Raw genomic sequence first — 57,671 nt, forward strand, 5'->3', positions numbered from 1 at the left:
TTCGATGATCAGCCCGGCCATTGCGAGAAAGCCCGCGAGGTGGTGGCCACTGGGCACGTGCCCCATGGCATCAGTAATGAGCTAAAACCGTGAACCTTTAGACCTCAACGCTGTATCGGCCCGGCCAATTCGCTCGCGCGCTGCTACGCTCAGTAGTGTCTGCGCCTGTCATGCTCGCTGGGAGGTCACATGATTCGCTCGATGCTGTATGCCTCCGACCTCGGTCTGCAGGCGCCCTATGTCCTGCAGCATGCGTTGGCGCTGGCCCGTACGTTCAAGGCCGAGCTGCATGTGATTCATGTTGTCCAACCGATGGGGCTGTTCGCCGAAACGGTCCTGCAAAGCTATCTTGCCGAGGATGTGCTCAGAGAGTTGCACAGCGATGGCATCAACACGGTCATCGAAGGCATCGAGTTTCGGGTACTGGCCGGTTTTCGCGACGAATTGGGGGAAGATAATCAAGACTTGCAGTTGATCCGCAGTGTGCGCGTAGTGCAGGGCGATCCTTCCCGCGTGATTCTTGAGCAGGCGCAGCGTCTCGGAGTCGATTTGCTGGTGGTGGGCAGTCACAGTCACGCGGCGCAGGGAAACACACCGATCGGTCGCACGGCGGCGCGTGTTCTGCAGCTTTCCGAGGTGCCGGTGTACATGGTGCCGATGCTGCAAAGCCATTCCCAGGCTTAAGCGGGAAGATGAAATCTACGCGGGGGTGAAAAAGCAGCGTGCCATTCGCCGATAAAAGTGATAAAAAGTTCTAGCTTTGCCTTCCAGACCATTAATCCAGTTATATACCGATGCTGATGCCCGTGGCGTCTACCGGCTTTGAGGGATATCTATGAAGCTTCAACAACTGCGCTACATCTGGGAAGTGGCGCACCACGACCTCAACGTCTCGGCGACGGCGCAGAGCCTTTACACCTCGCAGCCGGGTATCAGCAAACAGATCCGACTGCTTGAAGACGAGCTGGGGGTCGAGGTCTTCGCCCGCAGCGGCAAGCACCTGACCCGTGTCACGCCGGCCGGTGAGCGAATCATCACTACGGCGGGCGAGATCCTGCGCAAGGTCGAAAGCATCAAGCAGATCGCTCAGGAGTTCTCCAACGAGAAGAAAGGCACCCTGTCGATTGCTACCACCCACACCCAGGCTCGTTATGCGCTGCCGCCGGTGATCAGCAATTTCATCAAGCAATACCCCGACGTAGCACTGCACATGCACCAGGGCTCGCCGATGCAGATCGCTGAAATGGCCGCTGACGGTACCGTCGATTTTGCCATCGCCACCGAAGCGCTGGAGCTGTTCGGTGATCTTGTGATGATGCCGTGCTACACCTGGAACCGTTGTGTGGTCGTACCCCAGGGACACCCGCTGACCAAGGTTCCGAAACTGACCCTGGAAGTCCTCGCTGAATACCCCATCGTCACCTATGTGTTCGGTTTCACCGGTCGGTCCAAGCTCGACGAAGCCTTTAGTCATCGTGGCCTGACGCCCAAAGTTGTGTTCACCGCGGCCGATGCCGACGTGATCAAGACCTATGTGCGCCTGGGCCTGGGTGTCGGTATCGTCGCCAAAATGGCTGTAGACCCTAAACTCGACAGTGATCTGGTGGTGCTCGATGCCAGCGAACTGTTCGAAGCCAGCATTACCAAGATCGGCTTCCGCCGCGGGACCTTCCTGCGTGGCTTCATGTGCGACTTCATCGAGAAGTTCGCCCCGCACCTGACCCGCGACGTCATGGCCAAAGCCATCCAGTGTCACAACAAGCAGGAACTGGAAGAGCTGTTCGAAGGCGTTGTGCTGCCCGAGCATTAACAGCCGCCCCGAGCTGCAAGCGACGAGCAGCAAGAAAAAGCAGCCTGCGCATTGACTGCCGTTTCTCGTAGCTTAAGGCTTGCAGCTTGACGCTGGTCTCAAGCTTTGCTGATCAAATTCCCCGCATGCAGCCCGCATTCCTTCTGCGTGGCTTCTTCCCACCACCAACGACCCTCACGTTCATGCTGGTTGGGCAGCACCGGGCGGGTGCATGGCTCGCAGCCGATGCTGATGAAGCCGCGCTCGTGCAGGGGGTTGTAGGGCAGCTCCAGCATGCGAATGTAGTTCCACACGTCGGCGCTGCTCATCTGCGCCAATGGGTTGAACTTGTACAGGGTGCGCTCCGGCGTGGAGAAGGCGCTGTCAATCTCGACGACCGCCACGTTATTACGCGTGCTCGGGCTCTGGTCCCGGCGTTGGCCTGTCGCCCAGGCCCTCACATCGCTGAGCCTGCGCCGCAGCGGCTCGATCTTGCGCACCCCGCAGCATTCGCCGTGACCGTCCCTGTAGAAACTGAACAAGCCTTTTTCCTTGACCATAGGCTCCAGTTTTTCCCGGTCGGGGGAGACGACATCAATGCCAATGTTGTACTGCTCGCGGACCTGATCGATGAACCGGTAGGTTTCCGGATGCAGGCGCCCGGTATCCAGACTGAACACCTTGACGCCCTTGTTGATCTTCCATGCCATGTCCACCAACACGATGTCCTCAGCGCCACTGAAGGAAAGCCATAGCTCGTCGCCGAAATGCTGAAAGGCGAATTTGAGGATGTCCTGGGCGGACTTGTTGGCGAAGGTCGCGGCAATCTCGGCGACGTCGAAGGGATGGCTCATCAGGCGGCTTCCTAATCTATGTGGCGCTGGGCGCTCGTAATGGCGCAGATGGTATCAAAAACCTTCGTCGATTTGCCTGAATCCTGAGTTTGCACGGCCGGGGGCCGATCGTTAGAGTGTTGCTTCTTTAACATCGGTTGCGCATTACACAAGGAGTGAACTGTGGAAATTGCCTGTCTTGACCTGGAAGGTGTGTTGGTCCCGGAAATCTGGATCGCGTTCGCCGAGAAAACCGGTATTGAATCCCTGCGCGCAACGACGCGCGATATTGCTGACTACGATGTACTGATGAAGCAGCGCTTGCGCATTCTCGATGATCATGGGCTGAAGCTGTCGGATATTCAGGAGGTGATTGGCGCGCTCACGCCATTGGAAGGTGCTGTGGAATTCGTCGACTGGCTGCGCGAACGGTTTCAAGTGGTCATTCTCTCTGACACCTTCTACGAGTTCTCTCAGCCGCTGATGCGCCAGCTGGGGTTTCCGACGTTGCTTTGCCATCGTCTCATCACGGATGAAAGTGGGCGGGTGCGGGATTATCAGCTGCGTCAGAAAGATCCGAAGCGCCAATCAGTGCTGGCTTTCAAGAGTCTTTACTACCGGGTTATTGCCGCGGGCGACTCGTATAACGACACCAGCATGCTCGGCGAGGCGGACGCAGGGATTCTGTTCCATGCACCGGATAACGTCATCCGTGAGTTCCCGCAGTTTCCGGCAGTGCAGACCTTTGCAGACCTGAAGCTGGCGTTCATCAAGGCGTCGAACCGGGTATTGAGGTTATGAATGCCGCAGGTCTGCAGGGTGGCGCTGTGTCAGCTTAGCCGTGTGCCAGAGGGCAAGGATCACAAGCCCTCCAGCGTTTGCAGCAGCACCTGCACCTTGGTGATGGATTCCTGATACTCCGCCTGCCAATCTGAATCGGCGACGATACCGCCGCCGCCCCAGCAAGCGATCTGGCCGTTCTGCGCCAGCAGACTGCGGATGGCGATTGAGCTGTCCATTTCGCCGCGCACATCCAGATACAGCAATGACCCGCAATACAGCGCACGGCGGGTAGGCTCCAGTTCGTCGATGATCTGCATTGAGCGGATTTTCGGCGCGCCGGTAATCGAACCGCCGGGGAAACTGCCGCCGATAAGGTCCAGCGCATCCTTGTCGGCTGCGAGTTCACCGGTGATTGCGCTGACCAGATGATGAACGTTCGGATAGCTTTCGAGGTTGAACAGCTCCGGGACCTTCACTGAGCCGGTGCGACAGGTGCGGCCCAGGTCGTTGCGCAACAGATCGACGATCATCAGGTTTTCTGCACGATCTTTCGAGCTCGCCAACAGCTCTCTGGCGAGTGCCGCATCTTCGGCCTCATCGTTGCTGCGTGGCCGAGTGCCCTTGATCGGGCGGGTTTCGACCTGCCTCTGGCTGACTTTGATGAAGCGTTCGGGTGACAGGCTCAAGACCGCATCGTCATGCGCAAGGCTCAGGTAGCCAGCGAATGGGGTGGGGCACATCAGGCGCAATGCTTGATAGGCCGTCCATGGGTCGCCGCGATAACTGGCCCGAAAGCGTTGGGCGAAGTTCACCTGATAGCAATCGCCTGCCTGAATGTAGGCGTGGATCTGTTCGATAGCACGCCGGTATTGCTCGGCGCTTGTGTCAGACGCAAAGGGGGCGGTGAGCTTGAAAGTTGCTTGTGTTGAAGGCTGCGGTCGCTCGAACAGGCTGATCAACCGATCGCGCTCGTGATGGACAAGCTCGGGATGGAACACCAGTTCAGTGGTGCGCCGCTGGTGATCGCTGATCAGCGCCCAGGCATACAGCCCCAATTGCGCCAAGGGCAAGTGCAGGTCGTCGACGGCCAGGGTCGGCAGAGGTTCAAGCAGGCGGCCGAAGTCGTACGCCAGATAACCCAGTATTCCACCGGCGAAAGGCAGCGGGCTGCTCTCAGGCAGATCCGCATGGCCCAGAACCGCCAATCTTTCGCGCAGATGCTGCAGGAACATTGCGCCGGTTTGCTGCGTGCCGGGGATGAAGGTTTCAAGTGGCCAGGCGCTAAGAATGTCGAAACGCCCACGGTCTGCCTGAGGGCGACCGCTGTCGAGTAGAACGGCGCCCGGCGCGTGACGAACACGAGCAAAGTACCCGGTCGGGTCAGCGTGATAGGCGAGCGAGTGTACGGAACAGATTGGCATGCGATGGAAATCGGTCAGGGTGCGCGGAGGGCGATTGTAGTCTTCCGGAGATGCTGCTCCTAGGGGCAGTGTAGGAAATGGACGCTGTATGCCGTTATCCTGCCTTCTCTGCTGCAGGAATGCGCGGAGCTAAAGATAGCGCTTGATCAAACGTGTCCGAACAGGCTTTGAGCGAACCTGACTCGTTCCTCCGGGCTGTCGTGGCGGCCTTCGGCAACCAGTTGGTCCAGCCGTTTTTCGACAGCGAGCGTACGGTGCGTCAGCCCGCAGTCATTAGCGATCTGGATGTTCAGACCGGGACGGGCATTGAGTTCCAAAATAAGCGGCCCTCGGTCCCGATCCAGCACCATGTCTACGCCGATATAACCGAGGCCGCACAGTTCATAGCACTCGGCCGCCAGGCGCATGAAGCCGTCCCAGTTGGGCAGTTGCACGCCATCCACTGCGTTGGTGGTATCGGGATGTTTGCTGATGATGTTGTTCAGCCAAGTGCCCCGCAGTGTCAACCCGGTGGCGAGATCAACCCCGACCCCGATGGCGCCCTGGTGCAGATTTGCCTTGCCGCCCGACTGGCGAGTGGGCAGGCGCAGCATCGCCATCACCGGATAGCCCATGAGCACGATCACCCGAATGTCTGGCACACCTTCGTAGCTGATGCTGCTGAAGATCGGGTCGGGCGTGACGCGGTATTCGACGAGCGCGCGGTCACGATGGCCGCCCAGGGAGTACAAGCCAGTCAGGATGCTGGAAATCTGATGCTCGATTTCCTCATGGCTGATGATACGTCCGGAAATGGTACGAAAACGCTCTTCAAAACGATCGGCGATCACCAGAATGCCGTCGCCACCGGCGCCCTGGGCCGGTTTGATGACGAAGTCGCTGCGATTGCCAATGATCGCGTCGAGCTTTTCGATTTCTTTCTCGGTGGAAATGATGCCGTACATGGGCGGCACATGAATGCCGGCAGCAATGGCGCGCTCCTTGGTGATGATCTTGTCGTCGACGATGGGGTACAGGCTGCGCTTGTTGTACTTGAGCACGTAATCGGCATTGCGCCGGTTGATCCCCATGATCCCTTTGGCCTCGAGGGCCTTCCAGGTTTTCCACCAGCCGATCATTTGGCGTTTTCCCGTTGGGCATCTTCCTTGAGGAAGGCCTTGAAACGGATCAGCTCGGTCAGGCGATAGCCGCGATAGCGGCCCATCGCCAGCATGAAGCCCACCAGAATCAGCAGAATTGCCGGGAAGGTGAAGACGAAGTAGATCAATTCCGGCACGCTCATGATGATGTGTGCCAGGGATGCCGCGAACAGCGTGCCGATGGCCACTTTCATCGCATGGCCGCCGCCACGTTCTTCCCAGGTGATCGACAGCCGTTCGATGGTCATGGTCAGGATCACCATTGGGAACAGCGCCACTGACAGCCCCCGCTCCAGCCCCAGTTTGTGGCTGAACAGACTGATGGCGGCAATCAGCACCACCACGAACGTCAACACCACCGACAGTCTGGGCAGCATCTGCAGCTTCAGGTGCTCCAGGTAGGAACGCAGCGAAAGGCCCAGTGCCGTGATGATCGTGAACAATACGATGCCGAATCCCAGTTGGGTCTCGCGGAAGGCCAGGGCGATCAGCACCGGGGTGAAGGTCCCCAGGGTCTGCAGGCCAATCAGGTTGCGCAGGATCAGAATCACCAGCACCCCGATCGGGATCATCACCATGATCATGAACGTCTGCTGCGTTTGCAGGGGCAGGCCGTACAGCGAGTATTCGAGGAAGTCGGCGTCAGTGCTTTCATCGGTCAGCTTGGCGAGGCGGATGGCGTTCATCTCACTGTTGTTCAGACTGAAATTGACCGTTGCCTTCTTGCCTCCTTCGACGGTGATGAGGTTATCGTCGCCCACCCACCACAGCAGACGATCTTCTGGCAGGCCGGCCTCGCCGGTTTCCGGGTTGAAGTAGAGCCAGTTTTTGCCATTGAAGCTGCGCAACCAGAGTTCGGGCATCTGCGGCTGATCGGCCACCAGTCGGAGGGTGTGGACCTTTTCCACCGGAACATGGGCCACGGACAGCAGTATCTCGGTGATGCGTGCCTTGTTCTGCACCGACGTGTCGCCGGCCAGCAACAGCTTGACGTTGTCGTCACTCAGATTGTTGACACGCCGGATGGCCTCGCTGACGAAGGTTTCGACGTCGGCCGAATGTTGTCGAATCGGGGCGAGGAGGGCGTCGGCGGCGATTTTTTCCGGGCCTTCCACGGCAATGCTGTCCCGAAAGATCGGGCCTTTGACCTTGGCCTTTTCACCGCCATAGCGCTTGGTCAGCACCAGCCGGTAGTAAAGCGTCTGATTGCCGGTGGCGCGACGTGCCGACCAGGTGACTTTGCGATTGCCATCGGCGCGATTGACGTTCACGCCATAATTGTTGGAGATGAAGCTTTCATTCAGGCTGATGTAGTCCCGCGAGAGGGGCGGCACGTACATCTGCACCTTGACCGAGTCTTTGGGGTTGGCGACGAATTCGACCTTGGCGTCGATGTTCCATAGATCGTCCGTTTCGTCTTCGGTCACCGGGATGCCGAGCACCAGTATCTGATAAGCCGTGATCGCGATTCCCAGCGTGACCAGGGCTGTGATCAGGATTTTCAGATGAAGGGTAAGTGCGCGCATGTCATTACTCTGCGGTTGAAGCGTCAGTGGCGCAGGCAGGTTTGCCCGCTGCATATTTAAGGCTTGGGTCGACCAGTGCATCGAAATGCTTGAGGGCTTCGGAGCCAATCAAAAGCGGGTATTGGAAAGCACTGCGGTCGGTCAAGTTCACTTCTATGGTTCGTGAAGCGCTGCCCATGCACACTTCCAGGCTGATCACCGGCCTTGAGGTGTATTTTTTTTCATCGTCGGGGTCGACATCGCCTGCCCGGCGCTTGATCTTGCCAACTCGCGCCAAAGGCCGTTCGATCGGGTGTTCGTGAGCGTCATCGATGGCAAGGTAGAAGCGCACCCAGGATTCACCCTCACGTTTGAAACGCTTGATATCACGGGCGCTTAGCGAGGCGGTCTTGGCGCCGGTGTCCAGTTTCGCCGCGAACTGCAGGTCGATGCCGGCCAACTCTGCGTACTCGTTCAAGCCGTAGACGGTCTTGCCCGCGGCCAGGCACAGGTCGCTGAGGAACAGGCCCGGCAGATACAGGCAGAGAAGAAAGAGGAGAGGGTGGCGGCTCATAGGTCCTGCAGTGATGGGAACAAGGAGCCGTTTTGACTTCAGCTCGAGATGGGATCTGGCGCGAGCTGCGTTCAGCAAGACGTCCGTGGGTCACCTGTCACGGCAGGCGGATGCGGTCGGCATTCTAGCATGAAGGTTTTATGGCGCCAGCGAACGGCAGCTTTGACAGTGTTTGTAGGAAAAGTCGATATGCTCAGCGTATCTATAGATTGTTGACAGTTTATAAAATTACTTTGACTTATTGGCGATTATTTCGCTAAATTAGCTCTATTCAATAAGAAGGTGTCGACAATGTTGGATGCCACCGAAGTCACTGCCACCACGCTGGTCGATGCCGAGACCCTTTCGGAGAACGTATTTCGACGGATTCAGGCGGCGATCGTCAAAGGCGAGATCGCACCCGGCAGCAAGATTTCCGAGCCGGAACTGGCGCGTACCTATGGCATCAGCCGTGGCCCGTTGCGCGAGGCCATTCACCGGCTTGAGGGGCAGCGTCTGTTGGTGCGTGTACCCCACGTCGGCGCTCGTGTGGTGTCGTTAAACCACGCAGAGCTGGTGGAGCTTTACGAAATTCGTGAATCCCTGGAAGGTATGGCCTGTCGTTTGGCCGCCGAGCGCATGACCGTCGACGAAATCGATGATTTGCGCCATGTGCTGGAAACCCACGAGCGCGATCCGGCGTTTCAGGCAGGGGTCGGCTACTACCAGCAGGAAGGCGATTTCGACTTTCACTACCGGATCATCCAGGGCGCGCGCAACAGCACGTTGACCCAGATGCTTTGCGGCGAGTTGTATCAACTGGTGCGCATGTACCGCATTCAGTTTTCCACGACGCCCAACCGACCGCGCATGGCCTTCACCGAACACCACCGCATTCTCGACGCCATCGCCGACCGTGACGGCGAACTGGCCGAGCTGTTGATGCGTCGTCATATCGGCGCGTCGAAACGCAACATCGAACAGCGCTATCAAGCTGCTACTGCCCGAGGTGAATAATGACTTTAAGAACGACTCCCGGCCAACGCTTCCGTGACGCGGTCGCCAGTGAACATCCTCTGCAGGTGGTCGGGGCGATCAACGCCAACCACGCGCTGCTCGCACAACGTGCCGGTTTCAAGGCCATTTACCTGTCCGGTGGCGGGGTGGCAGCAGGCTCCCTCGGGGTGCCGGATCTGGGTATAACCGGGCTGGATGATGTACTGACCGACGTGCGCCGCATCACCGATGTCTGCGATCTGCCGTTGCTGGTGGACGTGGACACCGGCTTTGGCGCCTCGGCATTCAACGTCGCTCGTACGGTGAAGTCGATGATCAAGTTTGGCGCGGCAGCCATGCACATCGAGGACCAGGTCGGTGCCAAGCGGTGCGGTCACCGTCCAGGCAAGGAAATCGTTTCCCGGCAGGAGATGGTCGATCGCATCAAAGCAGCGGTCGATGCCCGTACCGACGACAGTTTCGTGATCATGGCGCGTACCGACGCGCTGGCGGTGGAAGGGCTGGAATCGGCACTGGACCGCGCAGCCGCTTGCATCGAGGCGGGCGCCGATATGGTGTTCCCTGAAGCCATCACCGAGCTTGAGATGTACAAGCTGTTCGCCTCGCGAGTGAAGGCGCCGATCCTGGCCAACATTACCGAATTCGGTTCCACCCCTCTGTTTACCACTGACGAGTTGAAGTCAGCGGAAGTGGGGCTGGTGCTGTATCCGCTTTCGGCCTTCCGGGCGATGAACAAGGCGGCGGAAAACGTTTACACCGCAATCCGCCGCGATGGCACGCAGAAGAATGTGGTCGACACTATGCAGACCCGCATGGAGCTGTACGAACGCATCGATTACCACGCTTTCGAACAGAAACTGGATGCGTTGTTTGCGCAGTACAAGGGCTGAACCGGGTCCCCCGCAGCACTGTGGCTATCGGCGGTAGGTATTGGTATACGCCGCCGCCCCGCAAGCCGTGCTGCTCCCGATGATGTTCGCGATTGACTACCGCAAGACCCTGAAACGCAGTTTCCGATGAATTGCCGATTCCCTAAAAATTTCAAGATTGGAGAGAGCAATGGCCCAAGCAAAAGTATTGAGTGGCGCTGGCCTGCGTGGCCAGGTGGCCGGACAGACCGCCCTGTCGACCGTTGGCCAGGCCGGTGCCGGGTTGACCTACCGCGGTTATGACGTACGCGAGCTGGCCGCCGCGGCCCGCTTCGAGGAGGTGGCCTACCTGCTGCTGTATGGCGAGTTGCCGACCCAGTCGCAACTGCAGACCTACCTGAAGAAACTCCAGGGCTTGCGCGACCTGCCGCAGGCCTTGAAAGAAGTGCTGGAACGCATTCCTGCCGATGCGCACCCGATGGACGTGATGCGCACCGGCTGCTCGATGCTCGGCAACCTGGAGCCTGAAAAAAGCTTCGAACAGCAACGCGATTCCACCGACCGTCTGCTGGCTGCCTTCCCTGCGATCATGTGCTACTGGTATCGCTTCAGTCACGACGGTAAGCGCATTGATTGCGTCACCGATGAAGTGTCGATCGCCGGGCACTTCCTCAAATTGCTACTGGACAAGGCCCCGAGCGAACTGCATCGCAAGGTGATGGACGTTTCATTGATCCTGTACGCAGAGCACGAATTCAACGCTTCGACCTTCACCGCACGTGTCTGCGCCTCGACCCTGTCGGACCTGTTCTCCTGCATCACCGCCGCCATCGGGACCCTGCGCGGTCCACTGCACGGTGGTGCCAACGAAGCAGCCATGGAAATGATCGAGAAGTTCTCGTCAGCCGAAGAAGCGGTCAAGGGCACGCTGGGCATGCTCGAGCGCAAGGACAAGATCATGGGCTTCGGCCATGCGATCTATAAGGACAACGATCCCCGCAACGAGGTGATCAAGGGCTGGTCGAAAAAACTCGCTGACGAAGTGGGCGACAAGGTCTTGTTCCCGGTGTCCGAAGCCATCGACAAGACCATGTGGGAGCAGAAGAAGCTGTTCCCCAACGCCGACTTCTACCATGCCTCGGCGTACCACTTCATGGGCATCCCGACCAAGCTGTTCACGCCGATCTTCGTCTGTTCGCGTCTGACCGGCTGGGCGTCCCATGTCTTCGAACAACGCGCCAACAATCGCATCATCCGTCCGAGTGCCGAGTACATCGGCGTCGAGCAGCGCAAGTTCGTGCCAATCGAACAACGCTGAATGGGTGCAGGCCCGCACCGCGTCCAATTCAGGTCCGATGCGGGCCTCACCTTTTGAACCTACCGTGATCGAGTCCTGACGATGAACACTGAATATCGCAAACCGTTGCCTGGCACCTCACTGGACTACTTCGATGCGCGCCAGGCGGTTGAAGCCATCAAGCCAGGGGCCTACGCAACGCTGCCGTACACCTCGCGCGTGCTGGCGGAAAACCTTGTGCGTCGCTGCGATCCGGCGACCCTCAGGGCGTCGTTGACGCAGTTGATCGAGCGCAAGCGCGACCTGGATTTCCCCTGGTTCCCGGCCCGCGTGGTGTGCCACGACATTCTTGGTCAGACCGCGCTGGTGGACCTGGCAGGTCTGCGTGACGCGATTGCCGACATGGGCGGCGACCCGGCACAGGTCAATCCCGTGGTGCCGGTGCAACTGATCGTCGACCATTCGCTGGCGGTGGAATGCGGGGGCTATGACCCGGACGCGTTCAACAAGAACCGCGCCATCGAAGACCGCCGCAACGAAGATCGTTTTCATTTCATCAACTGGACCAAGCAGGCGTTCAAGAACGTCGAAGTGATCCCGCCGGGCAACGGCATCATGCACCAGATCAATCTGGAGCGGATGTCGCCGGTGATCCAGACCCTTAATGGCGTGGCGTTCCCGGACACCTTGGTCGGGACCGACAGCCACACGCCCCATGTGGACGCACTGGGTGTGATCGCCATCGGCGTCGGCGGGCTGGAAGCGGAAAACGTCATGCTTGGTCGTGCGTCGTGGATGCGCCTGCCAGACATCATCGGCGTCGAACTGGGCGGGCGTCCGCAGCCGGGCATTACCGCCACCGATGTGGTGCTGGCGCTGACCGAGTTCCTGCGCAAGCAGAAAGTGGTCGGTGCGTGGCTCGAGTTCTACGGTGCAGGCGCCAGTGCCCTGACCTTGGGCGACCGTGCGACGATTTCCAACATGGCCCCGGAATATGGCGCTACAGCGGCGATGTTCTCCATCGACCAGCAGACCATTGACTACCTCACCCTCACCGGCCGTGATGACCAACAGGTGAAACTGGTGGAAACCTTTGCCAGGCATACCGGGCTTTGGGCCGACAGCCTGTCGAGTGCCGAATACGAGCGCGTGTTGAGCTTCGATCTGTCAAGCGTCGTGCGCAACATGGCGGGCCCGTCCAACCCCCATGCACGGGTTGCGACCGCCGATCTGGCAGCCAAAGGCATCGCCAGCGCCTGGGAGCAGACGCCTGGCTTGATGCCTGATGGCGCGGTGATCATCGCCGCGATTACCAGCTGCACCAACACCAGCAACCCGCGCAACGTGATCGCCGCAGGCTTGCTTGCACGCAATGCCAACAGGCTGGGCCTGACCCGCAAGCCTTGGGTAAAATCCTCGCTGGCGCCGGGTTCCAAGACCGTTGCCCTGTATCTGGACGAAGCCGGGCTGACCCACGAGCTGGAGCAACTGGGCTTTGGTGTCGTAGCGTTTGCCTGTACCACTTGCAACGGCATGTCGGGTGCGTTGGACCCGGTGATCCAGCAGGAAATCATCGACCGCGATCTGTATGCGACAGCGGTGTTGTCCGGTAATCGCAACTTCGACGGGCGCATTCACCCTTACGCCAAACAGGCGTTTCTCGCCTCACCGCCGCTGGTAGTGGCCTACGCTATCGCTGGCACGATCCGCTTCGACATCGAGAAAGATGTACTGGGCATCGGTGCAAATGGCGAAGAACTTCGCTTGAAGGATATCTGGCCCAGCGACGAGGAGATCGACGCAGTGGTCAAGACCTCGGTCAAACCGGAGCAGTTTCGTCAGGTGTATATCCCGATGTTCGCGATTCACGAGGACACCGGTCCGAAAGTCGAGCCACTGTACAATTGGCGTCCGGCGAGCACCTATATTCGTCGCCCTCCGTACTGGGAAGGCGCATTGGCCGGGGAGCGGACGCTCAAAGGCATGCGCCCTCTGGCGGTGCTGCCGGACAACATCACCACCGATCACCTGTCGCCGTCCAACGCGATCATGCTCGACAGCGCAGCGGGCGAATACCTGGCACGCATGGGCCTGCCGGAAGAGGACTTCAATTCCTATGCCACTCACCGCGGTGACCATCTGACAGCGCAGCGCGCTACCTTTGCCAACCCCAAGCTGTTCAACGAGATGGTTCAGGAGAACGGCATGGTCAAGCAGGGTTCACTGGCACGAATCGAGCCGGAAGGGCAGGTCACCCGCATGTGGGAAGCCATCGAGACGTATATGGATCGCAAGCAGCCGCTGATCATCGTTGCCGGCGCCGACTATGGCCAGGGCTCATCTCGTGACTGGGCGGCCAAGGGCGTGCGTCTGGCGGGTGTGGAAGCCATCGTTGCCGAAGGCTTCGAGCGCATCCACCGTACCAATCTGGTGGGCATGGGCGTGTTGCCGCTGGAGTTCAAGCCCGGGACCGATCGCACCACGCTGGGCATCGACGGCACCGAAACCTTTGACGTGATCGGCGAGCGCACGCCACGTGCAACCCTCACCCTGGTGATCGAGCGCAAGAATGGCGAGCGCTTGCAAGTGCCGGTCACTTGCCGCCTGGACACGGGCGAAGAGGTATCGATCTACGAAGCGGGCGGCGTGTTGCAGCGCTTCGCTCAGGACTTCCTCGAATCGTCCGCCGTCGCTTGAGGCACCAGTAGGCGCCACTTAATTGTGGCGCTTGCTTCTTATAAAGAAGGAAAACGATTTCATGGCTCATACAGCGCAAATCAGGATTCCCGCGACTTACATGCGCGGCGGCACGAGCAAAGGCGTGTTTTTCCGCTTGCAGGATCTGCCCGAGGCGGCGCAGGTGCCGGGCCCTGCCCGCGATGCCCTGCTGCTACGGGTCATCGGCAGCCCCGATCCGTATGCCAAGCAGATCGATGGCATGGGCGGCGCGACCTCAAGCACCAGCAAGACGGTGATTCTGTCCAAGAGCATCAAGGCTGATCACGATGTCGATTACCTGTTCGGTCAGGTCTCCATCGATAAGCCCTTCGTGGACTGGAGCGGCAACTGCGGCAACCTGTCGGCGGCGGTCGGTCCGTTCGCCATCAGCAACGGCCTGGTGTCTGCCGATCGGCTGCCAAAAGACGGCGTGGCAGTGATTCGGATCTGGCAGGCCAACATCGGCAAGACCATCATCGCTCATGTGCCGATCACAAATGGCGCAGTGCAGGAAACCGGCGATTTCGAACTCGATGGCGTGACCTTCCCGGCGGCAGAGGTGCAGCTGGAATTCATCGACCCGGCGGCCGAAGAAGAGGGCGCTGGCGGCTCGATGTTTCCCACCGGCAATCTGGTGGACGATTTGGAAGTACCCGGTGTCGGTACTTTCAAAGCGACCATGATCAACGCCGGGATCCCGACGATCTTTGTCAACGCCAGCGACATCGGGTACACCGGCGCCGAACTGCAGGACGCTATCAACGGCGACTTGAACGCGTTGAGCAGGTTCGAAACCATTCGAGCCTACGGCGCCGTTCGGATGGGCTTGATTGGCACCGTCGACGAGGCCGCCACGCGACAGCACACGCCAAAGGTCGCATTCGTCGCGGCGCCTGCCGACTACGTGTCTTCCAGCGGCAAGCGAGTGACGGTCGAAGATGCCGACCTGCTGGTCCGCGCCATGTCCATGGGTAAGCTGCACCACGCGATGATGGGCACCGCTGCGGTAGCAATCGGGACGGCAGCCGCGATTCCGGGCACCCTGGTGAATCTCGCTGCCGGGGGCGGGGAGCGCAGTGCCGTGCGGTTCGGCCACCCTTCCGGCACCCTGCGCGTGGGAGCAGAGGCGGTGCTGGTCGACGGCGAGTGGCAGGTGAGGAAAGCCATCATGAGCCGCAGCGCGCGCGTGCTGATGGAAGGGTGGGTAAGGGTGCCGGGCGACAGTTTTTAAGTATCGATCAGGGGTTTGGGCTTGAGTCTCGCAGCAGCCCGGCCTGCCACGAGCCTGGAACTGATTATTTAAAGCGGCGCTCGACCCCTTTTTCCACCAGCACCTTGGCCGAGATTTCCTCGACCGAAAAATGCGTGGAATTGATATTAGGGATGTTCTCGCGGCGGAACAGGCTTTCCACTTCGCGCACTTCGAACTCGCACTGGGCGTAGCTTGAATAGCGGCTGTTGGGCTTGCGCTCGTGGCGAATCGCGGTCAAACGGTCCGGGTCGATGGTCAACCCGAACAGCTTGTTGCGATGCTGTTTGAGCGCAGGTGGCAGTTGCAGGCGTTCCATATCGTCTTCGGTCAGCGGATAGTTGGCTGCGCGAATGCCGAACTGCATGGCCATGTACAGACAGGTCGGCGTCTTTCCGCAGCGCGAGACGCCCACCAGGATGATGTCGGCCTTGTCGTAGTAGTGGGTCCGCGCGCCGTCGTCGTTATCCAGGGCGAAGTTGACCGCCTCGATCCGTTCCATGTAATTGGAGTTGTGACCGATGGAGTGCGATTTGCCCACTGAATAGGAGGAGTGTGAACTAAGCTCCTGCTCGAGCGGGGCCAGGAAGGTCGAAAAAATGTCGATCATGAAGCCATCGGATGTCGCCAGAATCTCGCGAATGTCCTGGTTGACGATGGTGTCGAAGATGATCGGGCGAACCTCGTCTTTCTCGGCGGCCCTGTTGATTTGCTGCACCATGGCCCGTGCTTTCTCGACGCTGTCGATGTAGGGCCTGGTGAACTTGTTGAACGTAATGTTTTCAAACTGCGCTAGCAGGCTCTGGCCAAGGGTTTCGGCCGTGATGCCGGTGCCGTCGGAGATAAAAAAAGCGGATCGTTTCATTTGCGCCTTGGGCCTTAAGCTGTTGACGATTGTTGGATATCATAGACCCGCTTGCGCGCCCAGACTTGCCGCATTCTAACGAGTTTTTACGCATCAGATTTAAAGATCCAGACCACACGCGCGACGAATCCGTTTTTCCTGTGGTTCCAGCGCCAAAGCTTTTCCCAACAACAAATCGGTTAGTGGAGAGATCACCTTGGTAGAGTACGTAGTTTCCCTCGATAAGCTCGGCAAACATGATGTTGAGCATGTGGGGGGCAAGAACGCATCCCTCGGCGAGATGATCAGCAACCTGGCGGGCGCGGGTGTCAGTGTCCCCGGCGGCTTCGCCACTACAGCTCAGGCCTACCGTGATTTTCTTGAGCAGAGTGGCCTGAACGATCAGATTCACAAGGCGCTCGATGAACTGGATGTCGACGACGTTAACGCGCTGGCCAGAACCGGCGCGCAGATTCGTCAGTGGATCATGGACGCTGAGTTTCCCGAGCAACTCAACGCCGAAATCCGCACCGCTTTCGCCGAGCTGTCGGCGGGCAACCCGGATATCGCCGTTGCCGTGCGTTCTTCCGCCACCGCAGAAGACCTTCCCGACGCATCCTTTGCCGGTCAACAGGAGACCTTCCTTAATATTCGTGGCGTGGAAAACGTGATCCGCGCCGCCAAGGAAGTCTTTGCCTCGCTGTTCAACGACCGCGCTATCTCGTACCGCGTGCACCAGGGTTTCGATCACAAGCTGGTGGCATTGTCCGCTGGCGTGCAGCGCATGGTGCGCTCTGAAACCGGCACGGCCGGGGTGATGTTCACCCTGGACACCGAATCCGGCTTCCGTGACGTGGTGTTCATCACCGGGGCTTACGGCCTGGGTGAAACCGTCGTCCAGGGCGCGGTCAACCCTGACGAATTCTACGTGCACAAAAATACCCTTGAAGCCGGTCGCCCGGCGATCCTGCGCCGCAACCTGGGCAGCAAGGCGATCAAGATGATTTATGGCGACGAGGCCAAGGCGGGGAAATCGGTCAAGGTCATTGATGTCGACGCTGCGGAGCGCTCGCGTTTCTGTCTGAGCGACGAGGAGGTCAGCAATCTGGCACGCCAGGCGATGATCATCGAAAAGCACTATCAGTGTCCGATGGACATCGAGTGGGCCAAGGACGGTGACGACGGCAAGCTGTACATCGTTCAGGCGCGCCCCGAGACCGTGAAAAGTCGCAGCTCCGGTAACGTCATGGAGCGCTATCTGCTTAAAGAGAAAGGCACCGTCCTGGCCGAAGGTCGTGCCATCGGCCAGCGCATCGGCGCGGGCAAAGTGCGGATCATCAAGGACGTGTCCGAGATGGACAAGGTCCAGGCCGGCGACGTGCTGGTGTCCGACATGACCGACCCGGATTGGGAACCGGTCATGAAGCGCGCCAGCGCGATTGTCACCAACCGCGGCGGCCGCACCTGCCACGCAGCGATCATCGCCCGCGAGCTGGGCATTCCGGCAGTCGTCGGTTGCGGTAATGCCACCGAGCTGCTCAAGGACGGCCAGGGCGTGACCGTTTCCTGTGCCGAGGGCGACACCGGCTATATTTTCGAAGGTGAGCTGGGCTTCGATATCAAGCAGAATTCCGTAGATGCCATGCCGGAGCTGCCGTTCAAGATCATGATGAACGTCGGCAACCCCGATCGCGCGTTCGATTTCGCCCAGTTGCCCAACGCTGGTATCGGCCTGGCACGCCTGGAGTTCATCATCAACCGCATGATCGGCGTGCACCCCAAGGCGCTGTTGAATTACCCCAACCTGCCACTGGACATCAAGGAAAGCGTCGATAAGCGCATTGCCGGTTACGATGATCCGGTCGGTTTCTATGTCGAGAAACTGGTGGAAGGGATCAGCACCCTGGCTGCGGCGTTTTCGCCCAAGAAGGTCATCGTGCGCCTGTCGGATTTCAAATCCAACGAATACGCCAACCTGATCGGCGGCAAGCTGTACGAGCCGGAAGAAGAAAACCCGATGCTGGGCTTCCGGGGCGCGTCGCGTTACATCAGCGAAAACTTCCGCGACTGCTTCGAACTGGAGTGCCGTGCACTCAAGCGCGTGCGTAACGAGATGGGCCTGACCAACGTAGAGATCATGGTGCCTTTCGTGCGTACCCTGGGCGAAGCGAGTCAGGTGGTCGACTTGCTGGCTGAAAACGGTCTGGCGCGGGGCGACAACGGCCTGCGCGTGATCATGATGTGCGAGCTGCCGTCCAATGCCATCCTGGCCGAAGAGTTCCTGGAGTTCTTCGATGGTTTCTCCATCGGTTCCAACGACCTCACACAGTTGACGCTGGGCCTGGATCGCGACTCCGGGATCATCGCGCACCTGTTCGACGAGCGTAATCCGGCGGTCAAGAAGCTGCTGTCCAACGCTATTCAGGCCTGCAACAAGGCGGGCAAGTACATCGGTATCTGCGGTCAGGGTCCTTCGGATCACCCGGACCTGGCACGCTGGTTGATGGAGCAGGGTATCGAAAGCGTTTCGCTGAACCCCGATTCGGTACTGGAAACCTGGTTTTTCCTGTCCGAGGAAGACGCTCCAAAATGATGTAACATGCCGGCCCGTTTCGACGGGCCAGTCGGGTGAAGAGGGCGGCCTTGTTGAGTCCGCCCTTTTTTTGCGACTTTTTCGCCTGCAAGGTTCAGCGCCGTGACAGCCATAGCGTGTTATCTCTGGCGATGCGTATTTTTCCAGTCAAGCAAGAGCAATATGCAAAGCAGCAGCCATCTATTTCCTGTGGCCTTGATCAGCGCCGAGCGACGTGGCGATCTGATCGAGGATGTGTACCGTCTCAAACCCGCTAACAGTCCGGACTTCACCGTAGAACTGGTCGTAACACGGCTTGGACGGGTGGCCATACCCGATGTGCGCGGCGTGCCGGTGATTCTGCTGCACGGCAGCTTTTCCAATCGACGGTTCTGGTATTCCCCCAAGGGCATTGGTCTGGGGCCGTATCTGGCTCGCGCCGGGTTCGATGTGTGGATTGCGGAAATGCGCGGGCACGGTTTGTCGGCACGCAACGAACGCTACCGGCACAACTGCGTGGCCGATTACGCGCGTTACGACTTGCCGGCGATTGCCGCATTCGTGGCCGAGCAAAGCGGGCAGGTGCCGCACTGGATCGGTCACTCTCTGGGCGGCACGACGCTGGCTGTAGCCTTGGGTGGCGGCTATCTCGACAGCACTCATGCCGCGTCGGTGGCGCTGTTCGGCAGCCAGGTCACACGCAGTTACTGGCCGCTCAAGGTCCCGCCGCTGGCATGGTTCGCTCGCATCGTGCTCAAGAGGTTCGAGCACGTGTCCGGTCCTCGCTTCAAGCGTGGGCCCGAGGATGAGCCGATGGGCGTAATACTGGAAAGCTTGCGCTGGCATGGGCTTTTTCGCCGTTTTGGTGACAAGAACGGTGACTGGTGGTCGGGCCTCAAGCAGGTCAATGTGCCGACGCTATGCGTCACCGCAACAGGGGATCATCAGGACCCGGAATGGGCTTGCCGTGAGCTGTTCGAGCAGTTTGGCTCCGAAGACAAGGATTTTCTCGTCCTGGGTCGCGATCATGGCTTCACTGAAGACTTCGATCATGTGCAGATGCTGGTGAGCAAGGCGGCCCAAGCCCAGGTCTGGCCCCGTGTTGCTAACTGGCTGAGCCTTCGGACGACGCCCGTACAGCCTGAATCAACGCTGAACATGTCGGCAACTCATTGATCTTGAGCCTTGTAGCCGTTTCTATGTCGTAGGTGACTCGTTAAGCTATCCGCATGAGTGGAAATCGTAGGCAGTCCAGCGACAGCATGGCTCAGCACTCGTCGGTCAGGTTTTTGTTCTATATAAAGGAAGCATTGGAATGCCCGACGCGGTCAGACAAGCGTCCATCGGGTTCACCGCAAGCGCAATCGCCCCTTGTATAACGATACCTTCCCTGACAGATGCCTTTACAGACAGGAGTACCCCATGCACTACATCACTCCGGATTTGTGCGACGCCTACCCTGAGCAGGTCCAGGTAGTCGAGCCGATGTTCAGCAACTTTGGTGGCCGCGACTCCTTCGGTGGAGAGATCGTTACCCTCAAGTGCTTCGAAGATAACTCGCTGGTGCGCGAACAAACCGAGCTGGACGGCAAAGGCAAGGTGCTGGTCGTCGACGGCGGTGGCTCCCTGCGCCGCGCACTGCTCGGAGACATGCTGGCGGAAAAGGCTGCAAAAAATGGTTGGGAAGGCATGGTCATTTACGGTTGCGTGCGCGATGTCGATGTCCTGGCGCAGACCGATCTGGGGGTGCAGGCGTTGGCCAGCCATCCGCTCAAGACCGACAAGCGCGGTCTGGGTGACCTGAACGTTGTGGTGAGTTTTGGCGGTGTGACGTTCCGCCCGGGTGAATATGTGTATGCCGACAACAACGGCATCATCGTCTCGCCAAGCCCTTTGAAAATGCCTGATTGACCGGGCTTCCCGCTTATGCAAGACAGCAAGGATTCGAATGTTCGACGAAGAAAACGCGCAGCGGGGGTTGGTACACGCCCTGGTACTGGATGGAAAAGGCGGGGCGCGTTCGATCGCTCGTACCGAACTCGAAAGCCTGGAACTGGAGCCGCATGAGAGCGTGTGGCTTCACTGGGATCGCAGCCATCCGCAGACTCAGACCTGGCTGCGTGAGGCCAGCGGCCTCAGTCAATTCGTCTGCGACCTGATGCTTGAAGAAAACACCCGGCCACGGCTGTTGCCGTTACCGGAAAGCGAACTGCTGCTGTTTCTGCGAGGCGTAAACCTCAATCCCGGCGCCGAACCTGAAGACATGGTCTCGGTACGGATCTTCGCCGCAGCCCGTCAGGTGGTCTCTTTACGCCTACGCTCGCTGCGCGCGACCGACGAGTTGGTTAGCCTGCTTATGCAGGGCAATGGGCCGAAGACGGCTTCGGAGCTGCTGGTTTGCCTGGCGCAATTGCTCACCGACAAGGTGCAGGCAGTGGTTAGCGAGCTGACCGAACTGGTCGATGATATGGAAGAACGCATAGATGCCGACGAACGGTACATGCCCGAGCACGGCAACATGGTTCACATCCGCAGGAGGGCAGCGCGGATGCGTCGGTTTTTGGCGCCGCAGCGTGACATCTACGCGCAATTGACCCGCAGCAAGACGCCGTGGTTCGTCGAGGACGATGCTGACTACTGGAACGAGCTGAACAACAGCCTCACGCGCTATCTGGAAGAGCTGGAATTGACTCGCGAGCGGGTGGGGCTGGTGTTGGAGGCTGAAGATAGACGCCTCAGCGAGCGGATGAGCCGGACCATGTATCGTTTTGGCATAGTCACCGGGATTTTCCTGCCGATGAGCTTTCTGACCGGGCTGCTTGGCATCAACGTTGGAGGGATTCCAGGGTCAGACAATCCCCACGGTTTTGTCTTGGCCTGTGGTTTGATGATCGCCGTTGCGTTGGGGCAAATGTGGCTGTTCAAGCGTTTGCGCTGGGTGTGAAAAACAAAAAAATGCGACGGCCCAGGGTTTGGTGTGTGACTTCTGCAAAACGGTTTGCGTCTTTCAGTGACATTGCGTGAGGTGCCCATGCACGACCCGTTTGAAGAATCACTGCGCGACATGCTTAATTCGTCCTCCTCCAGCCGGGATGACGATGCTGTTCTGGGCCGTGTCCTGAAGACCGCCAACCGTCAGGTCGGTGCGGGGGACCTGTTTGGTTTGCTCGGACGCTGCACCCAAGCGTTGATGATTGCCGTGAACAACGGCTCGGCTCACGTTTCACCTGTTTCCCGCCGAAAGGCGACGACTGCCGGTACTGCTTTTCCCGGTGCTCAAGATAAGGCTGATTGATTATGGAATTGGATCTCTGGACACAGAGCCTGGTCACCGCGATGACCGCGTTATGGACCAAAGTCGCAAACTTCATCCCGAATCTGTTCGGCGCTCTAGTGGTTGTTCTTCTGGGTTTCGTGGTTGCTAAACTGCTTGATACCCTGCTTTCCAAGCTGTTGGCAAAACTGGGTCTGGATCGTCTAATGGGTGGGACCGGCCTTACCAAGCTGATCAGTCGTGCGGGCGTGCAAGTGCCTATTTCAACGCTGATCGGAAAGATTGTGTATTGGTTTGTACTTTTGATTTTCCTGGTGTCAGCCGCAGAATCGCTGGGCCTTGAGCGCGTCTCGGCCACGCTGGACATGCTGGCACTGTACCTGCCGAAGGTATTTGGTGCGGCGCTGGTACTGCTGGTAGGGGTTTTACTGGCACAACTGGTCAACGGGATCGTGCGCGGCGCAGCTGAAGGTGTGGGGCTGGATTATTCGGCCGGGCTGGGACGTATTGCCCAGTGGCTGGTCATTATCATCAGTATTTCGGTGGCGATCAGTCAGTTGGAGGTCAAAACCGACCTGCTGAATCATGTCATCGTGATTGGTTTGATTACCGTTGGTCTGGCAGTTGCATTGGCGATGGGCCTGGGCAGTCGAGAAATCGCCAGTCAGATCCTGGCAGGAATTTATGTGCGGGAGTTGTACCAGGTAGGGCAACAAGTGCGTATTGGAGAGGTCGAAGGGCAGATCGAAGAGATTGGCACGGTGAAGACCACCCTGCTGACCGACGAAGGGGAACTGGTGTCGTTATCGAACCGAATCCTTCTCGAGCAGCGAGTGAGCAGCCGCTGAACCGGCAAATCTGCTAATGTATGCCGCCGCAAAATCCCGGCTGTTCCGGGTGGTGGCGGACATTTACCTGACTGTCGGCACGACCTGTTTTGAATAAGCCCCAACCGCCCTCACCGCGTTACGACCCCCACGAGCTCTCTGACGAGGAGTTAGTCGCGCGCTCGCATGCCGAGTTGTTTCATGTGACTCGTGCGTACGAAGAGCTGATGCGGCGCTACCAGCGGACCCTTTTTAACGTCTGTGCACGGTATTTAGGGAACGATCGCGACGCTGACGATGTCTGTCAGGAAGTGATGCTTAAGGTGTTGTATGGACTGAAAAATTTCGAGGGAAAATCGAAATTCAAAACCTGGCTCTACAGCATCACGTACAACGAATGTATAACGCAGTACAGAAAGGAGCGTCGCAAGCGTCGGTTAATGGACGCTTTGAGTCTCGACCCACTCGAGGAAGCGTCTGAAGACAAGACGCCGACACCAGAAGAAAAGGGCGGACTTGATCGCTGGCTGGTGCATGTGAACCCGATCGATCGGGAAATTCTGGTGCTACGATTCGTCGCAGAGCTGGAATTTCAGGAGGTCGCAGACATAATGCATATGGGCCTGAGTGCGACGAAAATGCGTTACAAGCGGGCACTTGATAAATTACGTGAGAAATTTGCAGGCGTGACCGAAACTTAACTCGGAGCAAATATCTCTAACGGGCAGGCAAGTTCTGATAGACTTGCCGATGAGTTGTCCCTCGATAGAGGGACTGCTTTACAATCACCAGATGGGGATTTAACGGATGAAACTGAAAAACACCTTGGGCTTGGCCATTGGTACTATTGTTGCCGCAACTTCGTTCGGCGCTCTGGCACAAGGCCAAGGCGCAGTCGAAATCGAAGGCTTCGCCAAGAAAGAACAGTTCGACAGCGCTCGTAATTTCAAAAACGACGGCAACCTGTTCGGCGGTTCTGTTGGCTACTTCCTGACCGACGACGTTGAATTGCGTCTGGGCTACGACGAAGTGCACAACGTTCGCAGCGATGACGGCAAGAACATCAAGGGCGCTAACACCGCTCTGGACGCTCTGTACCACTTCAACAACCCGGGCGACATGCTGCGCCCATACGTCTCGGCCGGTTTCTCCGATCAGAGCATCGGTCAGAATGGCAGCGGCGGTCGTAACCGTTCTACCTTCGCCAACATTGGTGGCGGTGCGAAGCTGTACTTCACTGACAATTTCTACGCCCGTGCCGGCGTTGAAGCTCAGTACAACATCGACCAAGGTGACACCGAGTGGGCGCCTAGCGTCGGTATCGGCGTAAACTTCGGTGGCGGTTCGAAGAAAGTTGAAGCAGCACCAGCTCCAGTAGCTGATGTTTGCACCGACAGCGACAACGACGGCGTTTGCGACAACGTCGACAAGTGCCCTGACACCCCGGCCAACGTTACCGTTGACGCTGATGGTTGCCCGGCTGTTGCTGAAGTCGTTCGTGTTGAGCTGGACGTGAAATTCGACTTCGACAAGTCGGTCGTCAAGACAAACAGCTACGGCGACATCAAGAACCTGGCTGACTTCATGAAGCAGTACCCACAAACCACCACCACTGTTGAAGGTCACACGGACTCCGTCGGTCCAGACGCTTACAACCAGAAGCTGTCCGAGCGTCGTGCAAACGCCGTTAAACAAGTTCTGGTTAACCAGTACGGTGTTGGCGCTAACCGCGTTAACTCGGTTGGTTACGGTGAATCCCGCCCAGTTGCTGACAACGCAACCGAGGCTGGTCGCGCTGTTAACCGCCGCGTAGAAGCAAAAGTCGAAGCTCAAGCTAAGTAATTAGCCCGCGCTTTGCAGAAAAACCCGGCTTCGGCCGGGTTTTTCTTTTTCTAAATTCTCATTCTTGTGTCTGGAACGTAGTGTTCATGTATCTCGCCTGAGATGGCGCCGGTGCTCGGGGATGCCAGCTCCGTTGCGGAATTAATAGAAAACTTTGGCATACACCCTGGCTAACCGGCAAGGTAAGCAACGGCATTCGCGGCACCGTCGTTTGCACGCAAGAATCGATGTTGTGAGCGGCGTCAAGAAAGTCAATGGCAAGTTATATGACCGAGAGCACAGCACACAGGGCGAAGTTGGCGACATGTCTCGCGCTTACCCTGGGTGCCCGTCTATAATCGGCGGCTGACTCCAGCCTCAAACGAGCCGCGCCCGCCCATGTATAACCTGGCCCGCCAGTTACTGTTCAAACTCTCCCCGGAAACGTCCCACGATCTGTCCATCGACCTGATCGGTGCAGGCGGTCGGCTGGGGCTTAACGGTCTGTTCAGCAAGGCGCCGGCTCGGTTGCCGGTGACGGTCATGGGCATGCAATTTCCCAACCCGGTGGGACTTGCCGCTGGTCTGGACAAGAACGGCGCGGCAATCGACGGCTTTGCCCAGTTGGGATTCGGTTTCGTCGAAATAGGTACCGTGACGCCACTCCCGCAACCGGGCAATCCCAAGCCGCGGATTTTCCGCCTGCCTCACGCCGAGGGCATCATCAACCGCATGGGCTTCAACAACTTGGGCGTCGACCATTTGATCAGCCGTGTCCAGGCCGCCAAGTACAACGGTGTGTTGGGCATCAACATCGGCAAGAATGTCGATACCCCGGTTGAGCGTGCCGTCGACGACTACCTGATCTGCCTGGACAAGGTCTACGCTCATGCCAGCTACATCACGGTCAACGTCAGCTCGCCGAATACGCCGGGCCTGCGCAGCCTGCAATTTGGTGATTCGCTCAAGCAGTTACTCGAAGCGCTGCGGGTACGTCAGGAAGCATTGACCGCCACCCATGGCAAGCGCGTACCGATCGCGATCAAGATCGCGCCGGATATGAGCGACGAGGAAACCATGCTGGTGGCCGGCGCGCTGCTCGACTCGGGCATGGATGCTGTGATCGCGACCAATACCACGCTCAGCCGACAAGGCGTCGAGGGCTTGCCCCACGCAGACGAGGCTGGGGGGCTGTCGGGCGCGCCGGTGCGCGAGAAGAGCACCCATATCGTCAAGGTGCTGGCCGGTGAGTTGGGCACAAAACTGCCGATCATTGCGGCTGGGGGCATCACCGAAGGCAGGCACGCCGCCGAGAAAATCGCCGCAGGTGCAAGCCTGGTGCAGATCTATTCAGGCTTTATTTACAAAGGCCCGGCATTGATCCGTGAGGCAGTAGATGCCATCGCTGCGATGAGCCGGTAAGGGCAGGCCGTCAAGCAGATAAAAAAGAGGGGTTCCACAGTGGAACCCCTCTTTTGGGCGTCTGGCCCGCCGCCCGGATGGGGCGTGCATGTTTTAGGTGTTTACGACGCAGATTGTCGATTCTCTCGAAAAACGTTGATGAGTCGGAATGTCCCTTTGGTAAGTTGAGTGTCAGCCGACCGCGTGAAGTTCGTTGAGTCTGTGTATACCCGCAGTGCCGGTCATACCGTCCCAATTGTCGCCGCGTCCTTCTCGCCAGCCATTAAGCCAGGATTGTCGCACCGACGGCAGAGTAAATGGGCAAAGCTCACGGGATTTACCAGTTACGCCATATTGATATCCGCGCAAAAATGCTCTTTCCAACGGATCACGCTTAAGTCTTCTCATAGGGTATTGCCCTCGTTTGTTGACTGTTATGTCCTTGGAGGCCTCAAGTCGAGGCCGGGCAGAATCTTCTGCCTGTGGGTGCCCGCTGCCGGCGTCGCGGGCGCTGGTGCCATCGTCATTGCGACGACGGCCTGGAGTGAGTTCTAACCAATGCTCTGGACGCTGTGAATGACTGTTTTGTCATAAGCATCGTATTTTTGAGTCGATGCGACCATAAAGGCCGTGGCGTTTTTGAGGGTGATTTCGCCGAAGTGCCCTGATATGAGGGGTTTGATGAAAAATGCGAGTTATTCTCAACCAGGCTTATCGCCGCGTGCTGTCGTCTGTTTATCGACGAAGGGTCATGAAGGTGGCTTTTTATTGACTCCGTTGTCGGGCTGAATACCGGTTTTTATAACGAAGCCGCTTGGGGTACTCCCAGCGGCCTAACTGCCGCCGTCGAAATGTATCGTAGCGGTGGATCGGCACAATTGGTGTGCCACGCAGGCGCTCGCCACGAAAGGCGTCTGTTGCAATCGGACGCGACAATGCGTTGTCTCGCCACTCAAAGCCTTTGGCTATGGAACACACATGTCGGACCGCTATGAACTTTTCCTCACCTGTCCCAAAGGCCTCGAAGGCCTGCTGGCCGAGGAAGCCACTGCGCTTGGCCTACAGGAAATTCGCGAGCACACCTCGACCATCCGTGGCAGCGCCGACATGGAAACCGCTTATCGGTTGTGCCTGTGGTCTCGCTTGGCCAACCGGGTGCTGTTGGTGCTCAAGCGCTTTGCGATGAAGGATGCCGAAGACCTGTATCACGGTGTACACGACATCGAGTGGGCGGATCATCTGCAATCGGACGGCACTCTGGCGGTGGAATTCAGTGGCCATGGCTCAGGCATCGACAATACCCATTTCGGCGCGTTGAAGGTCAAGGACGCCATCGTCGACCGACTGCGCACGCCAGATGGTTCGCGGCCTTCGATCGACAAGCTCAACCCCGACTTGCGCGTGCACCTGCGTCTGGACCGCGGTGAAGCGATTCTGTCGCTGGACCTGTCAGGGCACAGCCTGCACCAGCGCGGCTACCGTCTGCAGCAAGGGGCTGCACCGTTGAAGGAAAACCTGGCGGCGGCGATTCTTATCCGCGCCGGATGGCCGCGTATTGCCGCCCAGGGCGGGGCGCTGGCCGACCCGATGTGCGGCGTGGGCACCTTTCTGGTAGAAGCGGCGATGATCGCTGCCGACATTGCACCCAACCTCAAGCGCGAGCGTTGGGGATTTTCGGCGTGGCTGGGTCACATTCCGACCGTATGGCGCAAGCTGCATGACGAAGCGCTGGCGCGGGCCGAGGCCGGTCTTGCCAAAACTCCCTCGTGGATTCGCGGCTATGAAGCCGATCCGCGGCTGATTCAACCGGGTCGCAATAACATTGAGCGCGCAGGGTTGTCGGACTGGATCAAGATCTATCAGGGCGAAGTCGCGACGTTCGAACCACGCCCGGACCAGAGCCAGAAAGGCCTGGTGATCTGTAACCCGCCGTACGGCGAGCGTCTGGGTGACGAGGCGAGCCTGTTGTACCTCTATCAAAACCTTGGCGAGCGCCTGCGTCAGGCCTGTCTGAACTGGGACGCTGCGGTGTTCACCGGAGCGCCGGATCTGGGCAAGCGCATGGGCATCCGCAGCCACAAGCAATACGCGTTCTGGAACGGCGCGTTACCGTGCAAGTTGCTGCTGATCAAGGTGCAACCGGATCAGTTCGTCACCGGCGAGCGCCGCACGCCCGAGCAGCGTCAGGCCGAACGCGAGCAGGCGGCTTACGACCAGACTCCGGACGAGCCGCAAGAGCGTAAATTCAACAAGAACGGTAACCCGATCAAGCCAGCGCCAGCTGCGGCCCCGGTGATCGAACAGCCGCGCTTGAGTGAAGGCGGGCAGATGTTCGCCAATCGCCTGCAAAAGAATCTCAAGGCAATGAGCAAGTGGGTCAAGCGCGAAGGCATCGATTGCTACCGGGTATACGATGCCGACATGCCGGAATACGCAATGGCCATCGACCTGTACCACGACTGGGTTCATGTCCAGGAATATGCGGCGCCCAAGTCAATTGACCCGGAAAAGGCGTCGATTCGCATGTTCGATGCGCTAGCGGCCATTCCACAGGCGCTGAACATTGACAAGAGCCGTGTGGTGGTCAAACGCCGCGAACGTCAAAGCGGCACCCGGCAGTACGAGCGTCAGAGTGCTCAGGGCAAGTTCAATGAGGTTAACGAGGGCGGTGTAAAACTGCTGGTCAACCTCACTGACTACCTCGACACCGGCCTGTTCCTTGATCACCGTCCGATGCGCATGCGTATCCAGCGTGAAGCGGCGGGCAAGCGCTTCCTCAACCTGTTCTGCTACACCGCGACCGCCAGCGTGCACGCGGCCAAGGGCGGGGCGCGCAGTACGACCAGTGTCGACCTGTCGAAGACCTATCTGGACTGGGCGCGGCGCAATCTGTCGCTCAACGGGTTCTCGGACAAGAACCGGCTGGAGCAAGGTGACGTGATGGGCTGGCTGGAAGCCAGCCGGGATGAATACGATTTGATTTTCATCGACCCGCCAACCTTTTCCAACTCCAAGCGCATGGAGGGGGTGTTCGATGTGCAGCGTGATCAGGTGCAGTTGATCGATCTGGCCATGGCCCGCCTGGCGCCGGGCGGCGTGTTGTATTTCTCCAACAACTTCCGCAAGTTCCAGCTTGAAGAGAACCTGGCCGAGCGCTACGTGGTGGAGGAGATCACGGCGACAACCCTTGATCCGGACTTTGTGCGCAACGGCAAGATCCACCGCGCCTGGAAAATCACCCCGCGCTGAGCCGACCGCTCGCATGTGGCGCCACCTCGACCTGTAAGGTGCCGCCAGCGGGTTGGATGTAAGTGAGGTGCCAAGCCCATCTGCAGCAGTGCGGCGTGCCGGTGGTGGCGTTTTCAGACGCTGCCACCGGCCAACCGTGTGGTTACATCGGGGCCTTGGTTGTGGTCAGGCACTCATCGTCGGTGGTAGATCCATCAGTTTGTCGAGGGTGATCGGCAGGTCACGTACGCGTTTGCCCGTGGCATGGGAGACCGCGTTGGCCACCGCCGCCGCCAGCCCGGTAATGCCGATTTCCCCGATCCCCCGTGCGCCGAACTCGTTGAGTTCATAGTCGGGGTAGTCCAGCAGAATCACGTCGATCTCCGGTTGGTCGGCGTGCACCGGTACCACGTACTCGGCGTAGTTGTTGTTGACCGGCATGCCATTGCGTTCATCGAAATCGGTGGCTTCGAACAGCGCCATGCCCACGCCCATGACGATTGCACCTTCGACCTGATTCAGCGCGGTCTTCTGATTGATCACCTTGCCCACATCGATTGCGCTGACCACCCGCGCTACCCGCAGCCTTGAAATGCCCGGGTCCCAGCGTACCTCGACGAAATGCACGCCGAACGAACGGAACGAGTGCTTGCTGGTGTCATTCATCCCGGTTTTGGCTTCTCCGAAGGCGCTGGCCTGTTTCTGCGCGCTGAGCACCTCGGTGATGGCGAAGGTTTTCTCGCCGCTCTTCAATTGGCCTTGTTCAAAGCTGACCTGATCGGCCTGGGTGCCGGCGAATACCCCTTTGGGGGCGGTGGAGAAGGCCTTCAGTTGCTCGATCGCCTGACGAGTTGCCTCGGCGATTGCGGGCAACACGCTGGCTGTGGCCCACGAACCGCCCGATACCGGAGCGGGCGGGAATGACGAGTTGCCCAATTCGACTTCGATCCTGTCCAGGGCGATCCCGGTGAGACTGCTGACCACCTGCGCGACGATGGTGTAGGTCCCGGTGCCGATGTCCTGTACGCCGCAGATTGCATAGGCCGTGCCGTCAGCGCGCAGCGATACCTGCGCTTCGGCGGGGGTGCGATAGGCATCCCAGTTACAGGCTGCCATGCCGTAGCCAATGATTTCATGGCCATCCTTCATCGAGCCCGGCCGGGGATCGCGCTTGCTCCAGCCGAAGCGTTCGGCTGCCTGATCGATGCATTCCTGCAGATGATTACTCGACCACGGCAGGTGCTGGCTCTCGTCACACTCAGAGACATTGAGCTTACGGAACGCCAGTGGATCCATGCCGATCTTGTCGGCCATTTCATCCATTGCCGATTCGAGTGCAAACAGCCCCGGTGCGGCGCCGGGCGCACGCATGGAGGTCGGCGTGCCGCGATTGACCTCGATGGTCTTGTGCGTCACCGACACGTTGGTGCAGCTGTATAGACTTTTGGTCGACGTGCCGCAGTTCTCTTTGTACGGGTCGGTGAATGAGGTGCTGTTGATCGACTCATGCCGCACCGATACCAGCTTGCCGTTGTCATCGGTGGCCAGGCGCAAACGCTGGCGGGTTTCCGGGCGATGCCCGGTGGTGGTGAACATCTGTTGGCGCGGCACGACCAGTTGCACCGGTCGATTAAGGACCTTGGCAGCGCCGCAGGCGGCGACCGAGTGCGGCCAGATCCACAACTTGCTGCCGAACCCCGAGCCAATGAACGGCGCGCGCACTTCGACTTTTTCCGGAATCAAGCCAAAGATCTTTGCCAGCGAATTGCGGTGCGCGACGACACCCTGGCTCGCTTCGTAGACGATCAGTCGACCGTCCTCCCAACTGGCTACCGTGGCGTGCATCTCCATCGGGTTATGGGTTTCGACCGGGGTGGTGTAAGTGGCATCGATACTGTGTGCGGCGCTGTCAAATGCCGCATCCGCATCGCCACGGACGTGATTGGGACTGCCGTCCTGAGGGTTGCCGGCCTTCATGCCTTGATCCAGATTGGCCACGACCGTGTTCGTGCTGTAGCTGACCTTGATCTTGTAGGCCGCGGCCCGCGCGTGTTCAAAGGTGTCGGCCACCACCAGTGCGACGAATTGCCCGGCGTAGTACACCGTCTCGTCTTCGAACGGCAGACGGCTTTCGTCGGACTTGGCCGCCTTGAGAATCTGCGCAAAGGACATGGGCAATGTCGAGTTGTGGTACAGCTGCGGAAAATTGCCGTGGTGGAAGATTTCCAGTACGCCGGGGGACTTGCGCGCCGCGTCGAGCTCCAGCGCAGTGACCTTGCCACTGGCGACCGTGCTGAAAACGCCATAACCGTACGCCATGTTCCGCAGGTGATGGTCCGAGGCGTACATCGCAGTGCCGGTCACTTTGCGTCGACCGTCGATCCGGCGCGGGGCCGAGCCGATCATGCTTGAATCCGTCATCTTCTCGATCCTCCCGATCAGGCCGTCAGAGTGCTCAGGTTGCGCACGATCGCCTGCTGTCCAAGGGCAATCTTGTACGCATTGTGGCGCTGGGGTTTGGCGCCCTGCAGGGCGATAGCAGCGGCTTTTTCCATGTTCTGCGGGGTAAGCGCGGCACCCGTCAGCGCGCGCTCGGCTTCCAGCGCCCGCCAGGGTCGCGTCGCCACGCCGCCCATTGCGATACGCGCCTGGCGCACGGTGTCGCCGTCCATCACCAGAATCACCGCGCTGGAGGCCAGGGCGAACTGATACGAGGCGCGGTCACGCAGTTTCAGATACCCCGATCTGCTGTTAGCCAGCGGCGCATCGAGCAGCACATGGGTGATCAGTTCGTCGTCCTGCAAGGCGTGTTCTTTCCACGGCGTCGCGCCGGGTAGCCGATGGAAATCCAGAAAGTCGATGCTGCGTTTGCCTTTGGCCCCCTGAACTTCGACCTGGGCGCCAATCGCTGCCATGGCCACGCACATGTCCGACGGGTGACTGGCGATGCATTGCTCGCTGGTGCCGAGCACCGCATGCACGCTACGGTTGTGCCCGCCGATGGCCGCGCAGCCTGAACCGGGTTCGCGCTTGTTGCAGGGCGAATAGCCGTCACGAAAATAGTTGCACCGCACCCGCTGCATCACGTTACCGGCGGTGGTCGCCTTGTTGCGCAACTGCGTGGTGGCGCCGGATAGCAGCGCCTGGGAGAGCACCGGATAATGCTCGACGATGTAGGCGTGGTGGGCGAGGGCGGTGTTGGTCACCAACGCGCCGATACGCACGCGGCCATCCGTCTGCACCTCGATCTGCTTAAGCGATAGGTGGTTTACGTCGATGACCTGGTCGGCCGGCATCACGTCGAGTTTCACCAGGTCGAGCAGGGTGGTGCCGCCTGCCAGAAAAAACGCGGTCTGGCTCTTTGAGTGGGTGGCGACGGCCTGCTCGATGCTGCCAGCGCGGACATAATCCAGGGCTCTCATCAGGTCACCTCCTGCAGCTTGATGCGGGCGCTCTGTATCGCCGCAAGAATGTTCTTGTAAGCGCCGCAGCGGCAGATGTTGCCGCTCATGGCTTCACGCACGCTGTGGTCGTCGCTGCCGATGTTCTTGTCCTGCAGCATGGCCACGGCGCTCATGATCTGGCCGCTGGTGCAGTAGCCGCACTGGTAGGCGTCGTGCTCCCAAAAGGCTTCCTGCACCGGATGCAGCGTGCCGTTTTTCGCAAGCCCTTCGACGGTGGTGATTTCGTCGCCTTCATGCATGGCCGCCAGCGACAGGCATGAGTTGATGGCCGCGCCGTTGACATGCACGGTACAGGCGCCGCACTGGCCATGGTCGCAGCCTTTCTTGGTGCCGGTCAGTCGCAACCTGTCGCGAAGCACATCCAGCAGCGCGGCATTGCCCGGAAGATTCAGTGTGTGGGCCTGGCCGTTGACCTTCAGCGTAATACGCCGCTCATCTTTTGCCGGTGATTCGGTGTCGTCGGGTACGGCAGCCTGGGCTTGAAGGGCCTGGGCCCATATCGGTGCCGTGGCGGCGGCAAGACCAGACACACCGATGGATTTAAGAAAGTTTCGTCGTGACGGCACGGTAAAGGCCGAGAGGTCGCAGGCAGGTTCTGTTTTATCAGGCTGATCGGTCATGGACAGTTCCTCGTCAGCATTGGGTATGCCTGGATCCGACGGTGGGCGGCGCACAGGCGCGTACGGCGATACAAAAATTTAGCGTTCTACGATAACCAATACGTCAATGGCGCATTGCGTGGAATAACGGCATACAGTTTTGAGATTTTCTTGCTAATCACGCACGGTGGTGCCCAAACGCCCCGGCGTGCCGAGCGACGCGCCAGGCGTCAGGCAGGCGGTGAGCAAATTCGGGGCCGGTGTGTTTGCGATGATCCTAAAGTTGGGACCGAGTACCTTGCGGATGGTTGCGGTTTTTTAACGGCTCGACCGCAGAAGCGTTCAAGAGCAGGGCCAGGGAATTGATCTCCCTCGACCCCGCAGCTATCGATGTCAGGCAGCTGACGCTTGTTCCGTGATCGTCGCCATGTCGATGACGAAGCGGTACTTCACATCGCCCTTGATCATGCGCTCATATGCTTCGTTGATGTCCTTCATGTGGATCATCTCGATGTCCGAGACGATGCCGTGTTTGGCGCAGAAATCCAGCATTTCCTGGGTTTCCTGAATGCCCCCTATCAGCGAACCCGCCAGGCTGCGGCGTTTGAAGATCAGGTTGAACACGGTCGGAGATGGATGCGGGCTGTCGGGCGCGCCCACCAGTGTCATGGTGCCGTCACGTTTAAGCAAATTAAGGAAGGCATCCAGATCGTGCGGCGCGGCAACAGTGTTCAGGATGAAGTCCAACTGGTTGGCCTGGGTGGCCATTTCGTCCGGGTTCTTCGACACGATGACTTTATCGGCGCCCAGACGCAGGCCGTCTTCGCGTTTGTTCGGCGAGGTGGTGAATAGCACCACGTGAGCGCCCATGGCATGGGCAATCTTCACGGCCATGTGGCCCAGACCGCCGAGGCCAACCACGCCGACCTTGGTGCCGGGGCCGACTTTCCAGTGGTGCAGAGGCGAGTAGGTGGTAATGCCTGCGCAAAGCAGTGGCGCGACTGCGGCCAGGTTGTCCTTGTGGGAGATTTTCAGAACGAATTTCTCCTTCACCACGATCTTGTCGGAATAGCCGCCAAAGGTGTTTTCGCCGCCGAAGACCGGGCCGTTATAGGTGCCGGTGAAACCATTCTCGCAGTACTGCTCCTCGCCTTCGGCGCAGGATGCGCAGTGCTGGCAGCTGTCGACCATGCAGCCAACACCCGCCATATCACCGACCTTGAATGTCTTGACATTGGCACCTACCGCCGAGACCTTGCCAACGATTTCATGCCCCGGTACCGAGGGGTAAAGTGTGTTATTCCATTCGTTGCGCGCAGTGTGCAGGTCCGAGTGGCAGACGCCACAATATAAAATGTCGATCTGCACGTCGTCGGCGCCGGGTTCGCGCCGCTCGATCTGAAATGGCGCCAGTCTGTCGGTGGATTTTTGCGCGGCGTAGCTGTAAGTCTTGATCATTTTTTGATCATCTCCCATGGGCAAAAGTTACCGGTATCAGCATTCACAGACAGGCGTGAGCAATTAAAGGTCAATAATTGATCAGCGCGTGTTCGAGGGCCGTTCAAGCGGCCCTGTGTGCGCTGAACACCTTTATTTCAGTGCCCGTGCGCCGATATAAAACAGGGAGTCGGACGAAACGCACGTGAAATGTCGCTAAATCCCATTTTTTCCGTCGTTTATAGACAGCAAACACGAATATGGCGCTTGCAACTATCGGTCCGACCCCATAAAGATAGCCCAGTGCCACGCTGGCAATGGAGCGCCTATGAATTTCCATGTCTTGTCCCCCACTCAGTGGTCGCCAGTTGCCCCGCAACAGGCGTTGCTTCAGACACGCGACGGATCGGAGAACGTGTCATCAATGACCGACGAAAGCTCTCTTGAAGCGTTGCTGCAGGCGGCGGCCCTTGCTGCCCCAGGATTGAGCTGGGCGGCTTACCGCGCTAACCAGCACATGCACCTGTTGGGACAGGGCGATGCAGCGACCGAGTGGCCCCGACATATCCCCCGAGAGGGGTTCGATGCTTTTTGCCGTGAACATGGCTTGCAGCGATGGGTCACCGGCCAGGGCGAGACGCCGCTGGGATGGCTGCTGACCCCGGAGCGTGAGTCGGGCAATCCATTTCTGGTCGCGCTGGCAGGCAAACTGGGGCTGCGCCTGCAGAGCGATGCGTTGGCGCGGGCCCAGGTGACCCAGCGGGTGCTGTACGAGATCACCTACCTGGCCAGTTCGACCCGTGATCGTTCAGCGTTCCTGCACGGTGTGCACCAGCAGCTGTCCACGCTGATCGATGCCGAGAACTTCTACATGGCGCTGTATGAGAGCCAGACAGGCAGAATCACATACCCGTATTACATCGACATCACCGATGTCGATGCCCTGGAGGCCGAGACCTACGAATTCGTCGATCCGCAGCGGCTGTCGATGACCGGCTACGTGCTGACCACCGAGCAACCGTTGTTCGTCGATGCGGCTGCCATCGAGCGGGCGAAGGACGCCGAGCGCTTTTACTGCCTGGGCCATCGTCCCGAGTTCTGGATGGGAGTACCACTGAAAAACGCCTCGGACGATGTATTCGGCATGCTCGCCATGCAGGTCTATGACATCTCGCGGGTGTACAGCGTCGAGGATCAGGAGCTGTTTATGGTGGTCGCGCGCCATGTGGCGATGGCGCTGGACCGGATTCTGCATCGCGCGCATTTGGAGGAGACCGTGGCGCGCCGGACACTGGAACTGTCGCGGCTCAACGATGCCCTCAGGAACGAGGTGGCCGACCGCGAGCGCGCCGAGCATCTGCAAAGCGCGCTGTTTCAGATCACCGAGCTGTCCAGCCAGCCGGGTGACATGGCCGACCTGTTCAAGAGCCTGCACGGCATCGTCGGCGAGCTGCTGTTCGCGATGAACTTCTACATTGCACTGTTCGATGACGCGACCACCGAAGTGACCTTCCCATACTACGTCGACGAACGCCTGACCCGCCGCCCCGACCCGCGCCGTGGCGAGCGCGGGTTCACCGAATACGTGATCCGACAGCGCCGCCCGTGCCTGATCGACAGTGCCGAAGCGTGGCGCCTGGAAAGCACCGGCGAGATCACCCTGCAAAATGAGGTCAACCGCTCCTGTTCCTGGCTGGGCATTCCGCTGTTCGACGGTGATGTGGTGCGTGGGGTGCTGGCGGTGCAGAGTTACTCACCTCATGTCAGCTATTCGCTGCGCGACCAGGATTTGCTGACCTTCGTGTCGCGGCACATCGACACCGCACTGTCACGGCGCAGCGCTGCCGAGGCGATTCACACCGCCAACCTGCGCCTTGAGGCCCGGGTGCAGGACCGTACCCGGGAACTGGATTACGCCAACGCCAAGCTGCAACATGAAAACGCCCACGATTCGCTCACCGGGCTGCCCAATCGCAGCCATCTGCAGCAGCGTCTGCAGGTGGCCTGGGAGGACTTCTGCCACCACGGCCACGAACTGGCGGTGATGTTCATTGACCTGGACCGCTTCAAGATGGTCAACGACAGCCTCGGCCATCACTCCGGCGACCTGTTGTTGATTCAGGCCGCCGACCGTCTGCGCAGTTGCATGCGCGACAGCGACCTGTTGGCGCGGCTGGGCGGCGATGAGTTTGCGGTGCTCGCCTATGCCGCGCCACCGGACATCACAGTGGCCATCGCCGAGCGCATCCTGCTGGCATTCGACGTGCCTTTCTACATCGACGGTCATGCGGTGTTTTCCTCGTGCAGCATCGGCGTGGTCGGCGCGGATCTGCAATTTCACAAGGAGCCTGCCGACCTGCTGCGCGATGCCGACACGGCGATGTACCGGGTCAAGAACGCCGGGCGCGACAGTTATGCCGTGTTCAACCAGGAAGTGCGTCGCGAGGTGTCCGATCAGATGGAGCAGGAGGGCGCGCTGCGTAACGCGCTCAAGCGCACCGACGAATTGCTGCCGTATTTCCAGCCGATCATCGACGTGGCCAGCGGCAAGGTTCTGGCGTTGGAGGCGCTCATTCGCTGGCGGCAGGCTGACGGTCGGGTGATCGCCCCGGGGCACTTCCTGCCTGCGCTTGAGGGGCTGCGGCTGATCGGCCGGCTGGACTTCTACATGCTGCAGCAAGTAGTAGCGATGCTGGCGCAACCCAGTCACGCTCATTGGCCCACCGTGCATGTCAATTGTTCCAGTTACAGCATCAGCCGCCCGGAGTTCGCCAGCGAGGTGCTCGGCCTGCTTGCCCTGCATGGCCTGGCGCCTTCGCGCATTTGCCTGGAATTGACCGAAGGAGCGCTGGTGGCCGAGCCGGAGCTGGCGCGCCAGGCGATGAAGCATCTGGCCGACAATGGCGTCTCGACCGTGCTCGATGACTTCGGCGCGGGGTTCTCATCGCTCAGTTACGTGCATCAGTACCATTTCAGCGGCCTGAAGATCGACAAGTCCTTCACCCTCGAACTGACCACCAGTTCGCGTAGCCGCGCCATCGTGCGGGCCATCGTACGCATGGCCGAGTCCCTGGGCCTGACGGTGGTCGCCGAAGGTGTAGAAGACGCCGAGACGTTGCAGCTGCTGCGCGAGATGGGCGCCGGACAGGCTCAAGGCTATTATTTCTCGATGCCGGTGCCCCAGGACAAGCTGGATTTAAGCGCTCTGGTTTGAACCTTCCCAAGCCGGCTTCTGCGCAAGGTGTTTCCGGCAGTGCGGCGAGGGCCTGCCGCTTGCGGTAGCCGCTGTCGGCAAATCCAGGCCAACGTTGCCGCTTTTCTGCTCCCTGGAGAGCCCCCAGATCCTTGCAGACTGCGTCTTACGGCGGCTGTAACACGATATGGCACCGGTTTTGCTGTGAGTTCCATGGCATCGACAACCTGAAAGGAGGTGAAAGATGATCATTGGTAACAGTGCCATCCAGCAGTTCGTGTCCAAGGCTGTGGCGCACACGCAATACGACACAGCGGACAAGGACGCGTACGCCAGCACAATGGCGGGCGCTCAAGCGCAAGTTGCGGCGATTGCGGACAGCACCGACAGCTCGACTCAGAGCAATACCGATCCGGGTTACAACGAGTCGTTCGCGAAAATGATGGTGAACCTCAAGGCCGCGCTGGCCAATACCACTGCGTCCGTCTCGGATGATGACAAGGCTGGCGCAGCGGCGGCATTCGCTTCTGGCAGCGACAAGCAAATCGCAGCAACGGACAGTGTGAGCAAAAGCGTCGACAAGCAAATCGCCGCAGTCGACGACAGCGACTCCAGCACATCGGGGGCTTCATCGGTCAAGGAAGAGTTTCTGGCTTACATGAATCAGAGCGATGCCGATAAGATTCGCCAGCAACTCACCGGCGTGAGCAAGCAAGAGTACGACAGCATGACGCCAGAGCAGCAGGCGGCGATAGACAAGAACGTCAACGAACTGCAGAAAGCCCGTCAGGAACAGCAAGTTGCCGAACAGGAGGTTAAGACCCGGATCGCCATGGCGAAGGCTGAAATGGCCTGATGCATACGCCGGGCGGGTTATGTGGGTGACGGATCAAAGGGGCAGCGGTTGAGACCGGCTGCCCCTTTTTATGCGTGAACGGACCCTGTAAGTTTCAGAGGCCGGTTAGTTTTTTTCCAGCGCAGCGTCCGCCAGAAAGGATGATCGGCGCTGGATGTTGTGGTCGCGCACATATTGATCGGTGCGCTGAATGACGAAACCTGGCAGCGTGACGTTGACCTTTTCGGTCTTGCCTAGATAGGGAGTGACCTCGATTCCACCACGCGCCAGCCCATATCTTCATAGTCGGGATGGTCATGAAGGTTTCTGGCCGACGTGGGCATCGGCAACTTCTGTCCGTGGCTCACCACGTCCTCGAGGCGCATATGGGCGATTTCGACAGCGGCTTGATAGGCGTCCTCAAAAGGTGTCACCTGCTGTCACGCATCCGCAATATCGGGGACGTCTATGCCGATGGCGGTGGTCTCGTCGTCCCATTCGATGGCGATGGGACATTGCATGATGTGCGCCTACGGGAGGCTGAAAGCTAAGCCGAGTTGCTACAGAAACGGCCAACTGCCTTAAATCACCTCACCCCGATACGGCAGGTCCGGCCCCACCCGCGTGCAGGTGACTGCCGCCGCAGCCACGGCAAACTCGAGCATGCCGGTCAGCGTCTCGCGGCTTAACGTCGGCAGACTGGCGGGGGTGTCGAGTTCGCGTTCGGTAAGGAAGGCGATCAGCGCGGCCTGGAAGGTGTCTCCGGCGCCCACGGTGTCGGCGGTTTTGACTTCCCGTGACGGCACCGACCACTGGCCCAGGTTGCGGGTGAAGACCGTGGCGCCTTCGCGACCGCGGGTCATGATCACCAGTTGGCAGTTGTGCTGCAGCCAGCCTTTGGCCACGGTTTCGGGATCTGCGTCCGGGTAGAGGAGGTGCAGGTCTTCGTCACTGACCTTGATGATGTGGGCATGCTCGGCGAATTTGGCCACCTGCCCGCGCCACAGGTCGATGCTCGGCGCGGGGTTCAGGCGCACGTTGGGGTCCAAGGTGATCAGCCGCCGGTTGCTTTCCCGTTGCACCAGCGTCAGCAGCGCGTCGGCGACCGGCTGCACGACCAGGGAGAACGAACCGACATGCAAGCCGCGTACGTTGGCGTCAAGGGTCGGCAACTGCTCAATGGTCAGCAACCGATCGGCGCAGCCTTCGCCGCGGAAGCTGTATTGCGGTGAGCCATCGGGGCCCACCGCGACCATCGACAGGGTGGTCGGTGCGTCAACCTGGATCAGGAAATCATCGCGCACGCCTTCTTCCTTTAGCACTGTCGCCAGGCGCTTGCCCAGGTAATCGGTGGAAATGCCGGCGAAAAACCCGGCCTCGACTCCCAGGCGGCGCAAGCCCACTGCGACGTTGAACGGCGAGCCGCCGGCAATGGCCTGAAAGCCCAGTTTGTTCGTTTGACCGCTGCTGTCCGGCTGACTGAAAAAGTCGAACAGTGCTTCGCCACAGACCAGATACATAGGGACTCCATTAAGGGCTGACGGGCTGCCCGTCAAACGCTCTGCAATTGATCGCGATAGTGCTGATAGACCGCATGATAGGCCGTTACGTGTTCGGCCAGCGGTTGGGTTTCGCTGCTGGCGTCGAGGCTGACGCAACGCTCGCACAGCACCTGCAGCGGCTCGCCGTCGCCCTCGGCATGGGAGTGACACCAGGCCGCCTGAATCGCCGCGCCCAAGGCTGCGGCTTCGCTGCCGTTAGTGCAGATGACCGGGGTGTCCATGATGTCGGCGACGATCTGGCGCCACACCGCGCTTTTCGCGCCGCCGCCGATCAGGCGAATGCTGTCGCTCTTGATGCCGCTGTCGCGCAGCAGGTCCAGACCGTAGCGCAGGCCGAAGGTAGTGCCTTCCACCGCCGCCCGGCACAGATTGGCTTGGCTCAGGTTGGTGCTGTCCAGCCCCAGGATGCTCCCAGTGGCGTGGGGCAGGGCGGGCACCCGTTCGCCATTGAGGAATGGCAGCATCAGCACCCCCTGTGCGCCAATGGGCGCGCAGGCGATGGCAGCGTTGAACGCGTCGATGTCGAGCCCGAACAGCTCGCGGATAGCGCTGGTGGCGTTGGTCAGGTTCATGGTGCAGATCAGTGGCAACCAGCCCCCTGACGACGAGCAAAAGGTCGCCACCGAAGGTTGGGCGCTGACGTTACCTGCGTCGGCGAAGGCATACACCGTGCCCGATGAGCCCAGGCTCATGGTGATCGAGCCTGGTGCGATGTTGCCGGTGCCGATGGCGCCCATCATGTTATCGCCACCACCGCTGGATACGATGGCATCGGGGTTCAGGCCCAGGCGTTCGGCAATCGCCGGCAGGATCCTGCCCACCGCCTCATGGGCCTGAAGCAACTCAGGCAATGCCCTGACCAAGCGGCCGCTTGGGTCGATGTGATGCAGGATGTCGTAGTCCCATTGGCGGCTGCGCACGTTGAAATAACCGGTGCCGGACGCGTCGCCGAATTCGCTGCAGCAGCGTCCGGTCAGCCAGTAATTGAGAAAGTCGTGGGGCAACAGAATTTTGTCGATCCGGGCGAACAGCTCAGGGAACTGCTCCTTGGTCCAAAGCAACTTGGAGACGGTATAGCCCGGCGCAATAGCAACGCCCAGACGTTCCAGCGAACCGGCTTCGCCACCCAGATAGTCCAGCAAACGATCGTTCTCGGCAGCCGATTCGGTATCGCACCAGAGCTTGGCCGGGCGCAGCACATGGCCCAGCTCGTCAATCATCACCAGACCGTGTTGCTGGCCGGATACACCGATGCCCTGAATCTGGGCGCCCGTGATCCCTGCCTGCTGCAGCGCAGATGCGCTGGCCTGTTCGAACGCATTAAGCCATTGCTGCACATCCTGCTCGCGACGCCCGTTGGCGCCGCCGATCATCTGGTGCGCGGCCGAGCCTTCGCCCAGAACCTTGCCGCTGACGGCGTCAAGCACAATTGCCTTGGTGCCTTGGGTGCCGCAATCGATGCCGAGAAACATGCTCACCTCAGACTGTTTTCGCCAACAGGTTTTCCAGGGTTTTACTGACGCCCAGTTGCTTGAGGCTATTGAGGTTCTTTTCGAACGAGGCGACGAACTCCGCGGATTTCGGAATCGCAGCACCGAAGATTTCCTCGACATCGAGCAGGCGCTGCGTCACCAGCACATCATCAGCGACCAGCGCTTTGCAGAAGTCGGCACGCGGATCGACGACGTTATATTCGACGCCATTCTCGCCCTTGAAGTCGCCAGTCGTGTTGCCTTGCAGGTACAGCGCCCAGGCAGCGACCACCAGGGATGCACGGTCCATATTGCCGCTGTCGACGATCAGTCGATTGATGGTCGGTACGGTGAACTTCGGAAACTTCGACGAGCCATCGGAGCACACACGCTCCAGTTGGTCGGCAATCGCCTGGTTGGAGAAACGGTCGATCAGCGTCTGCTTGTATTCGGTCAGATCGATGCCCGGCACGGGCGCCAACTGCGGGGTCACGTCCAGATCCATGTAGGTGCGAATGTAGTCGACGAATAGCCGATCGTTCATGGTTTCGTGAACGAAGCGATAGCCCTTCAATGCGCCGAGGTACGTCAAGGCCAGGTGACTACCGTTGAGCAGCTTGATCTTCATTTCTTCGTAGGGCGTGACGTCGTGGGTGAACTGCACGCCGACCTTTTCCCACGCAGGACGGCCATTGACGAACTTGTCCTCCAGTACCCACTGCACGAATGGTTCGCAGACCACCGGCCAGGCATCGTCGATCCCTTTCTCGTCATGCAGCTGCAGGCGGTGGGCGGTGCTGGTCATGGGCGTGATGCGATCGACCATGGCATTGGGAAAGCTCACGTTGTCGGCGATCCAGTCGTGCAGTTCGGCGTCGCGCAGTTTGGCGAACGTCAGCAGCGCCTTGCGGGTCACCGCGCCATTGTGCGGCAGGTTATCGCAGGACATCAGGGTAAACGCAGGCGTACCCTCGGCGCGGCGTCTGGCCAGCGCCGCGCACAGGTAGCCGAACACGGTTTTCGGTGTCGCCGGGTGCTGCAGGTCGTACTGGATTTGCGGCACGTGGCTCATAAACTCGCCGGTGCTGTCGTCGATGCAGTAGCCGCCTTCGGTAATGGTTAACGAGACGATGCGAATCTGCGGGCTGGCAAGCTTGTCGATCAGCGCCAGATCGTTGTCAGTGGACATCAGCATCTGGCTCATGGAGCCGATGATCCGGGTTTCGGTGCCGGGGGAGTCGCCCAGCTCGAACAGTGTGTAGAGGAAGTCCTGACCTTCCAACGCTTGGAAGTTGCCGCGGTCTTCTTCGCGCAGACTGACGCCGCAGATGGCCCAGTCCAGACCTTCGCTGCTGCTGTTCTGTGCTCCGAGAGACATCAGTGCGTCGGTGTAAAACGCCTGGTGCGCGCGGTGGAAGCCGCCGACGCCGATGTGGGCAATGCCCTGGCGGCGATCTTCAAGGGCATAAGCGGGCACGGCGATACCAGGGCCCAGGTTCGATAGGTTTTGTTTGTTCAGTTTCATGACGACTTTCCCGATTCTGTGATTGGCTGCCCGTTCAGGCGGCGGCCTGCAAGGCTTTGCGAATGACTTGGCCCTGCGCGTCGAACAGGTGGCAATGAGCGCTGTCCAGGTGCAGGTTAAGGGTTTCGCCGTACTGGCTGGCCAGGTCTCCGCGAATACGCAGGGTCAGCGCTTCGCCGGAGGTGGTGCGCACGTGGCAAAAGGTGTCGCTGCCCAGGCGTTCGCTGACGTCGGCGATGACCTGCAGCTGGCAGTCGCCATCCCTGGCCAGTTCCAGATGCTCTGGACGGATGCCCAGGGTTACCGCATCACCAACCCGTTGTTGCGCATTGCTGAACGGCAGATTGATGGTCGTCCCGGCATCCAGGGTGACCGCGCAGCCTGCGGCATCCACGCGGCTGACCTTGCCCTTGAGAAAGCCCATCTTCGGCGTGCCGAGGAAGCCCGCCACGAACAGGTTGGCCGGGTGGTGGTACAACTCGAGCGGCGAGCCAACCTGCTCTACGCGACCGCCGTTGAGCACCACCACCTTGTCAGCCAGGGTCATGGCTTCAACCTGGTCGTGGGTCACGTAGATCATCGTCGCCTCCAGCTCCTTATGCAGGCGCGACAGTTCAAGACGGGTCTGCACGCGCAGCGCGGCGTCAAGGTTGGACAGCGGCTCGTCAAACAGGAAGATTTTGGGGTTGCGTACGATGGCCCGGCCAATCGCCACGCGCTGGCGTTGACCGCCCGACAGCTGCTTGGGCTTGCGCTCCAGCAGCGGCCCGAGTTCCAGAATGCGCGCCGCTTCGGCGACCTTTTTCTGCACTTCCGCTTTCGGCGTGCCCGCCAGGTCCAGGGCGAACGACAGGTTCTTGCCCACGGTCATGTGCGGATACAGAGCGTAGGTCTGAAACACCATCGCCAGATCACGCTTGGCCGGAGTGACCTGAGTGATTTCACGGCCATCGAGTTCGATGCTGCCACCGGTGACGTCTTCCAGGCCCGCGATCAAGCGCAGCAGGGTGGATTTGCCACAGCCTGAGGGTCCGACGAAGACCACGAATTCCCGGTCTTTGACCTCCAGGTCGATGCCTTTGATGATCTGGTGGCCGTCGAAGCCTTTTTGCAGATTTCTGATTGTCAGGTTAGCCATAGTGGGCTCCAGTCTTATTCTTTAAATACATCAAAAAGGGTGGTTGATTCACATGGCCGTGGACGCGAGATCGTTCCCACGCTCCGCGTAGGAGCGCAGCCCCATGACGCTCTGCGTCAGCTATTGATCATTTCACCGCACCGAACGACAGGCCGCGTACCAGTTGCTTCTGGCTGATCCAGCCGAAGATCAAGATCGGCGCGCACGCCAGCGTTGAAACTGCCGATAGCTTCGCCCAGAACAGGCCTTCGGGGCTTGAATAAGAGGCGATCAGCGCAGTCAGCGGCGCAGCATTTGAGGAGGTCAGGTTCAATGACCAGAAGGCCTCGTTCCAGCACAGGATCAACGACAGCAGCGCGGTGGAAGCCAAGCCGCCTTTGCAGATCGGGATCAGCACCTTGAAGATTTCCTGGCGCGTGGTTGCGCCGTCCAGCCTCGAGGCTTCGAGAATCTCGCCGGGGATGTCCTTGAAATAGGTGTAAATCATCCAGACCACGATCGGCAGGTTGATCAGGGTGTAGATCACGATTAACGCGATGCGCGAATCCAGCAGGCCAAACGTCTTGGCCAGCAGGTAGATGGGCATCAGCACGCCCACCGGCGGCAGCATTTTGGTCGACAGCATCCACAGCAGGGTGCTCTTGGTGCGCTTGGTTTCGAAGAATGCCATCGAATAGGCGGCCGGCACCGCGATCAGCAAGCACAGAATGGTCGCACTGAACGAGATCAGGATCGAGTTCCAGGCGAAGTGGAAGTAATCGCTGCGCTCCTGAATGTGCAGGTAGTTTTCCAGGGTCGGCGTGAAGATGAACTGAGGCGGGGTAGCGAACGCGTCCAGTTCGGTCTTGAAGCTGGTCAGCACCATCCAGAAGATCGGGAAGAAAATCAGTGCCGCGATCACCCACGACAAGGTGCCGAGCAGCACGCTTTGCAGGCGACGGGATTGTTTAAGCGTCATCATGACCTTGCCCTCAAGACTTGTCGGTGAGGTTTTTGCCGATCATCCGGATCAGGATGATCGCGGCAATGTTGGCGATGACCACGGCAATCAAGCCGCCTGCCGATGCCATGCCCACGTCGAATTGCAACAGCGCCTGGTTGTAGATCAGGTACGCAAGGTTGGTCGAGGCAAAGCCCGGACCGCCGTTGGTGGTGGTGAAGATTTCGGCGAACACCGAGAGCAGAAAGATGGTCTCGATCATCACCACGACAGCGATGGGGCGTGCCAGGTGGGGCAGAGTCAGGTGCCAGAAGATCGCGACGGGGCCGGCGCCGTCCAGGCGCGCAGCTTCTTTTTGTTCCTGATCCAGCGACTGCATGGCGGTCATTAGAATCAGGATCGCGAACGGCAGCCATTGCCAGGAGACGATGATGATGATCGACAGCATCGGGTAGTTGGCCAGCCAATCGATCGGCTGGGCGCCAAACAACTTCCACACCGCAGCGAGGATCCCGGAGACCGGATGGAAAATCAGGTTCTTCCAGATCAGCGCACTGACAGTGGGCATGATAAAGAACGGCGATATCAGCAGGACCCGGACGATGCCGCGGCCGAAGAACTCGCTGGCCTCCAGCAGAGCGGAGATCAACACGCCCAAAATTACGCTGATGGCCAACACGCTGCCGACCAGCAATAGGGTGTTCATGGCTCCTGGGAAGAAGCCCGAGTCGGTGACGAAAAATTCGAAATTCTCCAGACCGACGAATTCGTTCTCGCCCGGATTAAGCAGGTTGTAGCGAATCAACGAGAAATAGATGGTCATGCCCAGCGGGACGACCATCCAGACCAGCAGCAACAAGACCGAAGGGCTGACCAGGAACCACCCTGGTTTGGTGATGCTGCCTTTCTTGAGATGATCTTTATCGTCGGCCGAAGCCGTGCGAGGAGTAATGGTTGAGGTGTTCATGATGACTCCGAACCGGGGCAAGAGCGTAAGCGTGGCAGCAGCCGATTGCCGACTGCTGCCTTGAAACGGCCGGGATCAACCCTTTTTCGGGTAACCCGCGCGCTTCATTTCACGCTCGGACACGCTTTGCGCGTTGGTCAGTGCCTGATCGACCGATGACGTGCCGACCAGCGCCGCGGAGAACTGCTGCCCGACGGAGGTGCCGATGGACTGGAACTCAGGGATGGTCACCAACTGGATGCCCACGTAAGGCACTGGCTTGAGCGTCGGCGCCTTGGGCGTGACGGCCTTGAGCGATTCAAGGGTGATGTTGGCGAACGGCGCGGCTTTTTTGTATTCATCGGTATAGGTCGAGGCGCGAGTGCCCGGCGGTACGTTGGACACGCCGTCGGTCTTGGCTACCAGTGTGGCGTACTCCTTGGAGGTCGCCCACTCGGTGAAAGCGCGCGCGTCCTTGTCGTTCTTGGCACTGGTCGGAATTGCCAGGGCCCACGAGTACAGCCACGCCGAGCCTTTATCGGTGACTTCATGGGGTGCGTAGGTAAAGCCTACGTTGTCCGCCACCTTGCTCTGGGATTTATCGGTGACGAAGGAGCCGGCAACGCTGGCGTCCACCCAGATCGCGCACTTGCCACTGTTGAACAGTGCAAGGTTTTCATTGAACCCGTTGCTCGATGCGCCGGGAGGGCCGTCTTTCTTCATGATGTTGACGTAGAAGTTCAGCGCGCTCTTCCACTCTGGCTGGTCGAACTGCGGCTTCCACTGCTCGTCGAACCAGCGCGCGCCGAAGGCATTGGCGACCGTAGTGATCAGTGCCATGTTCTCACCCCAGCCAGCTTTGCCGCGCAGGCAAATGCCGTACTGCTCTTTCGATTTGTCGGTGAGCTTATCGGCGAATTCGTTGATCTGACTCCAGGTGGGACGTTCGGGCATGGTCAGCCCGGCGGCCTGGAACAGGTCCTTGCGGTAGTAGGTGATCGAGCTTTCGGCGTAGAACGGCAGGGCGAACAGCTTGCCATCGACCGACAGGCCATCCCGCACCGAGGGAAATACATCGTCCAGCGCATAGGACGCCGGGAGATTGTCCACCTCTTTCAACCAACCCTTGGCGCCCCAGAGTGAGGCTTCGTACATGCCGATGGTCAGCACGTCGAACTGTCCGCCCTTGGTGGCGATATCCGTGGTCAGTCGCTGACGCAACACGTTCTCCTCCAGAACGACCCACTTGAGCTTGATATCGGGATGCTGTTCTTCGAAGGTTTTGGACAGCCGCTGCATGCGGATCATGTCGCTATTGTTGACGGTGGCGATGGTCACGTCGCCTGCGCTTGCGCTGTTGCAGAGGGTTACGCCGAGAGTGAGACAGGTGCCAGCAAGGAGAACTTTTGCAGAGGTCTTCATTTATCACTCCTCTTCTACGCCGGGAGGCGACAGAAGCTTGGTTATTGTTTTTGTTTCTTCCAAAGACCAGGAAGAATGTCCACTGATTACAACGGTCCGCACGGGCAATGACAAATCCTGCGGCACACTTGAACTGATACTTTCTTGCACTGGTAGTTCACACGGCATCGCGATGAAACGGCGCCCTCCAAGGCTGCGGCGCAGTTGCAGCGTAGTAGAGGTGAGCGGGGAGGGAGCGAATCAGTACAGGTTTTGTTCGGTCAGGCGCTGTACGGCAAGTCGCCGATAGTGGGATGGCGTCATCCCCTTGAGCTTCTGAAAACGCCGATTGAAGTTGGAAATATTATTGAAGCCGGACTCGAAGCACACGTCAGTCACCGGTTTGTCGCCGTCGGCCAGCAACTCGCAGGACTTGCTGATGCGCAGGCGATTGACGAACTCGACGAAGCAGCGCCCGGTCGCCTGCTTGAATACCCGCGAAAAATACGTGGGCTTCATTCCCAGATAATCGGCCACTTCTTCGAGCGGGAGCTCGCGGGCGTAGTGGGTAAAAATGTAATCCACCGCTTTGTTGGTGCGCTCGACCGCATGGTCGTCCGCCAGCCGGGACGCGGTCGTGCCGGACAGCAACTGGTAGTCGTCGCTGGCGGCCAGCAATTCGAACAGAATGAAAAAATGCCCCAGGCGGGTCATGCCACTGGAGTCGGCAATCTTCTGCATCAGCTTCATGGCCTGGCGGATCGTGCGCTTGCAGCGAAACTCGATGCCGTACTGCGCTCGTTCCAGCAGCGGCGTCAGGGTTCGGAGCTCGGCGAACACCTGGTTGCCGCTTTCCAGTAACTCCTCGGTGAAGTTCACCAGCATGTCGCGCTTGGGCACCACCTCATCTTCTTCGATCTGGCTGATCCAGTTATGCGGCAGATTGGGGCCGGTGAGAAACAGCGTACCTGGATAGAAATTACCGATGTAATCGCCAACGAACACCTTGCCGGAACTGGCGACGATCAAGTGCAGCTCGTATTCCTTGTGGAAATGCCAGCGCACCAACGGGCAGGGAAAACCGTGTTCGCGGTAGATGATCGACAGACCATTATGGTCGTCCATCAGTTCGTAGGAGGGGTCGGTGACTTTTATTGTTTTGGTCATGTGCATGCCAGGTTTGCAAAGTGGCGTAGGGGGTAATGTGCACTATTTTCGGCGTCGTAACATCGGCGCTGGCGAAAGCCGAAAACCGGCTTCAGCCCGATTGCCTGGCGTGTACTATACACATCGGTCAGTTCAGGGACAGGCCGCCGCCTTCGGTGCAGGAAACCGGTGCGCATGTCGCCAACCCTGATGGACGAAGGTGCGTATGGGCAGTCATTGGATTCACCCGCTCGCTTCACATTTGATCAGCGCTACGGTTCCCGGTCGGGCTTCAGGCACAACGGTATTGCAGGAGCTGCACGCATAGCTTCGGCAACACTTGTTTCAAAGGATCTTCTCATGAAACAAATCCTCGTCATCGGCATTGGTGCCGGCAATCCCGAGCAGATCACGGTCGAGGCCATCAAGGCGCTGAACCGGGCCGAGGTGTTCTTCATCCTCGACAAGGGCTATGCCGACGATGACCTGCTGCACCTGCGTCGGGAGATTTGCGAGCGTTATATCGAGGGCGAAGACTACCGCCTGGTCCAGGTGCGCGACCCCCGCCGTCAGGAGGGTGGGCCGTCGTATCAAAGCAACGTCGAACATTGGCACGAGCAGCGTGCGGTGCTGTTCGAGCAGTTGATTGGCAATGAGGTGCGCGACGGGGAGACTGGCGGGTTTTTGGTGTGGGGCGATCCGGCGCTGTACGACAGCACGTTACGCATCCTTGATCGCGTACTGGCACGGGGTCGGGAGGCTTTCCAGTATGAAGTCATCCCGGGTATTACCAGTGTGCAGGCGCTGGCAGCGCAGCATCGGGTGACACTGAACCGGATCGGTGAGCCGATCCAGATCACCACGGGCAGGCGTCTGGCACAGGCGCAGGGCGCCGATATCGAAAATGTGGTGGTGATGCTTGATGCTCATTGCACGTTTGAGCGTTTTATCGATCAGGATTTGTATATCTACTGGGGGGCCTATCTGGGAACGGCCGACGAGGTGCTGATTTCCGGGCCTTTGAAGCAGGTGAGTGAGCGGATAAAGCGGATCCGCGAAGCGGCCCGCGCGCGGAAGGGCTGGATCATGGACACCTATTTGCTGCGCCGGGATGTGGAGTGAGTCGTGCACCCGGGCGCGTCACAGCTTGCGGTTCTTGGCCTCGATCCATTGCGACATGTACTGCGTGCTCTTGTGCTGATGGTGTCGCAACATGGCCCCGGTAAAATTGGCCGCACGATGCGCCTCCAGGTTTTCGAGCAACTCGTGGATCCGCGCAACCAATGCCGCACAATGCTGCTCATGCCGGAACCGCGCCTGCAGCACCTGCCACCCTGCACGCTGGGCCTGCTCCCACAGCGTTCGATCCCGGTAGAGCCGAACTGCCTCATCGGCCAAGCCTTGCGCATCCCGCGCGACAGCCCCCGGAAACGGCAAGTCGCCGTGCATTGCTTCAGCGCCGACAGGGGTGGTCACTGTCGGCGTACCGCAGGCCATCGCGTCCAGCACCTTGCCCTTGATGCCCGCGCCAAAGCGTAACGGCGCCAGCGACACCCGGGCGTCGGACATCACCGTTAATGCATCCTCCGCCCAATCCATGATGTGAAAACCCTGCGCGCGATTGTGCAGCGCCGTCGCCTTGGGCGGCGTGTAGGCGCCATAAACATGCACCTGTGCGCCCGGCAACTGCTGGCGGATCATTGGCCACACTGTGGTCTTCAGCCACAGCACCGCATCCCAGTTCGGCGCATGTCGGAAATTGCCAATGGTCAGGAAATGCACGCGGTCATCAAAGCCATTGGCACCGGGAGGAAGGTCGCGCAGCATCAGCGGGCACCAGTGCAGCAAAGCCATAGGAACCTGAAAGTACCGGGTCAGCAGCTCGATTTCGACGTCGGACACCACCAGGCTCAGATCGCAGCGATAAAACGATGCCACTTCCCGCTGCGCCAGGTCTGTCTGAGCCATGCGCCTGAACAGGGCAGCGTCGGGTGGCGAAAACAGCGGCTGATAGTGATCAGCGCTCTCATCGTTGCCGGCCTTAAGCAGTTCCTTGAGCAGATGGTGCCGGGTATGGCGCAAACTCTGCAGGTCGCAGGATTCCAGCACACGCAATGCCTGCGGGACATGTTTCTCGACCCGCCAGCCAAATTGCTCTTCCATCAGGAACTGGTCGAACAGCACCACATCGGGGCGCAACTTGTGCACGAAGGTGTCGAAACTGCTGCTGTTGAGCTCGATCGCCACCTCGCGGATACCCAGCGCTTTGAGATCAGCCCTTCGCTCGCCCTCGCTGGCAGCGCTGGCAAAAGTGATCTGCCAGCCCTGTTCGAGAAAACACGTGATCAGTTGCATGATGTGGCCACTGGCGGCCGAAGATCGGGGCTCGGGCCACACGTAACCGATGATCAAAACGTGGACATGACGCCTGGCTTCACCGGCCAAGTACGCTGTTAACCTTGTCACGCAGTTGATCGATGGAGAACGGTTTGCCAATCGAATGCATGCCTGCAGGCACGTCGATGTTTTCCGCATAACCGCTGGCGAACAAAATCGGCAGCGACGGGCGCAACTCGGCGGCTTTCTGGGCCAGTTGGACACCGTCCATGTCCGGCAGGCCTTTGTCGGTCATCATCAGGTCGATCCTTTCGTCCTTTTTTTCCAAATGCGCCAGCGCTTGAGCACCATCGGCGGCTTCGAGCACCTGATACTCGAGCTCTTCGAGGACGTCGACAATCAGCATCCGCACGATGCTGTCGTCTTCAACCACCAGAATCGTGCTGGTTGGGTCGGACATGAATATTTCCTTCAAATGGACAAAATCCGGAACGGGCGCGGTCACCCGGTCGCTAACAAATCAAGCCGGTGATTGTGACAAGTTCCGCGCGTCAAAAACACAATTCAATTGAGTGTAGTGGCCATTGTGAGCCACTCGAATGTATATTACGCGGAGTTTTGTTCCGACACCAAAGTGTGAAAATTCAGCTGGCTATGTCAGAAGCTGGAGTTTTTTCCTGAACTTTGCGGCAAACTCTGTGGTTTATCCGAATTCGCCCTGGACCCCAGCGATGATCCGAACCTCCGCCGTCGATGAGCAACGTTTTCGCAAAATCCTGAGCCGCAACGTCAGTTTACCGTTGGCAGTGGGCGTTCTCAGCGCTGCATTCTTCGTCATCCTGATCACCTATCTGTTGTCGGTGATCCAGTGGGTGGAGCACACCGACCGGGTGATCAACAACATCAACCGTTCGTTGAAGCTGTCGGTGGACATGGAAACCGGCATGCGCGGCTTCCTGCTGACCGGCGACGAGCGCTTTCTCGACCCCTACGAAGTGGCCAAGCCAAGCATCATCGCCGAGCTGCAAGGGCTCGAGGAATTGGTGGCAGACAACCCCACGCAGGTCGATCGGTTCAAGCGCCTGGCGGCGTTGCAGGAATCCTGGAATCAGTTCGCCCAGGAGATGATCACACTGCGCCGCACCAATGGCGATTACACCGGCCCCATTCAGAGCCGGCGCGGCAAGCGCCTGACCGACGAGATCCGCGATCAGTACGACGAGGCCGCGAACGTCGAGCATCAGCTGCGTCAGACCCGTAATACAGACGTCACGCACACCACCATTATGTCGGTGACGCTCTATATCTTATTTATCGTTATCGTCAGTGGCATTCTGGCCTGGGTCGGGCGCCGTGACATGTCGACGCTTTCCAGCACCTACGCCGCCAATCTCAAGGCTCAGCAGGATGATGCCGACCGCTTGGCCCATGTCGCCTGGTTGCGCAATGGGCAGAGTGACCTGGCCGAGCAGGTAATCGGGCAACTGACGCTTAATCTGCTGGGGCGCAACGTGCTGCAGTTTTTTGCGCAGCACCTGGGGGCCGTGGTCGCGGCCGTTTATGTGCGCCAGGAGCACGGCGGGTTGGTTCGTGTGGCCTCTTATGGTTTCTCACGCCAGCAGGAACTGCACGAGCAGTCCATTTACAGTGGCGAAGGCGTGGTTGGCAAGGCGGCCGAACAGGATGAAATCATTACCCTCAACGATGTCCCGCTGGACTATTTCAAGGTCTCGTCGGGCTTGGGTGACGGGTCGCCGCGCAGCGTGATCGTGGTGCCGACCAGCAACGACGACCAAGTCAACGGCGTCATCGAGCTGGGCTTTTTGCGTGAGGTGACCGCGCGCGATGTCGAGTTTCTCGAGCTGGTGGCCGACAATGTCGGCACCTCCATCGAGGCCGCGCGTTACCGGCAGCGCCTCCAGGAAGTGTTGGCCGAAACCCAGCAGCTTAACGAAGAGTTGCAGGTTCAGCAGGAAGAACTGCGTACCGCCAACGAAGAGCTTGAGGAGCAGTCGCGGATTCTCAAGGAGTCCCAGGTGCACCTGGAAACCCAGCAGGCCGAGCTTGAGCAGACCAACGAGCAACTGGCTGAACAGAGCAAGGCACTGGCCGATCAGCGCGACGCCCTGGACCGTAACAACGAAGAGCTTAATATCGCTCAGGTGGAGCTCGAAGCCCGGGCCGAAGAGTTGCAGCGTTCAAGCAAATACAAGTCCGAATTCCTTGCCAACATGTCCCACGAGTTGCGCACGCCGCTGAACAGCTCACTGATTCTGGCCAAGTTGCTGGCGGACAACCCGCAGGACAACCTGACCTCGGAACAGGTGACGTTCGCCGAGTCGATCTATTCCGCTGGCAACGATCTGCTCAACCTGATCAACGACATTCTCGACATTTCCAAGGTCGAGGCCGGCAAGCTGGACATGCGCCCGGAAAACAGCAGCGTCAGCCGCCTGGTCGACGGCCTGCGCATGACGTTTCAGCCGCTGGCTGCCGACAAGCAGCTGGAGTTTCTGGTCGAGGTTCAGGCCGGAGCCCCTGTATCGCTGTACACCGACCGCCAGCGTCTGGAGCAGATCCTCAAGAACCTGCTGTCCAATGCCATTAAGTTCACCGAAACCGGCTCGGTCAGCCTCACCGTTTCACGCCAGCCCGGGGAGGGGATTGCCTTTACCGTGCGCGACTCCGGTATCGGCATATCCGAGGATCATCAAGAAAGCATATTTGAAGCTTTTCGCCAGGCGGATGGCACCACCAACCGACGCTATGGCGGTACGGGGCTGGGCTTGTCGATCTCCCGGGATCTGGCGCGTCTGCTGGGCGGTTCGATCTCGGTCACTAGCGCGCCGGGGCAGGGCAGTATCTTCACCCTGGTGCTGCCAGAGGAATACGTCGAGCAGGCACCCTTCGGGCAAGAACCGCCGGTGCTCGTCCAGACCGCCCCCGTCGCGGCTCCGATTGCCGCTCCGGTGATCGCGGCCACGCCTACTCAGGTCAAGGAACCCATCCCGCGTTTCGCCGATGACCGGGAAAAGGCGCCATTTAGCAAACGCTGCATTCTGGTGATCGAAGACGAGGTGCGTTTCGCGCACATCCTGTATGACCTGGCTCATGAGCTGGGCTACAACTGCCTGGTTGCCCATGCGGCCGACGAAGGTTTCGATCTGGCGGCCAACTTCGTGCCGGACGCTGTCCTGCTGGACATGCGCCTTCCAGACCATTCCGGCCTGACCGTATTGCAGCGCTTGAAAGAGCTGCCCGCCACGCGGCACATTCCTGTGCACGTGATCTCGGTGGAAGACCGACAGGAAGCGGCGTTGCAAATGGGCGCTATCGGCTACGCGGTCAAGCCCACTACGCGCGAAGAACTCAAGGATGTGTTCGCCCGGCTGGAAGCCAAGCTCACGCAGAAGGTCAAGCGTGTATTGCTGGTCGAAGACGACGCCCTGCAGCGCGATAGCATCGCGCGCCTGATCGGTGACGATGACATCGAAATCACTGCCGTGGGCTTCGCCCAGGATGCTCTGGAGCTGCTTCGGGACAATGCCTACGACTGCATGATCATCGACCTGAAATTGCCGGACATGCTCGGCAATGATCTGCTCAAGCGGATGTCCACCGATGAAATCTGCGCGTTCCCGCCGGTCATCGTCTACACCGGGCGCAACCTGACGCGCGATGAAGAAGCCGAGCTGCTTAAGTATTCGCGCACCATCATCATCAAAGGTGCGCGCTCGCCGGAACGGCTGCTGGACGAAGTGACGCTGTTCCTGCACAAGGTCGAGTCGCAACTGTCGAACGAGCGGCAGAAAATGCTCAAGACCGCGCGCAGTCGCGATCGGGTGTTCGAAGGGCGCAAAATTCTGGTGGTCGACGACGACGTGCGTAACATCTTTGCCCTGACCAGCGCACTGGAGCACAAGGGCGCGATCGTCGAAGTCGGTCGTAACGGCATCGAAGCCATCGAGAAGCTCAACACTGTCGAAGACATCGACCTGGTATTGATGGATGTGATGATGCCGGAAATGGACGGTTTCGAAGCCACCTCGCAGATCCGCAAGGACCCGCGCTGGCGCAAGCTGCCGATCATCGCCGTCACTGCCAAGGCCATGAAGGATGACCAGGAGCGCTGCCTGCAGGCCGGCTCCAACGATTATCTGGCCAAGCCTATCGACCTCGACAGGCTGTTTTCGCTGATTCGCGTTTGGCTGCCGAAAATGGAACGTATCTGAATGAATCGGATCAATTGACCACCCTCGCAGAAGCACCAGGTTGTACTGATGGCCCATGAGCGAAACACCGAGATCGAAATACGCTTGCTGATCGAGGCGATATACCTGAAGTACAGCTATGATTTTCGCGATTATTCGGGCGCGTCGGTCAAGCGGCGCGTCACTCACGCACTGCGCCAGTTCGAGCTGAACACCATCTCCGCCTTGCAGGAGCGTGTACTGCACGATCCTGCGGCGTTCATGCAGCTGCTGCAGTTTTTGACGATACCGGTCAGCGAGATGTTTCGGGACCCGTCACACTTTCTGGCGATACGCGAGGAAGTGGTGCCGTTGCTCAGGACTTACCCGTCGCTGAAGATCTGGATCGCTGGATGCAGCACTGGCGAAGAGGTCTACTCGATGGCCATCCTGCTGCGTGAGGAGGGTTTGCTGGAGCGCACGATCATCTACGCCACCGACATCAACCCCACGTCGCTGGAGAAGGCCAAGCAGGGGATTTTTTCGATGGAGAGCGTTCGCGCCTACAACGAGAATTACCTCAAGGCTGGAGGCAAACGGCTATTTTCCGAGTACTACACGGCAGCCTACGATTACGCGATTTTCGACAAATCGCTGCGCGAGAATGTGACATTCGCCGACCACAGCCTGGCGACCGACAGCGTGTTCTCCGAGACACACCTGATTTCCTGTCGCAACGTGCTGATCTACTTCAACAAGAAGTTGCAGGATCGCGCGTTCGGCTTGTTTCACGAGTCATTGTGTCACCGTGGATTCCTGGTGCTGGGCAGCAAGGAAACCCTGGAGTTTTCAGGGTTCAAGGATCGCTTCGAGCCATTGGTTAAACAAGAGCGGATCTACCGTAAATCATGAGAACACGCTTTGCCGGTCCTGAGCAGGGCATGCCCGCATTGCCCAAGGTCGATGCGATCGTAGTTGGCGCTTCCGCGGGAGGGGTCGAGGCGCTGTTGAAGATTTTCCGGCCGTTGCGCAGAGGCTTCACGTTGCCGATCATCGCGGTGCTGCACTTGCCTGACGAACGTCGCAGCCTGTTGGCCGATGTGTTCAACGCGCAACTGGCGATACCGGTGAAGGAGGCGGACGACAAGGAAGCGATCGTGCCTGGCACTCTGTATTTTGCTGCGCCCGGTTATCACTTGTCGGTGGAGGCGGATCGGACGCTGTCGTTCAGCCAGGAGGAGCGGGTTTTTCACTCGCGGCCCAGCATCGACATCCTCTTTGAATCCGCCGCTGATGCTTATGAAACAAAGCTTGCCGGCGTGCTGCTGACCGGTGCTAACAACGATGGTGCCCGTGGAATGGCACGCATCAAGGAATATGGCGGTCTGACCGTGGTCCAGGACCCTGCCCAGGCGTTGGCGCGCACCATGCCTGACGCTGCGCTGGCCCTGCACACACCTGACTTTCTCCTGCCTTTGCCCGACATTGCCTTGTTGCTTGTCGAGCTGGAACGAATTGCATGTTGAGTGAAATAAAAGCCAAGTTGCTGATCGTCGACGATCTGCCGGAAAACCTGCTGGCCCTTGAAGCGCTGATCAAGCGCGAAGACCGTCAGGTGTACAAGGCGCTTTCGGCTGACGAAGCGTTATCACTGTTACTGGAGCATGAGTTCGCCATGGCGATCCTCGACGTGCAGATGCCGGGGATGAATGGCTTCGAGCTGGCCGAGATGATGCGCGGGACCGAGAAGACCAAAAATATCCCCATCGTGTTCGTCAGTGCCGCCGGACGCGAACTGAACTACGCGTTCAAAGGCTATGAGAGCGGGGCGGTGGACTTTCTGCACAAGCCGCTGGATATCCATGCGGTCAAGAGCAAGGTCAATGTGTTCGTCGACCTGTATCGTCAGCGCAAAGCCATGAAGCAGCAGGTCGAAGAGCTCGAGCGCAGCCGCCAGGAGCAGGAAGCGTTGCTGCGTGAGCTCAAGTCCACGCAAAACGAACTGGAGCACGCGATTCGTATGCGCGATGACTTCATGTCGATCGTATCCCACGAAGTGCGTACGCCGCTGAACGGCTTGATCCTGGAGACCCAGCTGCGCAAGCTGCACCTGGCCAAGGACAACGCCTCGGCGTTCACCATGGACAAGCTCAAGGCCATGGTCGAGCGTGACGAGCGACAGATCCAGAGCCTGATTCGCCTGATCGAAGACATGCTCGACGTTTCGCGGATTCGCACCGGCAAACTGTCGATTCGTACCAGCGCGTTCGACCTGTCGGAGCTGGTGGTCAATCTGGTGGAAAGCTACGCCGCGCAGATCGCCGCTGCCGAATGCGTGGTGACACT

General features: G+C 59.3%; 47 protein-coding genes and 1 pseudogene (2 of these 48 running past the window's edge). 26 read left to right on the forward strand and 22 right to left on the reverse strand.

Annotated features, from left to right (window positions below):
- From B3I26_RS09555 to cysB, 3 genes are all read left to right on the forward strand, one after another.
- A protein-coding gene (locus tag B3I26_RS09555) for a 5'-nucleotidase (RefSeq protein ID WP_296257353.1) crosses the window boundary here: on the forward strand, positions 1 to 93 show its final stretch. Its footprint begins 828 nt before the window's first position; only the last 93 of its 921 coding nucleotides appear in the window; its start codon lies beyond the left edge, outside the window; the stop codon is at positions 91 to 93.
- 96 nt (positions 94 to 189) lie between these two features.
- Entirely contained in the window at positions 190 to 684 is a 495-nt protein-coding gene (locus B3I26_RS09560; RefSeq protein WP_296257355.1) for a universal stress protein, read from the forward strand.
- Between the two features lie 151 nt (positions 685 to 835).
- Complete coding sequence (cysB, locus tag B3I26_RS09565) at positions 836 to 1,810, forward strand: HTH-type transcriptional regulator CysB (RefSeq protein WP_296257357.1); 975 nt, start codon at positions 836 to 838, stop codon at positions 1,808 to 1,810.
- Positions 1,811 to 1,908: 98 nt separating this feature from the next.
- Here cysB and B3I26_RS09570 read toward each other — a convergent pair whose 3' ends face one another.
- Positions 1,909 to 2,643 carry a phosphoadenylyl-sulfate reductase gene (locus B3I26_RS09570; RefSeq protein ID WP_296257358.1) on the reverse strand — a complete coding sequence of 245 codons (735 nt, stop codon included), beginning with the start codon at positions 2,641 to 2,643 and terminating at the stop codon, positions 1,909 to 1,911.
- A gap of 162 nt (positions 2,644 to 2,805) precedes the next feature.
- On the opposite strand from B3I26_RS09570, the gene thrH reads away from it, so the two are divergent.
- Entirely contained in the window at positions 2,806 to 3,423 is a 618-nt protein-coding gene (gene thrH, locus B3I26_RS09575) for a bifunctional phosphoserine phosphatase/homoserine phosphotransferase ThrH (RefSeq protein WP_296257360.1), read from the forward strand.
- Positions 3,424 to 3,482: 59 nt separating this feature from the next.
- Here thrH and pabB read toward each other — a convergent pair whose 3' ends face one another.
- From pabB to B3I26_RS09595, 4 genes are all read right to left on the reverse strand, one after another.
- A complete protein-coding gene (gene pabB / locus B3I26_RS09580; protein ID WP_296257361.1) occupies positions 3,483 to 4,826 on the reverse strand; it encodes an aminodeoxychorismate synthase component I in 1,344 nt (447 codons plus the stop codon).
- A gap of 146 nt (positions 4,827 to 4,972) precedes the next feature.
- Positions 4,973 to 5,941: an alpha-L-glutamate ligase-like protein gene (locus B3I26_RS09585; RefSeq protein ID WP_296257485.1), complete on the reverse strand. Its 969-nt coding sequence runs from the start codon at positions 5,939 to 5,941 to the stop codon at positions 4,973 to 4,975.
- Positions 5,941 to 7,491 (reverse strand): inactive transglutaminase family protein, encoded by a 1,551-nt coding sequence (locus B3I26_RS09590; protein ID WP_296257364.1) that lies wholly within the window; start codon positions 7,489 to 7,491, stop codon positions 5,941 to 5,943. Before B3I26_RS09590 ends, B3I26_RS09585 begins: the two co-directional genes overlap by 1 nt.
- Positions 7,492 to 7,495: 4 nt before the next feature.
- The gene (locus B3I26_RS09595; protein ID WP_296257366.1) at positions 7,496 to 8,044 is read right to left on the reverse strand and encodes an ATP-dependent zinc protease; all 549 of its coding nucleotides are present in this window, start codon (positions 8,042 to 8,044) and stop codon (positions 7,496 to 7,498) included.
- A 291-nt stretch (positions 8,045 to 8,335) separates the two neighbouring features.
- Between B3I26_RS09595 and B3I26_RS09600 the strand changes: the two genes are divergently transcribed.
- The 5 genes from B3I26_RS09600 (at position 8,336) to prpF (ending at position 15,155) form a co-directional block, all read left to right on the forward strand.
- Complete coding sequence (locus B3I26_RS09600; protein WP_296257368.1) at positions 8,336 to 9,040, forward strand: GntR family transcriptional regulator; 705 nt, start codon at positions 8,336 to 8,338, stop codon at positions 9,038 to 9,040.
- Positions 9,040 to 9,930, forward strand: coding sequence for a methylisocitrate lyase (prpB, locus tag B3I26_RS09605; RefSeq protein ID WP_296257369.1), 891 nt, complete (start codon positions 9,040 to 9,042; stop codon positions 9,928 to 9,930). The genes B3I26_RS09600 and prpB overlap by 1 nt, the downstream gene beginning before the upstream one ends.
- Before the next feature lie 169 nt (positions 9,931 to 10,099).
- Positions 10,100 to 11,227, forward strand: coding sequence for a bifunctional 2-methylcitrate synthase/citrate synthase (gene prpC / locus B3I26_RS09610; protein ID WP_296257372.1), 1,128 nt, complete (start codon positions 10,100 to 10,102; stop codon positions 11,225 to 11,227).
- Between the two features lie 81 nt (positions 11,228 to 11,308).
- Complete coding sequence (acnD, locus tag B3I26_RS09615; RefSeq protein WP_296257374.1) at positions 11,309 to 13,903, forward strand: Fe/S-dependent 2-methylisocitrate dehydratase AcnD; 2,595 nt, start codon at positions 11,309 to 11,311, stop codon at positions 13,901 to 13,903.
- 61 nt (positions 13,904 to 13,964) lie between these two features.
- On the forward strand, positions 13,965 to 15,155 hold the full coding sequence (gene prpF / locus B3I26_RS09620; RefSeq protein WP_296257376.1) for a 2-methylaconitate cis-trans isomerase PrpF: 1,191 nt from the start codon (positions 13,965 to 13,967) through the stop codon (positions 15,153 to 15,155).
- A 64-nt stretch (positions 15,156 to 15,219) separates the two neighbouring features.
- Here the strand turns inward: prpF and ppsR are convergent, their stop codons facing one another.
- Positions 15,220 to 16,038, reverse strand: coding sequence for a posphoenolpyruvate synthetase regulatory kinase/phosphorylase PpsR (ppsR, locus tag B3I26_RS09625; protein WP_296257378.1), 819 nt, complete (start codon positions 16,036 to 16,038; stop codon positions 15,220 to 15,222).
- A 196-nt stretch (positions 16,039 to 16,234) separates the two neighbouring features.
- Here ppsR and ppsA point away from each other — a divergent pair, with 196 nt between their 5' ends.
- The 9 genes from ppsA (at position 16,235) to B3I26_RS09670 (ending at position 25,933) form a co-directional block, all read left to right on the forward strand.
- The gene (ppsA, locus tag B3I26_RS09630; RefSeq protein WP_296257379.1) at positions 16,235 to 18,610 is read left to right on the forward strand and encodes a phosphoenolpyruvate synthase; all 2,376 of its coding nucleotides are present in this window, start codon (positions 16,235 to 16,237) and stop codon (positions 18,608 to 18,610) included.
- Between the two features lie 162 nt (positions 18,611 to 18,772).
- A complete protein-coding gene (locus B3I26_RS09635) occupies positions 18,773 to 19,765 on the forward strand; it encodes an alpha/beta fold hydrolase (protein ID WP_296257381.1) in 993 nt (330 codons plus the stop codon).
- A 246-nt stretch (positions 19,766 to 20,011) separates the two neighbouring features.
- The gene (gene rraA / locus B3I26_RS09640) at positions 20,012 to 20,500 is read left to right on the forward strand and encodes a ribonuclease E activity regulator RraA (protein ID WP_296257383.1); all 489 of its coding nucleotides are present in this window, start codon (positions 20,012 to 20,014) and stop codon (positions 20,498 to 20,500) included.
- A gap of 37 nt (positions 20,501 to 20,537) precedes the next feature.
- Positions 20,538 to 21,533 carry a zinc transporter ZntB gene (locus tag B3I26_RS09645; RefSeq protein ID WP_296257386.1) on the forward strand — a complete coding sequence of 332 codons (996 nt, stop codon included), beginning with the start codon at positions 20,538 to 20,540 and terminating at the stop codon, positions 21,531 to 21,533.
- An 87-nt stretch (positions 21,534 to 21,620) separates the two neighbouring features.
- The gene (locus tag B3I26_RS09650) at positions 21,621 to 21,884 is read left to right on the forward strand and encodes a CrfX protein (RefSeq protein WP_296257387.1); all 264 of its coding nucleotides are present in this window, start codon (positions 21,621 to 21,623) and stop codon (positions 21,882 to 21,884) included.
- 2 nt (positions 21,885 to 21,886) lie between these two features.
- Positions 21,887 to 22,711 carry a mechanosensitive ion channel family protein gene (locus tag B3I26_RS09655; protein ID WP_296257389.1) on the forward strand — a complete coding sequence of 275 codons (825 nt, stop codon included), beginning with the start codon at positions 21,887 to 21,889 and terminating at the stop codon, positions 22,709 to 22,711.
- Positions 22,712 to 22,800: 89 nt separating this feature from the next.
- Positions 22,801 to 23,391: an RNA polymerase sigma factor SigX gene (gene sigX, locus B3I26_RS09660; protein WP_296257391.1), complete on the forward strand. Its 591-nt coding sequence runs from the start codon at positions 22,801 to 22,803 to the stop codon at positions 23,389 to 23,391.
- 106 nt (positions 23,392 to 23,497) lie between these two features.
- Positions 23,498 to 24,532 (forward strand): OmpA family protein, encoded by a 1,035-nt coding sequence (locus B3I26_RS09665; protein ID WP_296257393.1) that lies wholly within the window; start codon positions 23,498 to 23,500, stop codon positions 24,530 to 24,532.
- Positions 24,533 to 24,910: 378 nt separating this feature from the next.
- Positions 24,911 to 25,933: a quinone-dependent dihydroorotate dehydrogenase gene (locus B3I26_RS09670; RefSeq protein ID WP_296257395.1), complete on the forward strand. Its 1,023-nt coding sequence runs from the start codon at positions 24,911 to 24,913 to the stop codon at positions 25,931 to 25,933.
- A 171-nt stretch (positions 25,934 to 26,104) separates the two neighbouring features.
- On the opposite strand, the gene rmf is transcribed toward B3I26_RS09670, so the two are convergent.
- Positions 26,105 to 26,320 (reverse strand): ribosome modulation factor, encoded by a 216-nt coding sequence (gene rmf / locus B3I26_RS09675; RefSeq protein WP_296257396.1) that lies wholly within the window; start codon positions 26,318 to 26,320, stop codon positions 26,105 to 26,107.
- Between the two features lie 570 nt (positions 26,321 to 26,890).
- On the opposite strand from rmf, the gene rlmKL reads away from it, so the two are divergent.
- Entirely contained in the window at positions 26,891 to 29,161 is a 2,271-nt protein-coding gene (gene rlmKL, locus B3I26_RS09680) for a bifunctional 23S rRNA (guanine(2069)-N(7))-methyltransferase RlmK/23S rRNA (guanine(2445)-N(2))-methyltransferase RlmL (protein WP_296257398.1), read from the forward strand.
- Positions 29,162 to 29,326: 165 nt separating this feature from the next.
- On the opposite strand, the gene B3I26_RS09685 is transcribed toward rlmKL, so the two are convergent.
- The 4 genes from B3I26_RS09685 to B3I26_RS09700 form a co-directional block, all read right to left on the reverse strand.
- Positions 29,327 to 31,561 carry a xanthine dehydrogenase family protein molybdopterin-binding subunit gene (locus B3I26_RS09685; protein ID WP_296257400.1) on the reverse strand — a complete coding sequence of 745 codons (2,235 nt, stop codon included), beginning with the start codon at positions 31,559 to 31,561 and terminating at the stop codon, positions 29,327 to 29,329.
- A gap of 17 nt (positions 31,562 to 31,578) precedes the next feature.
- A complete protein-coding gene (locus B3I26_RS09690) occupies positions 31,579 to 32,562 on the reverse strand; it encodes an FAD binding domain-containing protein (RefSeq protein WP_296257402.1) in 984 nt (327 codons plus the stop codon).
- Positions 32,562 to 33,224 carry a (2Fe-2S)-binding protein gene (locus B3I26_RS09695; protein WP_296257405.1) on the reverse strand — a complete coding sequence of 221 codons (663 nt, stop codon included), beginning with the start codon at positions 33,222 to 33,224 and terminating at the stop codon, positions 32,562 to 32,564. Before B3I26_RS09695 ends, B3I26_RS09690 begins: the two co-directional genes overlap by 1 nt.
- A gap of 372 nt (positions 33,225 to 33,596) precedes the next feature.
- Positions 33,597 to 34,661, reverse strand: coding sequence for an NAD(P)-dependent alcohol dehydrogenase (locus B3I26_RS09700; protein WP_296257407.1), 1,065 nt, complete (start codon positions 34,659 to 34,661; stop codon positions 33,597 to 33,599).
- Positions 34,662 to 34,968: 307 nt separating this feature from the next.
- Between B3I26_RS09700 and B3I26_RS09705 the strand changes: the two genes are divergently transcribed.
- The gene (locus B3I26_RS09705) at positions 34,969 to 37,854 is read left to right on the forward strand and encodes a sensor domain-containing phosphodiesterase (RefSeq protein WP_409521967.1); all 2,886 of its coding nucleotides are present in this window, start codon (positions 34,969 to 34,971) and stop codon (positions 37,852 to 37,854) included.
- Between the two features lie 223 nt (positions 37,855 to 38,077).
- Positions 38,078 to 38,689 (forward strand): hypothetical protein, encoded by a 612-nt coding sequence (locus B3I26_RS09710; protein ID WP_296257409.1) that lies wholly within the window; start codon positions 38,078 to 38,080, stop codon positions 38,687 to 38,689.
- Positions 38,690 to 38,794: 105 nt separating this feature from the next.
- On the opposite strand, the pseudogene B3I26_RS09715 reads toward B3I26_RS09710, so the two are convergent.
- The 9 genes and pseudogenes from B3I26_RS09715 to B3I26_RS09755 all read right to left on the reverse strand — a co-directional run bounded on the left by B3I26_RS09715 (position 38,795) and on the right by B3I26_RS09755 (position 48,819).
- Positions 38,795 to 39,189 (reverse strand): annotated as a pseudogene (locus tag B3I26_RS09715) (type II toxin-antitoxin system HicB family antitoxin).
- A 60-nt stretch (positions 39,190 to 39,249) separates the two neighbouring features.
- Positions 39,250 to 40,188, reverse strand: a complete 939-nt coding sequence (locus B3I26_RS09720) for a carbohydrate kinase family protein (RefSeq protein WP_296257411.1) — start codon at positions 40,186 to 40,188, stop codon at positions 39,250 to 39,252.
- Positions 40,189 to 40,220: 32 nt separating this feature from the next.
- Positions 40,221 to 41,702: a xylulokinase gene (gene xylB / locus B3I26_RS09725; RefSeq protein ID WP_296257413.1), complete on the reverse strand. Its 1,482-nt coding sequence runs from the start codon at positions 41,700 to 41,702 to the stop codon at positions 40,221 to 40,223.
- A 7-nt stretch (positions 41,703 to 41,709) separates the two neighbouring features.
- Positions 41,710 to 43,227, reverse strand: coding sequence for a mannitol dehydrogenase family protein (locus tag B3I26_RS09730; protein WP_296257415.1), 1,518 nt, complete (start codon positions 43,225 to 43,227; stop codon positions 41,710 to 41,712).
- A 34-nt stretch (positions 43,228 to 43,261) separates the two neighbouring features.
- Positions 43,262 to 44,365, reverse strand: coding sequence for an ABC transporter ATP-binding protein (locus B3I26_RS09735; RefSeq protein WP_296257416.1), 1,104 nt, complete (start codon positions 44,363 to 44,365; stop codon positions 43,262 to 43,264).
- 127 nt (positions 44,366 to 44,492) lie between these two features.
- The gene (locus B3I26_RS09740; protein ID WP_133748924.1) at positions 44,493 to 45,326 is read right to left on the reverse strand and encodes a carbohydrate ABC transporter permease; all 834 of its coding nucleotides are present in this window, start codon (positions 45,324 to 45,326) and stop codon (positions 44,493 to 44,495) included.
- Between the two features lie 10 nt (positions 45,327 to 45,336).
- Positions 45,337 to 46,272, reverse strand: coding sequence for a carbohydrate ABC transporter permease (locus tag B3I26_RS09745; RefSeq protein ID WP_296257419.1), 936 nt, complete (start codon positions 46,270 to 46,272; stop codon positions 45,337 to 45,339).
- A gap of 75 nt (positions 46,273 to 46,347) precedes the next feature.
- Positions 46,348 to 47,673 (reverse strand): ABC transporter substrate-binding protein, encoded by a 1,326-nt coding sequence (locus B3I26_RS09750; protein WP_296257421.1) that lies wholly within the window; start codon positions 47,671 to 47,673, stop codon positions 46,348 to 46,350.
- Positions 47,674 to 47,913: 240 nt separating this feature from the next.
- On the reverse strand, positions 47,914 to 48,819 hold the full coding sequence (locus B3I26_RS09755) for an AraC family transcriptional regulator (protein ID WP_296257423.1): 906 nt from the start codon (positions 48,817 to 48,819) through the stop codon (positions 47,914 to 47,916).
- 339 nt (positions 48,820 to 49,158) lie between these two features.
- Between B3I26_RS09755 and cobF the strand changes: the two genes are divergently transcribed.
- On the forward strand, positions 49,159 to 49,920 hold the full coding sequence (gene cobF, locus B3I26_RS09760; protein ID WP_296257487.1) for a precorrin-6A synthase (deacetylating): 762 nt from the start codon (positions 49,159 to 49,161) through the stop codon (positions 49,918 to 49,920).
- A gap of 18 nt (positions 49,921 to 49,938) precedes the next feature.
- Here cobF and B3I26_RS09765 read toward each other — a convergent pair whose 3' ends face one another.
- Together B3I26_RS09765 and B3I26_RS09770 are read right to left on the reverse strand one after the other, a co-directional pair.
- On the reverse strand, positions 49,939 to 51,153 hold the full coding sequence (locus B3I26_RS09765; protein ID WP_296257425.1) for a glycosyltransferase family 4 protein: 1,215 nt from the start codon (positions 51,151 to 51,153) through the stop codon (positions 49,939 to 49,941).
- A gap of 79 nt (positions 51,154 to 51,232) precedes the next feature.
- Positions 51,233 to 51,595, reverse strand: a complete 363-nt coding sequence (locus B3I26_RS09770; RefSeq protein WP_296257427.1) for a response regulator — start codon at positions 51,593 to 51,595, stop codon at positions 51,233 to 51,235.
- A gap of 271 nt (positions 51,596 to 51,866) precedes the next feature.
- Here B3I26_RS09770 and B3I26_RS09775 point away from each other — a divergent pair, with 271 nt between their 5' ends.
- The 4 genes in view from B3I26_RS09775 to B3I26_RS09790 are tightly spaced (at most 48 nt apart) and all read left to right on the forward strand, a layout consistent with a single transcriptional unit that may run on beyond the window.
- Complete coding sequence (locus B3I26_RS09775) at positions 51,867 to 55,367, forward strand: response regulator (protein WP_296257429.1); 3,501 nt, start codon at positions 51,867 to 51,869, stop codon at positions 55,365 to 55,367.
- 48 nt (positions 55,368 to 55,415) lie between these two features.
- Positions 55,416 to 56,237: a CheR family methyltransferase gene (locus B3I26_RS09780; RefSeq protein WP_296257431.1), complete on the forward strand. Its 822-nt coding sequence runs from the start codon at positions 55,416 to 55,418 to the stop codon at positions 56,235 to 56,237.
- The gene (locus B3I26_RS09785) at positions 56,234 to 56,851 is read left to right on the forward strand and encodes a chemotaxis protein CheB (protein ID WP_296257433.1); all 618 of its coding nucleotides are present in this window, start codon (positions 56,234 to 56,236) and stop codon (positions 56,849 to 56,851) included. Before B3I26_RS09780 ends, B3I26_RS09785 begins: the two co-directional genes overlap by 4 nt.
- On the forward strand, positions 56,845 to 57,671 hold the 5' portion of the coding sequence (locus tag B3I26_RS09790; RefSeq protein WP_296257435.1) for a hybrid sensor histidine kinase/response regulator. It continues 355 nt past the right edge of the window; 827 of the gene's 1,182 nt are visible here — the first part of the coding sequence; the start codon lies at positions 56,845 to 56,847; its stop codon lies off the right edge, out of view. Before B3I26_RS09785 ends, B3I26_RS09790 begins: the two co-directional genes overlap by 7 nt.

The sequence above is a fragment of the Pseudomonas sp. UBA5706 genome (assembly GCF_002419965.1).
Taxonomy (GTDB): Bacteria; Pseudomonadota; Gammaproteobacteria; order Pseudomonadales; family Pseudomonadaceae; genus Aquipseudomonas.

Excerpts from the sequence above, each read along its gene's own strand:
- B3I26_RS09560 (WP_296257355.1), top strand. The coding sequence starts at position 190 with ATGATTCGCTCGATGCTGTATGCCTCCGACCTCGGTCTGCAGGCGCCC.
- cysB (WP_296257357.1), top strand. The coding sequence starts at position 836 with ATGAAGCTTCAACAACTGCGCTACATCTGGGAAGTGGCGCACCACGAC.
- B3I26_RS09570 (WP_296257358.1), bottom strand. The coding sequence starts at position 2,643 with ATGAGCCATCCCTTCGACGTCGCCGAGATTGCCGCGACCTTCGCCAAC.
- pabB (WP_296257361.1), bottom strand. The coding sequence starts at position 4,826 with ATGCCAATCTGTTCCGTACACTCGCTCGCCTATCACGCTGACCCGACC.
- B3I26_RS09590 (WP_296257364.1), bottom strand. The coding sequence starts at position 7,491 with ATGCGCGCACTTACCCTTCATCTGAAAATCCTGATCACAGCCCTGGTC.
- B3I26_RS09595 (WP_296257366.1), bottom strand. The coding sequence starts at position 8,044 with ATGAGCCGCCACCCTCTCCTCTTTCTTCTCTGCCTGTATCTGCCGGGC.
- B3I26_RS09600 (WP_296257368.1), top strand. The coding sequence starts at position 8,336 with ATGTTGGATGCCACCGAAGTCACTGCCACCACGCTGGTCGATGCCGAG.
- prpB (WP_296257369.1), top strand. The coding sequence starts at position 9,040 with ATGACTTTAAGAACGACTCCCGGCCAACGCTTCCGTGACGCGGTCGCC.
- prpC (WP_296257372.1), top strand. The coding sequence starts at position 10,100 with ATGGCCCAAGCAAAAGTATTGAGTGGCGCTGGCCTGCGTGGCCAGGTG.
- acnD (WP_296257374.1), top strand. The coding sequence starts at position 11,309 with ATGAACACTGAATATCGCAAACCGTTGCCTGGCACCTCACTGGACTAC.
- prpF (WP_296257376.1), top strand. The coding sequence starts at position 13,965 with ATGGCTCATACAGCGCAAATCAGGATTCCCGCGACTTACATGCGCGGC.
- ppsR (WP_296257378.1), bottom strand. The coding sequence starts at position 16,038 with ATGAAACGATCCGCTTTTTTTATCTCCGACGGCACCGGCATCACGGCC.
- B3I26_RS09635 (WP_296257381.1), top strand. The coding sequence starts at position 18,773 with ATGCAAAGCAGCAGCCATCTATTTCCTGTGGCCTTGATCAGCGCCGAG.
- rraA (WP_296257383.1), top strand. The coding sequence starts at position 20,012 with ATGCACTACATCACTCCGGATTTGTGCGACGCCTACCCTGAGCAGGTC.
- B3I26_RS09645 (WP_296257386.1), top strand. The coding sequence starts at position 20,538 with ATGTTCGACGAAGAAAACGCGCAGCGGGGGTTGGTACACGCCCTGGTA.
- B3I26_RS09650 (WP_296257387.1), top strand. The coding sequence starts at position 21,621 with ATGCACGACCCGTTTGAAGAATCACTGCGCGACATGCTTAATTCGTCC.
- B3I26_RS09655 (WP_296257389.1), top strand. The coding sequence starts at position 21,887 with ATGGAATTGGATCTCTGGACACAGAGCCTGGTCACCGCGATGACCGCG.
- B3I26_RS09665 (WP_296257393.1), top strand. The coding sequence starts at position 23,498 with ATGAAACTGAAAAACACCTTGGGCTTGGCCATTGGTACTATTGTTGCC.
- B3I26_RS09670 (WP_296257395.1), top strand. The coding sequence starts at position 24,911 with ATGTATAACCTGGCCCGCCAGTTACTGTTCAAACTCTCCCCGGAAACG.
- rmf (WP_296257396.1), bottom strand. The coding sequence starts at position 26,320 with ATGAGAAGACTTAAGCGTGATCCGTTGGAAAGAGCATTTTTGCGCGGA.
- rlmKL (WP_296257398.1), top strand. The coding sequence starts at position 26,891 with ATGTCGGACCGCTATGAACTTTTCCTCACCTGTCCCAAAGGCCTCGAA.
- B3I26_RS09685 (WP_296257400.1), bottom strand. The coding sequence starts at position 31,561 with ATGACGGATTCAAGCATGATCGGCTCGGCCCCGCGCCGGATCGACGGT.
- B3I26_RS09690 (WP_296257402.1), bottom strand. The coding sequence starts at position 32,562 with ATGAGAGCCCTGGATTATGTCCGCGCTGGCAGCATCGAGCAGGCCGTC.
- B3I26_RS09695 (WP_296257405.1), bottom strand. The coding sequence starts at position 33,224 with ATGACCGATCAGCCTGATAAAACAGAACCTGCCTGCGACCTCTCGGCC.
- B3I26_RS09700 (WP_296257407.1), bottom strand. The coding sequence starts at position 34,661 with ATGATCAAGACTTACAGCTACGCCGCGCAAAAATCCACCGACAGACTG.
- B3I26_RS09705 (WP_409521967.1), top strand. The coding sequence starts at position 34,969 with ATGAATTTCCATGTCTTGTCCCCCACTCAGTGGTCGCCAGTTGCCCCG.
- B3I26_RS09710 (WP_296257409.1), top strand. The coding sequence starts at position 38,078 with ATGATCATTGGTAACAGTGCCATCCAGCAGTTCGTGTCCAAGGCTGTG.
- B3I26_RS09720 (WP_296257411.1), bottom strand. The coding sequence starts at position 40,188 with ATGTATCTGGTCTGTGGCGAAGCACTGTTCGACTTTTTCAGTCAGCCG.
- xylB (WP_296257413.1), bottom strand. The coding sequence starts at position 41,702 with ATGTTTCTCGGCATCGATTGCGGCACCCAAGGCACCAAGGCAATTGTG.
- B3I26_RS09730 (WP_296257415.1), bottom strand. The coding sequence starts at position 43,227 with ATGAAACTGAACAAACAAAACCTATCGAACCTGGGCCCTGGTATCGCC.
- B3I26_RS09735 (WP_296257416.1), bottom strand. The coding sequence starts at position 44,365 with ATGGCTAACCTGACAATCAGAAATCTGCAAAAAGGCTTCGACGGCCAC.
- B3I26_RS09740 (WP_133748924.1), bottom strand. The coding sequence starts at position 45,326 with ATGATGACGCTTAAACAATCCCGTCGCCTGCAAAGCGTGCTGCTCGGC.
- B3I26_RS09745 (WP_296257419.1), bottom strand. The coding sequence starts at position 46,272 with ATGAACACCTCAACCATTACTCCTCGCACGGCTTCGGCCGACGATAAA.
- B3I26_RS09750 (WP_296257421.1), bottom strand. The coding sequence starts at position 47,673 with ATGAAGACCTCTGCAAAAGTTCTCCTTGCTGGCACCTGTCTCACTCTC.
- B3I26_RS09755 (WP_296257423.1), bottom strand. The coding sequence starts at position 48,819 with ATGACCAAAACAATAAAAGTCACCGACCCCTCCTACGAACTGATGGAC.
- cobF (WP_296257487.1), top strand. The coding sequence starts at position 49,159 with ATGAAACAAATCCTCGTCATCGGCATTGGTGCCGGCAATCCCGAGCAG.
- B3I26_RS09765 (WP_296257425.1), bottom strand. The coding sequence starts at position 51,153 with ATGCAACTGATCACGTGTTTTCTCGAACAGGGCTGGCAGATCACTTTT.
- B3I26_RS09770 (WP_296257427.1), bottom strand. The coding sequence starts at position 51,595 with ATGTCCGACCCAACCAGCACGATTCTGGTGGTTGAAGACGACAGCATC.
- B3I26_RS09775 (WP_296257429.1), top strand. The coding sequence starts at position 51,867 with ATGATCCGAACCTCCGCCGTCGATGAGCAACGTTTTCGCAAAATCCTG.
- B3I26_RS09780 (WP_296257431.1), top strand. The coding sequence starts at position 55,416 with ATGGCCCATGAGCGAAACACCGAGATCGAAATACGCTTGCTGATCGAG.
- B3I26_RS09785 (WP_296257433.1), top strand. The coding sequence starts at position 56,234 with ATGAGAACACGCTTTGCCGGTCCTGAGCAGGGCATGCCCGCATTGCCC.